Genomic DNA, 54,707 nt, shown 5'->3' on the forward strand with positions numbered 1-54,707 from the left:
AGGCTGCCAGCGTCATCGTTGACGACCATCGCGAGCGTGCTCGCTCCTACAGGGATTGGGGTTTGGAATTAGCGGGCGGCGACTGCCTGGGTGGTGGCGTCGGTGAAATCGAACACCTTGCCGCCCTGGGCCGTGGCGAATTGCTGGGCCTGGCCCTTCAGCAAGAAGGCGCTCAGGCGACCCTTCGCATCGCTGGCGAACCACGCCTGGTCGGCCAGCAGCTTGATCCCGCTGTCGCTCGCCTGGGCATACACCGCGCGGATGTTCTTGCCTTCCTGCTTCAGAGCGGCCAAGGCGCTGAACGCGGATTCCGCAGAGGCGTATTGACGGACCTTGTCCTCGCCGCGCACCCAGATCTCGGCCACATGGCTGAAGTCGGTGATCGCCTTGCCCGTCGAGGCATCCACCGCCTTGAGCGGGGTTTGCGCGTAGTTGGCCAGTTGCGCGGTGTAGTCCAGGTTCGAAGCTTTGAACGCGGCGCGGATGTACTGGTCGTCGATGAAGGTGTTCAGGTCGAGACCGCGATCGGCTTTCTTCAGCAGTTTCAGGGTGTCGATGGCGGTGCCGACGGCCTGGCGGTATTCCGGCTTCCAGCTCAGGTCGCGGGTCTGCACGCCCAGCGGGCCGTGGAACAGGTAGTTGACCTCGGCATCGACCCCGGTGACCTTGGCGATCAGCTCGCTGTATTTCTCCGGCTCGGCGGCAAGCAACTGGTTGGCCTCGATGCTGGCGCGCAGGTAGGCGACGACGATTTCCGGGTACTTTTTCGCATAGGCCTGATCCACCAGTGCGCCGTGGAAGGTTGGCGTGTTGGCTTGGGAGCCGTCGAAAATCTTGCGTGCGAAACCGCGACTGGTGAACAGCTCGGCGAAGGGTACGAAGTCGGCGTGGGCATCGATCTTCCCGGCTTGCAGTGCGGATCCGGCGACTTCCGGCGCCTGGGCGATGATATTCACATCCTTGAGCGGATCCCAGCCCTGATCAGCCACGGCCCGCAGCAACATGCCATGGGACGTCGAGGCGAACGGTACGGAAATGGTCTTGCCCTTGAGCTCCGACAATGACTGCACGCTCGACGCGCTCGGCACCACGATGCCGTTACCGCTGCCCTTGATGCTGCCCGACAGCACGCTGATGAACAGGCTGTGCTTGCCTGCGGTTTCGAACGCCACGCCGTTGAAGGAACCGGGGAAATCGGCCATGGCGCCGAAGTCGAGCTTGCCGGCGACCATCTCGTTGGTCAGCGGTGCGCCGCTGGTGAAGTTTTTCCACTGCACATCGTATTTGGCGTCCTTGTATTGGCCGTCGTGGGGCAGGTATTTGTCCAGCAGGCCCAGCTCGCGAATCAACAGGCCGCCGGCGGCGCAGTTGATGGTGGTGTCCTGGGTGCCGATGGCGATGCGGATGGTTTCGGCTTGCGCCGGCAAGATGAATGAAGCCAGTACCAGACCGGCAACAGTTGCACGTAAGAGCATGGTCAATCCCCTCGAATCATTTATAGGAAATTCGTCTCCGCCACGATCAGGGCGCGGTGGGAAACGAGGGGTGTCATAAAGCAAGCGTCCGGGGGTGGCCGGATGGCGGTTTCTGGTTGCCCACAAAACTGTGGGAGCGGGCTTGCCCGCGATGGCGTCCTGTCAGTCCATCATGATGCCAGCTGTGCCGGCCCCTTCGCGGGCAAGCCCGCTCCCACAGGGTTTGTGGGTGTACACAACATTTGCAGTTGGCCTCGATCCACTGTGGGAGCGGGCTTGCTCGCGAATGCGTACTGTCAGTCAATGGGATGCCAGCTGTGCCGGCCTCTTCGCGAGCAAGCCCGCTCCCACATTTGGATTGTGTTTCACCGCAACAGGTATGGGATATCCACTTTCACAGCCCCCGTCGGGCAGTCCTTTTCGCAGGGCATGCAGTACCAGCATTCGTCAAAGGCCATGTAGGCCTTTTGGGTGGCCGGGTTGATGGTCAGCAGGTCCATGGGGCAGACGTCGACGCACACGGTGCAGCCTTTGTGGGCGATGCAGAGGTCTTCGTCGACCGTAACCGGTGCGTTGGAACGGAAGAAAATTTCCTGGGGTTGATAGGCCATTTCGCGGTCTCCTCGTGGGTCAGGCTCAGGCCGCAAAGGCGCCGACGCGCAGCCTGTCGTAGGCCTGCATTTCTTCGGCATCCAGCGGGATGATGTAGGGCTCGACGGCTTTCTTGAAGCTGCTCATCACGCCGTTTTCGTCTTTCTTCAGATGGCAATGGCAGAACCAGTCGCCGTCGTTGCGTTGCGGGTGATCGACCCGGTAGTGGTACAGCCCCCAGCGACTCTCGGCACGAAACAACGAAGCCCGGGCGGCCATTTCCGCGCAGTCGCGGATCATGCTGACTTCCATGGCGCGCATCAGTTCGTGGGCGTTGTGCGCCTTGATCTGATCCAGATCGCGCTGGATATCACTGAAACGCTGCAGGCCGATCTGCATCTTCTTCGTCACTTTCGGCGGTTGCAGGTAATCGTTCACGAAGCGGCGCAGCTTGTACTCGACTTGCGCCGGCGGCAGGCCGTGCTCGCGATCCAGTGGCGCGTAGACCCGCTGTTTTTCCGCCTCGATCTGCTCGACGCTCAGCGCAGAAAATTCACGCCCGGCGACAAAATCCGCCGCGTTGTTCCCGGCAAACCAGCCGTAAGTGAACGCACCGAGCATGTAGTTGTGCGGTACCGCCGCCATGTCACCGGCCGAGTACAAACCCTTGACCGAGGTCTCGGCCTTCTCGTTGACCCACACACCGGACGCCGAATGCCCGCTGCAAAAACCGATTTCGGAGATGTGCATCTCGACCATCTGCGTGCGGTAGTCGGTGCCGCGATTGGCGTGGAACTGGCCGCGGCTCGGACGTTCGTTGCTGTGCAGGATCTCCTCGATGTTCTGGATGGTTTCCTCGGCCAGGTGATCGAGCTTGAGGAACACCGGGCCGTTGCCGCTTTCCAGTTCCTGGTGGAACTCCCACATCATCTGGCCGCTCCAGTAGTCGCACTCGATGAAGCGTTCGCCCTTATTGTTGGCGGTGTAGCCACCCAGGGGACCGGTGACGTAGGCGCAGGCCGGACCGTTGTAATCCTTGATCAGAGGGTTGATCTGGAAGCATTCCAGATTCGCCAGCTCCGCGCCTGCGTGATAGGCCATGGCGTAACCGTCGCCGGCGTTGGTCGGGTTCTCGTAGGTGCCCATCAGATAGCCCGAGGACGGCAGCCCCAGGCGTCCGGCGGCGCCGCACGCGAGAATCACCGCCTTGGCCTTGATCACATGGAAATCGGCGCTGCGGCAATCGAAGCCCATCACGCCGTTGACCGCGCCCTCCTCGTCCGTCAGCAAACGGGTGCAGACCAGGCGATTGGTGATGCTCACCCGCGCTCGCTTCAGCTGGCGGTACAGAACTTTCTTGATGTCGTGACCTTCGGGCATCGGCAGTACGTAGGCGCCCATGTGATGGACCTTTTTCACCGCGTAGTCGCCGGTCTCGTCCTTCTCGAACTTCACGCCCCAGCGGTCCAGTTGCTCGATGGTTTCGAAGCTGTGGGTGGCATAGGCGTACACCGCGGCCTGATTGACGATGCCGTCGTTGGCGATGGTGATTTCCTTGGTGTACTGCTCGGGTGTGGAGTGGCCCGGGATGATCGCGTTGTTCAGCCCGTCCATGCCCATGCTGATCGCGCCGCTGCGCTTGACGTTGGCCTTGTCGATCAACAACACCCGCAGGTCGCGGTTGCGTTCCTTGGCCTTGATCGCCGCCATGGGACCGGCGGTGCCGCCGCCGATCACGACGATGTCGTATTCCTGTTCCTGCGTGGTTCTGGTGATGGTGTGGGTCATGCCTGATCCCCTTTTTGCCGGTCGATCCGCAGGCGGTACTGGAAGGCATCGCCACGGTAGTAGAGGTGTTCGAAGTCCAGCGGCTGCCCAGCGGCGTCGTGGGTCAGACGCTCGATGCGCATGATCGGCGAGCCGGTTTCGACGCCCAGCGCCTGAGTCAGGTCGCTGTCGGCCAGCACCGCATCGATGGCCAGGTCGGCGTGCCCGAGGGCCAGGCCGCAGTCGTTTTCCAGGATCAGGAAAATGTCGCGGGTGACCAGATCGGCCTTCTCCAGACGCTCGCCAACGGCCTTGGGCAGGTAGGTGATTTCCAGCGAGATCGGCTGGCGATTGATCAGCCGCACGCGCTTGATCTGCGCCACGGTTTCGCCTTCGGCCACCTGCAAGCGCTCGGCGACCAGCTTGTCGGCGGCGATGAACTTGAAGCTGCGCAGGCGGTTGATCACCTCGTAGCCGCGACCGGTCATGGATTCAGCCAGGCCTTGCAGGGTGCTGACGTTCTGAAAGGTCTTGGGCTTGGCGACGAAGGTGCCCTTGCCGTGGATCTTGAAGATCAGCCCTTCCTTCTGCAGATCGCCCAGGGCCTGGCGCACGGTGATGCGGCTGACCTTGAACAGCGCACCCAATTCGCTTTCGGAGGGCATCTGGCTGTCCTGCGGGTATTCGCCGTCGAGAATGCGCGCGCGCAGGATGTCGCGCAGTTGGGTGTGCAGAGGGACGCTGCCGAGGGATAGAACGTTATCGGTCATCTGGAGATCACTTGTTATAACGAGTTATGACGTGATCTTAGAGTTCTAAGGAGAGGCTTGAGAAATACCGTTTGAGAATAACGATAGATTGGCCGAACGCGATCAGCGGCGATTGAGGATCTGGTCCATGACCCAATCGGTCTTCAGTGCTTCTTCGGCAAGCGCAGGATGCTGTGATTCACCCCGAATATGCGCATTCATGCCCATCACGTGATGCCACTGAATATGCTCATGATTGGCAATAGTCAGGCTGAGGTGGTCATCGGCATGCAACTCAACCGGATGCTCATCAAACACCGAAAACCTGATCCGCCCTTTGCTGCCAATCATCTCGACGCGATCCTCGCGACCATCGGCGATGAAGTTCCAGCAGCCCATCCCCAGCGCCCCGTTGGCAAACCGCCAACTGGCGCTGACCGCGTCTTCGGCGGCGTACAGGCCGGCCTGGCGTGCGGTGAATCCGGCCACTTCGACGATATCCCCCAGCAGATACTGGAACAGGTCGAAGCCGTGACTGGCCAGGTCCGCAAAATAACCGCCACCGGCAATCACCGGATCGGTTCGCCAGTTGTCGCTGCCGTCCAGATCCCTCGGCGACGGTGCCTTGGTCAGTGTCCAGCTCAGGTGCCGGACGTCGCCGATTCGCCCTTGCGCCAGCCACTGCCGCACATGCTGGAAGCGCGGCAACGAGCGTCGATAGTAGGAAACGAACAGGTGCAGCCCGGCATCGGTGAACGCCTTGTGCATCTCACGGCTTTGCGCGGCGCTGAGCGACATTGGTTTCTCGACGCAGCAATGCTTGCCGGCAGCGGCGACTTTCAGGGCGTAGTCGTGATGACTGTCGGGGGGTGTGGCGATGTATACGGCATCGACCTGCGGATCGTTGATCAGCGTGTCGACGTCGGTGCAGGTCCGGGCGATGCCATGGCGCGCGGCGTAATCGCTGACCGCCTCCGGCCGTCGCCCCATCACCGCCACCAACGCCGAGCCGGGTGCCTTGTAGAAGGCCGGCCCGCTCTTGCGCTCGGCGACGCTGCCACAACCGATCATCCCCCAACGCACGACATTCATGCGGCGGTCCCGATGCTCAGGGCGCGCAGGTCCAGTCGACCGTCTTTGAGCGGCGGGCACCAGTAGTAGCCGCCGGTGATCGGCCGGCTGATGCGGTACAGGCCGTCAGTGACGCCGTCTTCCAGACCGCTCATGCGGCGCAACTGGACTTCGAAGGCATCGAGGGAGAAACCGAAGGCGAGGAACATCAGGCCGGCGCGTTCGTCTTCGATCCAAGGCATGGAACGGCGCACGACGAAGGCTTCAGGGGCGAAACTTTCCTGGGCGGTGCGTTTGACGTGGGCGGAGATCGGCGCGTCGTCGAGCTCTTCGTTGTCGCTCAGGCGACGGCCCATGATGTCGTCGGTTTCGTGGGAAGGCATGGCGTGGAAGCGCTTGAGGTCGTGCTGCCACTGCTGGATCGCGGCGAAGGTGCCGCCAATCATGCCTTCGGCGCCGTTGCCGATCAGTGCCGCAGCGACAGCGGCTTCGTCCTGCGGGTTCTCGGTGCCGTCTTCGTAGCCGGTCAGGTCGTGGCCGTCGCGGTGGCGGAAGCCTTCGGTGACCTGGACCAGACGCAGGGCCGGCGCGAGCGCAGCAGTGAAGGCATTGCTGCGATTGAGCAACTCGCCGCGGTCAGTGCCGTGCAGCCAGCACCAGAGCGCCATTTGCGTCGAAGGGTTGTTCACGCCCACACCGGTCATCGCCGGAAAGGTGCGCAGCCCTTCGATACTCGTGCCCAGGGCCTTGACCAGCGGTTCACCGAAGCCCACTACCGCCGACGCGCCATCCACCAGTTGCATCAATTTGTCGAGCGCGGCCGGCAGATCGGTGACCGATTCGAGGGCAAAGAACATATGACGGGCTTGAAGCGGAACGGGGGTGGCGAGAATGCCCGGCTGGAAGTGACTCATGTGAACTCCTTCAGAAAGAGCGCGAAGTTTAACCTCGGCGTCGCCGCTTGTGTGCGGCGAGGTCAAAGATTGCGGTCTACGCTTGAGGCACAAGATCCAGACCCTCAACCCCTCTGTTCTGCCGGTTAGCCATCAAAAACCCGTACCCAAACTGTAGGAGCGAGCATGCTCGCGATGGAGGCCCGGACGACGCGGGGCATCAGGTTTCCCGCGTTATCGTTGACGACCATCGCGAGCATGCTCGCTCCTACAGGTTCGCGGCAGACATTTCTTATGAGGTAGCGACATGAGCACAGCAGACTTCCTCGGCAACCTCTTCCCCGAGGCCGGCAGCATCCCGGAAAAATACCTCTTCGACGCGCAGATCGAGCAGCGCGAATACCTGGTCGACGGCGTCCTGAAAACCTGGCCCGGCGCCCTGGCCACCGTACGCAGCCCGGTGTATTTGAGCGGCGCATCGGGCGACGAACAAGTCATCCTCGGCAGCACGCCGTTGCTGGACGCCGAGACCGCCCTCACCGCCCTCGACGCCGCCGTCCGCGCCTACGATCGCGGCCAGGGCCTGTGGCCGACCCTGCGCGTGGCCGAGCGCATCCAGCATGTCGAAACCTTCCTCAAGCACATGCGCGAACAGCGCGAGGCCGTGGTGAAACTGCTGATGTGGGAAATCGGCAAGAACCTCAAGGATTCGGAAAAGGAATTCGACCGCACCTGCGATTACATCGTCGACACCATCAACGCCCTGAAAGAACTCGACCGCCGCTCCAGCCGCTTCGAACTGGAACAGGACACCCTCGGCCAGATTCGACGCGTGCCGATGGGCGTGGCGCTGTGCATGGGTCCCTACAACTACCCGTTGAACGAAACCTTCACCACGTTGATTCCAGCGTTGATCATGGGCAACACCGTGGTGTTCAAGCCGGCCAAGCTTGGCGTGCTGCTGATTCGCCCGCTGCTGGAAGCCTTTCGCGACAGCTTCCCGGCCGGGGTGATCAACGTGATCTACGGCAGCGGCCGCGAGACCGTCAGCGCCCTGATGGCCAGCGGCAAGATCGACATCTTTGCCTTCATCGGCACCAACAAGGCCGCCAGCGACCTGAAGAAACTGCACCCGCGCCCTCACCGCCTGCGGGCGGCATTGGGGCTGGATGCGAAGAATCCAGGCATCGTCCTGCCGGAGGTGGACCTGGACAACGCGGTCAGCGAAGCGCTCACCGGGTCCCTGTCGTTCAACGGCCAGCGTTGCACTGCGTTGAAAATCCTCTTTGTCCACGAAGACGTGGTCGACACCTTCATCGAGAAATTCAACGCCAAACTGGCCGCGCTCAAACCCGGCATGCCCTGGGACAGTGGCGTGGCGCTGACGCCGCTGCCGGAAAAAGGCAAGGTCGATTACCTGCATGGTCTGGTGGCCGATGCCGTCGAGAAAGGCGCGAAAGTGGTCAACCCCAACGGTGGCGCGGCCCGGGCGTCGTTCTTCTACCCGGCGGTGTTGTACCCGGTGACGCCGCAGATGCGGGTCTATCAGGAAGAACAATTCGGCCCGGTGGTGCCCATCGTGCCGTACCGCCACCTGGACACCGTGATCGATTACGTCCTCGAATCGGACTTCGGCCAGCAACTGAGCATCTTCGGCACCAACCCGGTGGCGGTCGGCCGCCTGGTCGACACCTTCGCCAATCAGGTCGGACGCATCAACCTCAACGCCCAGTGCCAGCGCGGCCCGGACACCTACCCGTTCAACGGCCGCAAGAATTCGGCCGAGGGCACGTTGTCGGTACATGACGCGCTGAGGGTGTTTTCGATCCGGACCCTGGTCGCCACCAAATTCCAGGAGACCAACAAGGACCTGATCAGCGAGATCATCAGTGGCCGCAGCTCGAGCTTTTTGACCACCGACTACATTTTCTGAGGAGGCGAACCTGAGCAGGTCCCTGGAGCATCGACTGCCACCACTGCTGCGCCGGCTGCTGCGTCCGTTGCTGGACCCGTACCGGCGCTATCGCCATGCCAAGGTCATCCACGCGGTGCGCGTGTCGCTGGGGTTGCTGGCATCGATCCTGCTGACCACCGGCATTCATCTGCCCCACGGCGAATGGGCGTCGGTGACGATGCTGGTGGTGATCGGCGGTTTGCAGCACCACGGCAATATCGGCAAGAAGGCCGCGGAACGGGCCATCGGCACCCTGGTCGGAGCGGCGATCGGTCTGTTGCTAGTGCTGCAACAGGCCTGGCTCGGAATGCCCTGGCTGACCTATTTGGTGATGGCGGTGATCTGCGGATTTTTCTCCTATCACGCCATCGGCAAAGGCGGATACACCGCACTGCTGGCAGGTATCACCGTCTTCATCGTCGCCGGTCATGGCGACAACCCGATCTCCGACGGCTTGTGGCGCGGCGTCGATATTCTGATCGGCATTGCGCTGGCCTTGGCATTTTCCTTCGCCCTGCCGCTCTACGCTGTCTATTCCTGGCGCTACAACCTGGCCGACGCCCTGCGGGACTGCGCGAAGATCTACGGACGGATCATCGACGGCCAGCCCGTCACCGCCGACGAACACCTCAAACTCGTGGGTCGCCTGAACGCGGTGATGGTGCAACTGCGCTCGCTGATGCCATCGGTGTCCAAGGAAGTGAAGATTTCCATGACCGAGCTCGACGCCATCCAGCGGCACTTGCGCATGTGTGTCAGTACCCTGGAGATTCTGGGCAATACGCGGCCGGATGGCGGGGATGCTGAAGCGATGGGTCAGCTGCAATCCGAGTTCAAAACCGAACATCGGCTGATCCGGGTGCAACTGATTGGCATGGCCCGGGCGCTCAAGACCGGTGAATACCTGCGCCTCGAGCGGTCCGCGCCAGTGCCGTCGGACTCCCTTCAAAACACGCCGATCCATAGTTCTCAGGACGGTTACCGACTGTTGATCCGCCAGTTGGCGGCCAATATCGGCGAGATGCGCCAGCGTCTGGCCAGAACCGCGCCGCAGTGGAGCATTTAGGAGTTGGTTACCGCCTTGCGAAACTTCAGACTCCACCCCTGCTGCATCCCGGCAGCCGCCAGCAAGATGGCGACCACGCCGATCCATTGCAGCGGTTCCAGACGGTGACCGAAGGCAAACCAGTCGACGAAGATCGCTGCGATCGGGTAAATGAACGACAGCGCGCCGGTCAATGCGGTCGGCAGTTTTTGGATGGCGCCGTACAGCAGCACGTACATCACGCCGGTGTGCACGATGCCCAGGGTCACCAGGCTGGCCCAGGCACTCGGCGCCTGTGGCAGCGCTGAAAAGTTCGCAAAGGGTGCGAGCAGCAGCACGCCGGTGCTGACCTGAATCAACGCGATCAGATGCGGTGGTGTACCGGTCAGGCGCTTGATGATCAGCGCGGCAATCGCGTAAAGGAATGCGGCGCCCAGCGCCAGCACGATGCCAATCAGGTATTCATTGCCACTCTCGCCCTGCCCGCTGTGTGCGCTGACGATTGCCAGCATGCCGAGGAACGAAACGCCCAGCCATGAGAGTTTCTGCACGGTGATTTTCTCGTTGAGAAACACTGCGGCCAGCCCCACCAGCATGAACGGCTGAACGTTGTAGACCGCCGTGCCGATAGCAATGGAAGCCCGTGAGTAAGACGCGAACAACAGCACCCAGTTACCGACAATCGCAACGCCGCTGAGCACAGCCAGCAGGAAGGTGGTGCGGGTCAGGATCCCCGGACGGAGGAAGCCGAATGCCGCGCAAATCAGTAACAACGTGCCCGCGCCGAACAGGCAGCGCCAGAACACCACATCCAGAACCGGTTGCCCGGACACCAGCACAAACCAGCCGATGGTGCCGGAGATCAGCATGGCGGCGGTCATTTCCAACGAGCCATGGCGTATTGTCTTGTCCATCTTCAGACTCCTCTGTTGATGGGCAAAGTATGACAAGCCGCGCAGGGGCTACTCCAGCGCATAAATCAGGCTAAACTCGGCATCTGCCTTCTTTATCAAGGCAATTGTTGAAAACTGCCTAATTGAGGATTTCATCATGACCGACGATATCGACCAGGTGCTGATCAGCGCCTTGATGGAAGACTCGCGACGCTCGCTCAAGGCATTGGCGCAGATCAGTGGTTTGTCTTCGCCCAGCGTCGCCGAGCGCCTGCGCCGCCTGGAAGAACGCGGCGTACTCAAAGGCTACACCGTTGAAATCGATCCGAAATGCTTCGGCTATCAGCTTCAGGCCATCGTGCGGGTTCGTCCACTGCCGGGCCAGTTGCATGAAGTGGAGCGGCAAATCATGGCCATTCCCGAGTTCACCGAGTGCGACAAGGTCACCGGCGAAGACTGTTTCATCGCGCGCCTGCACGTACGCTCGATGGAACAACTGGACGCCCTGCTCGATCGCCTCAACACGCTTGCGGAAACCAACACGGCGATCATCAAGAAAACGTCGGTCAAACGCCGGTTGCCGCCGATGGCGTGAGCCTTCGCACAAATCGCAGTCAATAAAAAACCCGCCGAAGCGGGTTTTTCATTTCAGAGCTACTGATCAGTCGTCGCGGCTCATGATGCCGAAGATCTGCAACAAGCTGATGAACAGGTTGTAGATCGATACATACAGGCTGATGGTTGCCATGATGTAGTTACGCTCGCCGCCATGAATGATGGCGCTGGTCTGGAACAGAATGCACACCGAGGAGAACAGCACGAAACCTGCGCTGATCGCCAGTTGCAAACCGCTGACCTGGAAGAAGAAGCTGGCCAGCGTCGCACCCAGCAGGACGAAGAAACCTGCGGTGATGAAACCGCCCAGGAAGCTCATGTCCTTGCGGGTGATCAGCACGTAGGCCGACAGACCACCGAACACCAGTGCGGTCATCGCGAACGCCGAGCTAACGACTTCAGCGCCGCCCTGCATGCCCAGGTAACGGTTGAGGATCGGGCCGAGCAGGAAACCCATGAAACCGGTCAGGGCAAATGCCGACACCAGGCCCCAGGCCGAATCACGGAGTTTGTTGGTGAGGAAGAACAGACCGTAGAAGCCGATCAGCACCACGAAGATGTTCGGGTAGCCGACACGCATCTGCTGAGCGACGTAGGCCATCAGGCCACTGAATGCGAGGGTAAGGGCGAGCAAGCCGTAAGTGTTTCGCAGGACGCGGCTAACCTCTAGCTGCTCAGCCTGCAAGCTGTTATTAACTGCGTAATCCTGTTCGCGCATGGCGACACTCCTGTTGGTTTGTAACGTTCAGACGCAAAGATCATAACAGACGCTCTGTAACAAGCTATGCAGAGAGTTTGACAGTGTGTTTCATTCAGGTATTATGGCGCCCGCAACAGATACGGAGGTGTGGCCGAGTGGTTTAAGGCAACGGTCTTGAAAACCGTCGACTGTAACAGGTCCATGAGTTCGAATCCCATCGCCTCCGCCATCTTCATACGACAAAGCCCTGATTATTCAGGGCTTTGTCGTTTCTGTAATCCGTAATTTCGGCTCAGCCCATGCTCCAGCCCATACCTTAGAACAATCACTGTTTTTCGACGACTGTCCATTTCGGCTGGCAGAGGGCACCACATCAGCGGCAAGCGGCCCTGTCGACTTTTAATCCAAACCAGATTGATCGCCATGCGGACGTACGGGCTCGCCTAACGGACAAACGACTGTCGATGCCTATTTGGACAGAATTACGATCGGGGTGTCTTTCTTCACGATGTATGTCGCAAGCTCGGAGCCAGTGGTGCTGCCGATGTTCGTGGCGATATGAGCGGTGCCTTCCGGGATGTACAAGGAGTCGCCGGCTTTGAGCGTAACGGCCGGCTGCCCTTCAAGCTCATACTTGAAGGTACCACTGATGACATACGCCACCTCAACACCTGGGTGAGAATGCTTCGGGGCTGCGACACCTGGATCGAAGTCAACGCGTACCTGGATAACTTCTCGATCGGAGACACCCAGATCACGCTTGACGAGGTCTGTACGATGCAGGCCTGTCTGCCAGCTCTTCGCTGCCGGCGCTTCTTGTACAGCTGCGGATTTTTTCACGTCTTCAGCGTGGGCGATCGCCGTCATTCCAGAAAGGGAAACGGCGGCGGCAATGGCGGCACCAAACATGCCGATAGTTTTGCGGGCGTTGAAACGAGACATTGAGCTTCTCCGATGAGTGCACGGTTTAGGCCGTGTTTTATTCCGCTGATGCGGTGAGTCCATTTCGAGCCAACGGTGTATCTCATAGGTGTCGGGGAGACCGGGGTTTTGTATCGGAAACTCGCTAAAGACATCAGAGATACACTGCGCTACAAACCACACCCCCACTCGCTTCATCCGCAAGGGTTGCACTGTTAATTGGATGAAACACTTCGTCCCCCAAGTGGTTTTGGTCACTGGCTGATTTGGTAAAAGTAATACTGAAGTATTAGACGCACATATAAATTGGCTATTCGATCAAACCTATGTGCAACTGCCCGCTTTCCTCCAAAAAGATACCCTGAATCCAAGGCTTCAGAGGAAAGCGTCATGAAAAAGCTACTGATAAAAACAGTCGGCATCCTGTCCTCACTGGGTTCCATATATTTGAACTCGGCAGTTGTAAACAATGACTGCGAATCAAGTGTGGAGGATCAATTCCTCGAAAGCGGCTCGCGTTGTACCGGCGCGGCCCATTCAATAACCATTCAATCAAGCTCAGCGGCGATCCAGGTGATGACCAGTGAAGACCTGGTTGCCGGGTCGCATCTGGTCAGCCCGCGTAAATTCTACGTCCATCATGGCATTTACCTGGGGGACGGCAAGGTAGCGCACTATTCAGGGCTGAGTTCCTCGCTCCAGGCCGGTCCGATCGTTGTCACCGACCTGGAACATTTCGCAAGCGGAAACTCAGTTTTAGTTCATCCAGAACACTGCGGTTTCCCAAGCGACGAGATAATTGATCGCGCCCTTTCGAGAGTGGGAGAATCGCAATACAAAATCCTCTCGAATAACTGCGAGCATTTTTGTAATTGGTGTATCTACGGACATAGCTACAGTTCACAAGTTAGCAAGTACTTTCATCAACCACTTCGTTTGTTTCGGCTGATGTTTTCATCGAAAACCGGACTCATTGCTTGAGTTCGAGCCGCTGTCTTCCCGCACGAATTTTCAGTTCGCCTTTGAGTGCCACCACCAGCCTGGTTTCCTGACGATGCATCAACGGCAGGTTGTGAGCATGCAGGGGCAGCTCAAAGCGCATGGCTGTGCCCGCCCCACCGATGCCCCCCCGCGAGACATCAATCCAGACCGGAGAACCATTGGCCACCAGCGCCAGTGATTCCGAGTTTTCAACGTTCATGCTCCCCAAGACGTTTATCTATAGGCAGGACTTATGCAGCGCATTGCATATCGGTCTTGGACGCTATCGATCAATGGGCAGAAGATCACTCCACACCTCAGCAACACCAACCAAGCAAACCCGATAGGAGATTCACCATGCAACAGTCCCACGCTTACAACGACACCAGCCTCGAACTGACCGCCAAAATTCTGGACGCCAAGGCTCGTAAAAATCTGTCCTTCGAGGACGTCGCTGAAGGCACCGGCCTCGGCCTGGCTTATGTCACCGCTGCCCTGCTCGGCCAACATCCACTGCCCGAAGCCGCTGCAAAAGTGATCGGCGAAAAACTGGATCTGGATGCCGACTCGATCGCCCGTCTGCAAGTCATCCCACTGCGCGGCAGCCTGTCGGGTGTACCTACGGACCCAACCATTTACCGTTTCTACGAAATGATCCAGATCTACGGCACCACCCTCAAAGCCCTGGTTCACGAGCAGTTCGGCGACGGCATCATCAGCGCGATCAACTTCAAACTGGACATGAAGAAAGTAGAAGACCCGGAAGGCGGCCACCGTGCAGTGATCACCCTCGATGGCAAGTTCCTGCCACTGCGTCCTTTCTAAGTTGCACCGGCATCTGTAAATCGGCCCGCAGCCTCTGCGGGCCTGCTTCAAAAACTTACTGACCCTTATCGACCACCACATTTGAATGGAGGAACCGTCGTGAAAAAAATTCTGCTTCTCGCCCTGTCCCTGACGGCCTCGTTGTCAGCTTATGCACAACAAGCTGTCGTCGCACCAGAGGCTGCTCCATACGCATACGGGATGCAACTGGACATTGCCAAAGTGATCCACATCACGCCTACGGCTGATGTCTGTGGTCCAACTCCGGTGCAAATGACCTACCGCGATTCCCACGGTGAAACGCACGTCCTGGAATACAGCGTAACTGGTAGCGGCTGCACCAACTGATCATCACTAAACAACCATCAAAGGTAAACATCATGAAAGCGCTCATCGAAGGTTTTTCGAAGTTCCAAAAAGAAGCTTTTCCACAGCGTACTGAGCTGTTCAAGCACTTGGCCACAACGCAGACGCCAAAGACGCTGTTCATCAGTTGTTCCGACAGCCGTGTCGTTCCCGAACTGCTGACGCAGCAAGAGCCGGGCGAACTGTTCGTCATTCGTAACGCGGGCAATATCGTGCCGTCCTACAGCCCTAATCCCGGTGGCGTCTCAGCCACTATCGAATACGCCGTCGCTGTGCTGGGCGTAACGGATATCGTGATCTGCGGCCATTCGGATTGTGGTGCCATGACCGCTGTCGCCAAATGCAAATGCATGGATCACCTGCCAGCGGTTGCCGGTTGGTTGCAACATTCCGAGTCGGCAAAAGTCATCAACGAATCGCGCCCTCATGCCAGTGAAGCCGCCAAAGTAAGTTCGATGGTTCGGGAAAATGTCATCGCTCAACTGGCCAACCTTCAGACCCATCCGAGCGTGCGCCTGGCTCAGGAAAAAGGTCTGGTGAATCTTCATGGCTGGGTCTACGACATCGGGGCTGGTTCGATCGATGCCCTGGATTCCGACAACAAGACTTTCAAGTCTCTGGTCAAGAATCCAACCACCTGTGCCGTCCAGGCTCGTCCCGCGAAAGCTGTAGCCTGATGCCTGGCGGGATGAGCGACTGATGCCATTGCCTCAAAGATCCAGCACAAGGGGGGCGTCGCCCTCCTTCGCTTGTGCAGGCACCGCGCAGCAAATCAGCACCTCCCCTTCGGCCGGCATTTCAGCCGGCAAATTCAGATAGTGCACTTCACCACTGACCAGTTTGGTACGGCATGTACCACACGATCCTCCACGACAGCTGAATTCCGGATTCAGGCCACGGCTCTCGGCCAGTTCCAAAAGGCTCCCACCACCTGGTTCCCAACGTGCCTCCTTGGATGAGGTTAGAAACAACACTTTCACCGGACTCGTTGACGCTGGAATCTGCTCGACAGCCGGAGTCAGTTGATCCCTTTGACGGACCAATGTCGAAGGCTCGGCTTGCTCCCGAAGATGTACTGAGGACAGTTGCCGAACGAATGAACCACAGAAACGGAAAAACCGCCTGAGGGGCGGTGCGGATATTACCGTTCATTCGATTTCGCCTTCGGGTCTTGAGATCGATACCCAATAACCCGACAGCAGCACCTTGTTTCAGTGCCCATTTGACCGGATCCCCATCGGCTGGTAGCCGATCGATCTGAAGAGTCCGCAGATCCGGTGATTCGATGAAACCTGGAGGCCCTTCGATCAACGTGGTCCAAGGCATCCTCGATCATCGACCGCACCTACGATCAGATAGGGCAGCTGGTTGTAGAACAGGCGATGCTGGTCGGGCAGATAGTCTGCGGACGACTTTACGCCCAAATATCTCCATTTGACCCGCAACACCGACGCTCTGTTGCAGCAGCCGTTCACCCTCATGCCAGGGCGATGTTCCTGGCGCGTCCGATTGATTCATGATCACCTCTACGCATTGGTACCCCATCAAACTGTGAAAAGTCCGAGGATGCGATTAGGGGACTTGCGGTGTCTCGTACCAGGCTTGATCAGGTGTGGCGAAACGCATTTTTTTCCGGATGAATGCCGCATTGTCGGCACTGGTTATTTGCTCAAGCAGCAGGAATGCAACTTCAGTGGCGGTGCCTGGTCCGCTGGAAGTGATGATGTTGTCGTCAACCACTAGGGGCCTGTCGATGAAGCGAGCGCCGGACTCCAACAGCTGACCTTTTCGCTTACCGCCTTCCTGGTGATAGGTCGTGGCGTTGCGGTCACGAAGTACGCCCGCTATACCAAGACACACGGATGACACGCACACGCTGGCGACCGGTTTACCCGACTCGACAAAGTGGCGAATGGTGTCCAGAAAGGGCTCGCTCAGTGCTTCCTCATAGAAACCTGAAGGCTCAAATCCTCCCGGCAAGGCCAAGGCATCGAAACTGCTTAGGTCCACTTCGCTCAACAGAAAGCTGGGGTTAAGCGTAAGGCCGAATGTGGTCACTATCTTTTTACGAAGGCCTGCATTTACCAGCTCAATGGGGTATTCACCCAGCAAGTCGGCCCATCCGAGTACGTCCGTGAAAGCAGCCATTTCCAACGGTTCAACACCGTTTGCCAGCAACATAAGCACGCGTTTCATGTCGTAGAACCTCTGCCTTGGAGCGAGTAACCGTCTGTGTTGCCATGCTCCGCTCCAAGCGCAATTGAGGGAACGACTACACAATACAATCCACTATTTCACGGTCTGAAATGCCCGATTTTCGTTTGTATCAGTCTGTAGCTCAGGCTTTCGCAGATACATTTCCATGCGCACAACGGGTCGCCCAGACATATACGAGACAACACATCCGGTTCAAATGGGCCTGTCGCTTCTCCTCTCTCCTCACATACAGGAACACCGAATGAACAAGTTATTCGCAGGTCTGGCACTCACTGCGGCAATGTTCAGTGCTACCGCGGCACTGGCGGCTCCAGTTAAACCAACCGTTGTGTTGGTGCACGGTGCCTTCGCCGACTCCAGCAGCTGGAACGGCGTCGTCAAGATTCTGGAAAAAGATGGCTACCCGGTGATCGCTGCTTCGAACCCACTGCGATCCCTCAAGGGTGACGCGCAGTCCGTGGCGGATGTGTTGGCGAGCATCAAAACCCCTGTGGTCCTGGTTGGGCATTCCTACGGTGGCCCGGTGATCAGTGAGGCTGCCTACGGTAAAGCCAACGTCAAAGCGCTGGTGTACGTCGCAGCAGTTGCGCCAGAGGCCGGAGAGTCCACCGCAGAGCTGGCAGGCCGGTTCCCAGGTAACACCTTGGGTCCAACGCTGACTCCGCCCGTTGAACTGGCCGACGGCGGCAAGGATTTGTACATCCAGCAGGACAAATTCCACGATCAGTTCGCCGCGGATGTTTCGAATGCCGATGCAAGACTGATGGCCGCAACCCAACGCCCAGTGACCGTGGCAGCGCTCAATGAGGCATCGAGCGAGCCCGCCTGGAAAACCGTTCCGTCCTATTTTGTTTATGGCGACAAGGACAAGAACATTCCTGCACAAGCGCAAGCATTCATGGCAGAGCGGGCGCACTCGAAGAAGACCGTTGTGGTCAAAGGCGCATCACACGTGGTGATGGTGTCGAATCCGAAGGTCGTAGCGAGCCTGATTGAAATAGCTGCTACTGCTAAATAACCATTTGCAACGCCGCTCAGTACCCCCAGGCGTTGTAATCATTCAAGAGCATCCGGCTGCATGGCCGGATGCTCGCGCAGGCCATCGACAATAAAATCCACGAAACTGCGAACCCGCATTGAGGCCTTGCGTCCCTCGCGGTACACCACATGCACCGGCATCGCCGGCAATTCATAAGGCTGTAAAACCCGGCGCAACCGCCCACTTCTCAGATAGTCATACAGCGGATAGCTCAAACAACGAGTAATCCCTGCGCCATTGGCAGTGGCATCAATAGCCGCCTGAACCGTTGCGCAACTTATTCGGGTCCGTGCCTTCACGGGGTTCACAACACCGTCTTCTAGAAAATCCCACTGGATCTTTTCCCGATAAGCACGCGTGGCCACTAATCGATGATCTCGTAAATCGTCTGGTACTTTCGGTTCACCATGCGCCTCAAGATACGCAGGACTGCTGCATACCATCGAACGCACATGCCCCACTTTGCGTGCGACCAACGATGAGTTTGGAAGGTCACCGACCAGCACAGCCACATCGATCCCCTCCTCATTCATGTTCGGAATCCGATCATGGTATTGGGCGTAAAGATTCACTTCAGGGTATTGATCCATGTAGCTCGATAGCAACGGGGTCATGACATGCCGGCTGAACAGCAATGGCAACAGAACCTTGAGGTTGCCCTGTGCCTGAATGTGTAGCCCCTTGGCCGAAGCTTCGGCGTCCTCAATACCCTTGAGGATGCGAGAACAGTCTGCCATGAAGCCAGCGCCCGCTTCGGTCAGCGTTACCCCACGCGTGCTGCGTTGTAACAACGCAACACCCAGGCGCTCCTCCAGGCGGGCAATAGCGCGCACGACCGTCGGCCCGGATACGTCAAGACGTCGGGCTGCAGCGGCCAGACTTGGATGCTCCGATAGCGCCTCGAACATCAGCATTTCATGGTAACGATCCATCAGTGTGAACCCTTCACCACAGCTTTAAGCGCCGTATCTCGTCCCAATCGATCCACAAGAAAATCCACAAAGGTACGCACCTTCGCGGGGATTCGGCTGCCTTTGAGGTACACCACCTGAATCGGCAGTGCCGGTGGTGCGAACTCTTCGAGCACCAACTCCAACTCACCCGATGCAATCTGGCTGGCTACTTGATAAGACAGAACCCTGGTGATGCCCCAGCCGGTGCTCGCGATATTGATGGCGGCTTGATTGGCGGTGACGACCAGGCGGGGCTCAAATCGGAAACTAAGCTCGTTGCCTTCATTTTCGAATTGCCAGTCGCTCAGCAGATGGCTGGCCGAGGACATGACAATGTTGGCGGTGCTCAATTCGCCCGGATGGCGTGGTTTCCCATAGCGCTGAAAATACTCGGGAGTGCCACATATCACCTGACGGACTTCACCGACCTTGATGGCGTGCTGATTATTTTCGTGCAGATGGCCGATCCGGATTGCGACATCAATCCCCTCGTCAGCCATGTTGACCACACGATCAACCAGCAAGGCATTGACATGAACCGAGGGAAACTGGTCGACGTATTCAGCCAGAAGTGGCGCGATGTACAACTCGCCAAACAGCACCGACGCCGTCACGGTCAAATGTCCGCAGGGAATCGAATAGCTGCCGGCGGCGGCCTCTTCCGCTTCTTCAACCTCACTCAATATCCGTCGACAGTCTTCCAGATAGCGTTGTCCTGCTTCCGTCAGATGCAAACTGCGGGTCGTTCGAGACAAAAGCTGAGTGCCGATTCGCTCTTCCATCGCAGCGATGGCGCGAGTGACACTGGGGGGCGAGATGTTCAGCAGACGAGCCGCGGCAGCAAAACCCTCCTCCTCGGCGACCGCCATGAAGATTTGCATTTCCTGAAAACGATCCATAAGCGATCCTTTTTTGATGAAAGCAATGCGGTGCACTTGAACGCTACAGCGTACTGAACGGGTTGTAATTATCGTTTGCTCAAATGCTTTTCGCACAACCGTGATATCGGCTGCAATTACACAAACCGATCAAAAGAAAATTAGGGGAACTGGAAACGTCGAAGCTTGCCGGGGGTAATCCCGGCAAGCTTCCAAACGATTGGCTCAAGCCTCTTGCAAGCCCTTCGCGGTGCGTTGCATGCCCACGAAGTTTGGCAGAGCTTCGATGCTGCTCAGCCAGACACGGACATTGGGGTAATCAGTCAGGGCGACATTGCCTTCAGGCGCGTGGGAGATATAGGTATACGCGGCAACGTCAGCGACGGTTGGCGAACTTCCAGCCAGGAATTTGCTCTGCCCCAACTCCTGCTCCATGACTTTGAGCAAATTGTGAGACTTGCTGATGGCATCTTCAGCGTTGTAGCCGGCGCCGAAGACGGTAATCAGACGAGCAGTGGCAGGTCCCGAGTTGATCTGACCCGCGGCAACGGAAAGCCAGCGCTGGACTTTCGCTTGCTCCAATGGATCGCTCGGCAGCCATTGGCCCTTGCCATATTTGGCAGCCAGGTAAACCAGAATCGCATTTGAGTCCGCCAGAATCGAGCCGTTGTCATCAATCACCGGCACTTGACCGAGGCTGTTCATGGCCAGGAATTCAGGCGTTTTGTGTGCGCCTTTCATCAAGTCGACAAATACCAACTCGGTAGGAACACCGAGCAGAGACAACATCAACTCAACGCGATGCGCGTGACCGGACAGAGGATGGCGATACAGCTTGATTGGTTGCTGGGACATGACGTACTCCGATTGTTATGGACATTCGACTCGGTGATCGCGTCGATGGCGCTATCTTGCTCTGCCCCCGGAAACAGCGGAATGACCAGCAATTACAATCCAGCATTTCATCCTGCGTAATTATCGATGCCCGCAGTGGTACCCAGCATCAAGTCCATGAAGGCAACCGACGCAGCACTGTGATAGTTGTTTTTACGCCTCAGAAGCGCGGCTCCGCGATGGGGTCCCTTGTCCAGCAAAGCGATCTTGCGCAGGGCGCGATCCTGAGTAGCGATAGGTTCAGGAAGGATGGTGGCAACCGCTGTATGCCGAATGACCTCCAGCAAGGTATTCACGGAATTGACTTCAATCGCCACTTTGGGAGTGATCTGCGCTTTGGCAAAAAACTCGTCAATGCTGACCCGCGTGACGAAGTCTGGGGTCAGTAGCGCATATTCGAGCTGAGCGAGCTGCTCCGTGGTCAATGCGCTCTTGCACTCATACAGCGGATGGTCGCATCCCACCATCAAACCCAGGGTTTCGGTGAAAGCCGGAATGGACTCGATGTCTGGATTGCGGACCTGGTCAAAAGCAATGGCGATATCCAATGAATCATCCGCCAGGCCTGTTTCGATGTCCGCCATCGACAACTCGAATATTTCGAGATGAATGTTTGGATAGTGGCTCATGTAATCGCGCACCAAGGGCCCCACAAGGTACGCCATGAACGTCGGCGTCATGGCCAGACGCAAGGTACCGCGAGACAGGTCCTTCACATCGTGCAGTGCACGCTTGCCAGCGGCCAGTTCCACCAGCACGCGACGTGCGCACGCGATATAGGCCTCCCCGGCATCGGTTGCCCTGACCGTACGTGAGGTTCGATCGAAAAGTACTACGCCGAGGGTTTCTTCCAGCTGCCGGATCTGTTGAGACAGCGTCGGTTGGGACACATGCAGCACCTGCGCAGCACGAGTGAAACCGCCGTTATCCGCCACCGCCAGCAAATAGCGCAAGTGTCGTAGCAGCATATGAACGCCCTCCTATAGGAACCACTTATACATCGCATTGTATATTGGCCACGGATGCTATCGGTTTATCGCTATCCGGCACCGGTTTGACTTTCTGATGCCAGCCAGCAAATCAGAATCTTCCAGGACCTTTCTGAATGGATTGTTTCATCCAGCACAATTGAGTCATAACAACCCTGCTTATTCTCTAATCATTCCTGAATGGCGAGACTGATCAACACAAGCAATTGACTGAGTTCGGGTCATTGAAACGTTGGTCAACCGGGAGTCCACTCATGATTGATGTCACTCTTTCTTGCGAACAGGACCGCTGGCTGGACAATCCAGCCATGGCGCACACCGAATACGAGAGCAGTTATTTATTGCCGCAAATGATGGGTGCGTTGGCCAGCGAATCAGGATCGGTTCCAGTTGCGCACCACTGGAACAAACCTGGGCACAGGATTTCTTTCATGAGTCTGTTCGCTCCAATCCTGCGCGCCGTAAAGCTTCGTTTTTCTCTCCTGAATCACGTTGGCCAGCACACACGCTGTGCAAACTTCCCAGAGAATTGAGATGACCTACGATTTTGATTTATTCGTCATTGGGGCAGGTTCCGGTGGCGTGCGAGCAGCGCGATTTGCTGCGGGCTTCGGCGCAAAAGTGGCAGTAGCTGAAAGCCGCTACCTTGGAGGCACGTGCGTCAACGTTGGCTGTGTGCCTAAAAAGTTGCTGGTGTACGGCTCTCATTTTGGCGATGACTTCGAACAGGCGGAGGGCTTTGGCTGGACTGCCGGCAAGGCGCAATTCGACTGGGAGAAGTTGATCTCCAACAAGAATCGGGAGATAGAGCGTCTGAATGGCATCTATCGCAAACTGCTGGTTAACAGCGGTGTGATCGTCATCGCTGGCCATGCACGCTTGACTGATGCCCACCATGTCGAAATCAACGGAAAGCGCATCAGCGCCGAACGCATTTTGATTGCGACAGGCGGCTGGCCACAAATACCCGATATCCCGGGACGCGAGCATGCGATTACCTCGAACGAGGCGTTCTTTCTCAAGCAGTTGCCAAAACGAGTCCTGGTCGTCGGCGGCGGCTATATCGCGGTTGAGTTCGCCGGGATTTTCAACGGCCTGGGAGCTGACACTCGCCTTCTGTATCGCGGCGATCTGTTCCTTCGCGGATTTGATAAATCCGTTCGTACTCACCTGGTGCAGGAGCTGACCAAGCGAGGCCTGCAACTGGATTTCAACACCGATATCGTGCAGATCGACAAGCAGTCTGATGGCAGCTTGTTGGCGACACTCAATGACGGTCGCAAGCTGGAAGCCGACAGTATTTTCTACGCGACTGGCCGGCGCCCGATGCTCGACAATCTGGGGTTGAAAAACACCCGTGTCGAACTCAACGACAAGGGCTTCATCGACGTCAACGATAATTTCGAAACCCGCGAACCTTCGATCCTGGCATTGGGTGATGTGATTGGCCGGGTCCAGCTGACACCGGTAGCAACAGCGGAGGGCATGGCAGTCGCCCGCAGGCTCTTCAAACCCGAGCAATATCGTCCCGTCGATTACCGGCATATTCCCACGGCAGTTTTCAGCCAGCCGAGTATCGGGACCGTCGGGATGACCGAGGAACAGGCGCTGGAGAATGGCCACAAAGTGGTGGTTTTCGAAAGCCGGTTCAAACCCATGAAGCTCACACTCACGGATTCAGATGAGCAAACCTTGATGAAACTGGTGGTGGATGCGCGCACTGATCGGGTGTTGGGCGCGCATATGGTCGGCCCGGATGCCGGAGACATCATTCAAGGGCTGGCAATCGCGCTGAAGGCAGGTGCCACGAAGCGCTTGTTCGATGAAACCATCGGTGTGCACCCCACCTCGGCAGAAGAGTTCGTGACGTTGCGTACTCCGGTTGCGGGCAGATGACGGTGGACGGCTTATCAGATGCATTTTCCGGCCGTCCATATCGCCGGGCCAGCACCAAAGTAGCCGGCTTGACCGGCCGAAAACGGCCAGAAGCAGCCAAATGTAATCGGCAATTTCCGTGTTCGATTTGGCCCGATCACTTCTTTTTGGGCAATGAATTCTCGGGTCGCTTATTGATTTCCATCAACCCCATTTCCTTAATGGTGTTAGCTGCGAATTCGATGAACGCGGATACCGCACGAGGCAGCTGTCGGCGGCTGTGGTAGACAAAATGTACGCCTATTGCGCCTGAAGTGTAATCAGGGAGCACTTCCTTCAAGCGCCCTGCATCGACGTGAGCAGCGCTGAGTGCGGCAGGTAGCAGCGCGATGCCCAATCCGGCCAGCGCACCTTCAAGCTGCGCCGAAGCCGTATTGGCCTGAAACGGCCCGTCCACTTCGATGGTCGCTGCTTGATTGTCGATACCGCCCAACCGCCAGGTGGTGCGGGGGCCACCGTGAGACGGTGAGGTGATGCAGTGATGGGCAATCAGATCAGCGGGCTGTGCCGGAACGCCATGCGCCGCCAGATAGCCTGGACTCGCCACCAGAGTTTGATAACTCGTGCCAAGCTTGCGTGCGAGCAGCGATGGATCGTGATCACCTCCGCGCATGGCTATGTCTATACCTTCGCCCAGCAGATCGACTCGTGCGTCATTGAGCTCGAACTCAAGACGCACTCGCGGATGCTCAGAGATGAATTGCGCGACAGCCTGTGCAGGAAACCAGTTGAAAAAATCCACAGGAGCAGCCACGCGAACGCGACCAGCAATCTGAGCAGAATCATTAGTCACCTGACCCGCAACCCGTAGCAACGCATCGATCTGATCGGCGGATTCGGCGTAAAAGTTGGTCCCGGCATCGGTCAACACCAATCGCCGCGTGGTGCGCTGCATCAGCCGTGTACCCAACGCGACTTCCAATAGCTGCACACGCCTGCTGGCAGTACTGGGCGGCATCCCGAGACGCCGCCCGGCTTCGGCGAAACTCCCCGCCCGAACGACTTGAACAAACAGCGCGACATCATTCAGATCCACGTGATTACCCCCGTTGTGCATGAGTGAAATTGACCCGTCCATCCCTGGCCCGGCACGAATCGGCTGCCCGCTCTTGCATGCACAGCCCGGTGTCAGCAATTTAACTCTATTACGCTCATTTATGAACGAGTGCATCTCACCAGCCCATCTTTCTGAATTATCGGAGACTTCCTAAAGTGGGCTCCAAGGCGCGCAGGCGCCTCCCCCATTCCCCAGGAGACTCACCATGACTACCGTTTCCGTCATTGTTGGCAGCACTCGTGACAGCCGCTTTTCCAGCACTCCAGCCAACTGGATCAAACACCACCTTGAACAGCGCCAAGGGCTGAACATCCGCTTGCTCGACCTGCGGGATTTTGATCTGCCCTTCTTCGACAGCGCCATGCTTCCTGGCTTTCCTGGCCGTCCGGCGTATGAGAACGAAAACGTTCGTCGCTGGACCGAACAGATCGCGACCTCCGACGCGTTCGTGGTGGCCACTGCCGAATACAACTTTGGCCCGCCCGCTGTTTTGAAGAATGCACTGGATTGGGTTTACCAGGAGTGGAACCGCAAACCTATCGGCTTCGTAAGCTGGGGCAGCGTTGGCGGCGCTCGCGCTGTGCAGCAACTGCGCGAAATCGCGACCGAGCTTCAGATGGCAACGATTCGCACCGCGGTGCATATCCCTGTCAACGCGATTTACGCCCATTTCCAGGGTAATACCGACGAGATCGAGTCGGCATTGCAGGCTCAGGACGATCAGGCAGGACGCATGATCGATGACTTGCTGTGGTGGTCGCATGCCCTCGAAAACGCCCGTACCGCAACCGTTTGATCAAGGAGATCAGCATGTCTCTCGCCGCTGAAAAAACCACTGTGCAACTTCGTCAGATCACCCATCGCACCCATGGTCGTCGTAACGGTCCAGCCATACGCCTGATGAGCCCGTCCGACTTTGGTCAGATTCTCAAACCGTTCGTGTTCCTGGATTTCTTCGATATGCAGGGCCCTCCTTTCGTGGGTGAACTGCATCCCCATTCCGGGATTGCCACCTTGTCTTACCTGATCGACGGCCGCATGGATCTGATTGATCCGCACGGCACCACTGTCGTCCTGCCCAGCGGCGGCGTCGAGTGGATGCAAGCGGGCCGCGGCATGTGGCACGGCGGCAGCGTAGGTGATGAGAATCATGGCCGGGTGCGTGGCTTCCAGCTCTGGGTCGCCCTGCCGCCCGAGTCGGAACTGGGGCCGACCGTCTCAGCTTTCCAGACATCCGAAGACATCGTAAGCGCGGGACCGGCGCGGGTTTTGTTGGGCAGTTACGGGAACGCGCGCAGCGCCATCGACACCCCTTCACCCATGAACTTCCTGGCGGTGAAACTCAAGGCCGGCGAGCGCTGGACCTACATATCGCCGAGCGGACATACGGTGCTCTGGGTATCCCCCGTCGAAGGGAGGCTGCTGGCCAATGGCGAAGAACTTCAGCCTGAAGAGCTGGTGGCATTCGAACGATGCAGCCAGTCAGTCCACTTCGAAGCATTGACGGACACCCAGTTCATCCTCGGTTCTGCTGTGCCTCACAATCACGATCTCGCACTGGGCTACTACTCCGTCCACACCTCACCGCAGGCGCTGAAAGTCGGAGAAACTCACATCCAGACCATCGGCAAACAATTGGTCGAAGAAGGTCGTCTTGACCGTCGGCATGTCCGATAACACCCTTGAGGAGAACGCCATGTCAGCTCGGTCTGCCATCACACAAGACGCCCTGGCGCAACTGTTCACTGACGCACGATCCCATCACCACTGGACGGACAAAACGGTATCGGACGAGTCGCTCAAAGCACTTTATGAGCTAGCCAAATGGGGCCCGACCAGCGGGAATTTGCAGCCTGCCCGCATCGTTTTTGTGCGGTCCGAGGAAGGCAAGCGCAAGCTTTATCCTGCGCTAGAGGGCATGGGTAGCAACCCCGAGCAGGTTCGAGCGGCGCCGGTTACGGCCATCGTCGCTCAAGACTCCAGATTCTTTGATGAGGCACCTCGACTATTCCCGAGAATGAACTTCAAGCCGATGTTTGAGGCTGACGCCGCCTTTGCCGAGTCGATTGCCTACCGCAGCAGCTCATTGACCGGGGCGTACCTGATGATCGCTGCTCGTGGGCTGGGGCTGGATGTCTGCCCTATGTCCGGTTTTCACAACGCGATCATCGACAAAGCGTTCTTCAGCGGGACGTCATGGAAGGCCAACTTCATTTTCACCATCGGCCATGGTGATGACGCCCGCCTTTATCCACGTGATCCGCGGCTCTCCTTCGAAAAAGCCTGCCGCTTCGAATAGATCCCTTTGCGCAATAAAAGGAGCAGACATGAAAACCATCGGCATCATCGGCGCCGGACAAATTGGCAACGCCATCGCTCAGCAACTCGCGCGTTTGAACATTGAAGCCACGCTGGCCAACAGCCGAGGACCTGAAACCCTCCACGACCAGATCAGGCAGCTTGGCCCTTCGATCAAGGCAGGCACACGCGAGGACGCGGCTACCAAGGACATCGTGTTTGTAGCAGTGCCCTGGAACCAATTGAGGAAAGCACTGACGGGCCTGCCGGACTTCGAAGGGCGCATCGTGGTGGACACAACCAACCCACTGCAAAAGCAGCCTTTTGCAGCCATCGATATCGGTGATCACGCTTCTTCAGCGCTGGTCGCGCAGATGGTCCCAGGTGCCCGTTTGGTGAAGGCGTTCAATCACCACGCCTATTGGAATCTGGCAGCCGAGCCCGTTAAAGAAGGCGGTCAACGCATTCTGTTCTACGCAGGCGAAGATGCGGCAGCCAAGGCTGAGATCGCGTCTCTGATCGAGCGTCTGGGGTTCTTCGGCACCGACATGGGAGATATCGAAACGGGCAGTCGATTCTTCCAGCCGCCGACAGGTCCGCTGGCAGGTCCCAATCTCGTGAAAATGGAGTTGCAGGCATGAATCAACTGTTCACACCCACGACGCTTGGCAGCACATCCCTTCAGAACCGCATTGTCATGGCGCCGATGACACGAGCCCGCGCCAATAGCGATGGATCCCCAGGACCACTGGCTGCTGAATATTACGCACAGCGCGGTAGCGTGGGGCTCATCATCACCGAAGGCACTCAGCCCTCTGATGACGGCCAAGGGTATCCTGCTACGCCTGGCATTTATACGGATGCGCACGTAGCAGGCTGGCAAGAGGTTACCCATGCTGTGCACGCTCAGGGCGCTCGCATGTTCGTCCAACTGATGCACGCCGGAAGAATGTCGCATCCGCTCAACACCCCCCATCATCGGCAAGGTGTGGCCCCCTCCGCCATCGCCCCCGGCGAACAGATCTTTACCTTGTCAGGTATGAAGGATATCCCGGTGCCGCGTGCACTCGACCTCGCTGAAATCCCGCAGGTGATCAACGAGTACCGATACTCTGCCCGTCGTGCGCTGGACGCCGGAGCCGACGGCGTGGAGATTCATGGCATCGCCTACCTCGTTCATCAGTTCCTGGCGATCAGCAGCAACCAGCGTACGGATCGGTATGGCGGCACGCTGGAGAACCGCGCTCGTTTTGCCATTGAAGTTGCACAGGCTGTCGTGGCGGAGATTGGGGCAGATCGCACTGGCATTCGCCTGTCGCCCGGCTTCGGCGGGATGGGACTGAGCCATGGTGATGAGGGCCCTGATCTGTATCGTTATCTGGTGGGTGAACTCGACAAGCTTGGCCTCGCGTATCTGCATATCGTTCACTATGGCGGCGATGCGCTTCTGCATGATCTGCGCAAGCTCTGGCACCAGGCACTCATTCTCAACCGGCCTGACCGGCCACGTGAAGACATCGGGAAAGATGTCGGCAGTGGTCTGGCAGACCTCGAATCGTACGGGCAAATGACGCTGGCCAATCCAGACCTTATTCACCGATTGAAAAGCGATGCACCGCTCAATGCCGCCGACCCCAATACCTATTTTGGCAGCAGCCCGACAGGCTACGCGGATGGGTACACTGACTATTCGTCATTGGTCTGATCGCTGATCCCTTACGAAGGACAGGCACCCATCCACAAGCCGCGTATAGCTGCCTTGGTGAACGGCTAGTATTGGCCCATATTAGCCAGGTTCACCGCTGGAAAAGAGAACTCACGCTTCACCTTCACGAATCAACTGGCGAGCAGAGTCTGCAATCACCGGTAATGAACCTGCCAGCATCAGAACGTCTTTCAGCACCAGGCGACCTGCACCGGACAAATACGGAAATCCATGCTGGCCATCTCCCAGAGCACCTACCCATGCTTCCGGTGTTGTGATGAGAAAGGTCAATGTCACCAACGGCGTGCCGAAGGCCAACGCACCACCAAGCAATCCCGTGCGACGTGAAATCGGATTGGAAAGCACCAGCAAACCGATCAGGATTTCGACTACACCCAGCCCAGTCGAGAAACCGTAAGTGTTGTTGGCTGTCTGCCAGGCTCGCTTGTCAGCGTTCAACTCGCCCTCATGAGTCAGGTGCGCCTTGTACTCCTGCGGATGTTCATAAAAGAACGACATGAACGGGCTGTTGGCCACAAAGGGAGTGATACTGTCGGCCTCATACGGGACGAACTTGAGCGCGCCGATCCAAAGGAAAACCACAGCTATCGCGAGCCGCATGAGTGAGGTGCTGAACGTATCGGCCTTGCTGATGATGCGTAGCCAGGCGGTGAATGAGGTGATCATTAGACTTCTCCGAATGTTTGGAATGTGGAGCCAGTCTGAGGTAATGCCTGGGTCTACTTTTGTTCGCGGGAATCAAGTTTTTGCTCAATCGTCTCAAGGTGCAAAATGAATTCGATCGATAAGCTCATCAGCATGGCCAACGTCCGCGGCAGTCTGGATTTGCGCTGCCAGTTCGAAGGTGATTGGGCCCGTGAACATGAGCAGGAGGCTTTGGGTAGGGCGCCATACCACATCGTGTTGGCTGGAGAATGCCGTGTGGACTTCCCGGATGGCCATCGCATCCCGATGCGGGCCGGCGACATTCTGTTGCTACCTGGAGGTGCGCCGCATGTTATGCGTAGCCCAGAGAAGTCCGTAGCTCCCACCGTGCCCAAAATCACCCACAAGGGCGCATTGCCGGTCCATCGTATCGGCGGAGCGAGCCTTGACTTCGACATGCTCTGCGGCGGATTTCACTTCAACCGGACCTCACTCCTCTTCGCTGCTTTGCCTGAACATCTCGTCATTTCAACGGCCAGTGGCCCGCTGTCGGCTCTTGTAGAGATTCTGCGCGGTGAAGCTGACGGTGATCAGGTGTGCTCCCGATTCATGCTCGACGCGCTGTCTCAGGCGCTATTCACCCTGATCCTGCGGGCTCATCTGACGAGTGACGGCCAAACATCGGGCTCATTGGCTTTGCTCAGCGACAAGCGCCTCAGCCGAGCGTGGCATGCGATGCTTAGCGACCCTGCAAATGAATGGACTATCGACGGATTGGCAGATATGGCGACGATGTCCAGAGCAACCTTTATGCGGGCGTTCGTTCGTGTGGCAGGTGCATCACCTTGGGTGCTGTTGACCCAAGTTCGGATGGAAATGGCCTTTAACCTCTTGAGCCATTCCCATCTTGGGCTGAGCGATATTGCCGCGCAGGTTGGATATCAATCGCAGTCGGCGTTCAGCAAGAAATTCAAGGAGTTCTATGGCGAGGCACCTGGAAAAATACGGCGTGAAATATAGTCGGTTGCAGTTGCTACATTTCCAAGCGGTTGGAGTGTCGCGACTCTGTGAGTCATCTCAAAGCGCATGGTGCACGCTGATAAGCGCAGAGCATTACAACAGTGCATGCCCCGATTATGCGATCGCTTGGCAATTCCCTGATCGAAGATCTTGTCGTGCCTGAAGATGCAAAAAAACCGGGATCGCCAGCCTGCTTCCAGCGAACCCCTCCCGTCCGGGCTGGTCTTCTGCTGTATCAGCTCTCGGGAACTCGACGTCATGTCCACTCAACAGAGCCTCATCGTACTCGCACGCGGCGGATATGCCGCCCGTGGCGTTCTCTATCTGATCATCGGGATTTTCGCGCTGTTGGCGGCTGTCGATTCGACCAAACCCAAAGACAGTGAGAAGAGCCTTGAAGCGTTACTGAGCCAACCCTTTGGCTACGTGCTGGTCGGGCTGGTGGTGATGGGTCTGTTCGCCTACGCGGGATGGCGGGTATTTCAGGCAATCCGCGACGTTGATCATCACGGTAAGCGATTCAAGGGATTGGTCATTCGTGCTGGTCTGTTGGCCGGTGGTCTTTTCAATGGAGGGCTGGCGTTCTTTGCCCTGGGATTGCTGATCAGTGGAATCAGAAGTTCAGGTGATTCCAAAGGTGGGCAAACCCGGGATTTACTGGCGCATGTGCTGTCCTGGGAAGCATCGAACCTGCTGGTGTATCTGATCGCACTTGTGCCGCTTGGCGTAGGCATTGCTCACATCATCAAGGGCTGGAAAGCGTCGTTCGAGAAGTATTTTGAAGCGGATGAAGACGTCATGCAGTACGTCCGTCCGGTGTCTCGGCTTGGCCTCATGGCCCGTGGCGTTGTTTTTATCGAAATCAGCCTGCTGCTGATACTCAGTGGCTCGAATTACCAGGCGCTGCATCCGCCGGGCATGAAGGACGCCCTCGACGCCCTGCAGAATCTGCCGGCTGGCGGGTTGGTCCTGATGTTGATGGCCCTGGGGCTGATCGCCTTCTCGGTTTACAGCTTTGCCGAGGCCGCTTGGCGAAAGATAAACGTCACATAGATCTGCCTGATCATCGCCTGGCTGACTCAGGCTTCTGGGACAGAGGTAATCGCAACGCCTTTGCGACCCAATTGTTTGACCCCGTACATGGCCTGATCTGCCGCCTTGAGCAGCGTATCCAGATTCTGGCCATGAACCGGACACAACGAAACGCCGATGCTGCACGATACCGATAGCTCTCCTGCGCTGGTCATGACCGGTTGCGAGAGACTGCCGAGAACCCTTGCGGCCTTCGCCTGCGCGTTTTCGAGGTCTTCCAAGTCGGCAATCAGCATTACGAATTCATCGCCGCCGTACCGCGCCGCGGTGTCTCCGGCGCGGGTGCTGTGCAGCATTCGATTGGCAACCGCTCGCAGAACCTGGTCGCCCACTTCATGGCCGTGACGGTCGTTGATGTCCTTGAAGTGATCCAGGTCGATCACCAGCAGGGCGAACGGGAGGCCTTTCACTTGCCAGTCGGAAAACGCCTGGTTGAACCGTTCGGCAAACAGGTAGCGATTCGGCAATTGCGTGAGGACATCGTGAGTCGCCAGATAGACCGAACGCTCATGCTCGACATCCGCCCTTTCTATCGCCCTGAAATGCCGAATCAAGACCATCGGCATCAACACCAGTGCCCCGGCGAGCACCAGGAGAATCATCAACATCTCTTCGGTCAACACATCCCCGAGACGCAACTGACGTTCGAACATCAAGGTCATGGGCTGCGATGCACTGCGGATCTCGACCCTGTCGGTCATTTGCGGCAGGAGCAGACGATCCAGAAATCCCGCTTGTTGAACCTGCGTTGAAAAGATGTCGCTTTCGGATCCCGCAGCGTTCTTCAGTACGGCAGAGATATGAACCAATGGATCGATGTTGGCTTCGTTCGCGGCCTCCAGCAGCGAATCCGTCCGGATCAACAGCAATGAAACCATCGCGCTCCCGAAAAAGTTGGGCGCAGCGGTTTCTCGAACATGGGCGGGACGGGTTACGGACTGCATCAAGATGTAGGCGCTATCACCCTCGAACATGGAGAACACCGGTGATGCGACCGGCTTCTGGCTGCTGCGGGTGCGAGCCAGCGCATAGGAAAGATGGCCCACGGTCTCCAGCCTGACGCCGTAGATCGAACTGGCCCCCGGGAGGGATGGGTACATGAACAGCACGGGCCAGGTCTCGCCGAGATAGGCCTGTGGCTGAGCGGACTGCTGAGTAAGGCTCGGGAAATCCTTGAGTTCGAAATCCGGACGCCAGGTGCGCCGCAGCAACTGTTCAAATGCCGTCTGCTCGGCGATAGGCACCGCACGCGCGGCCTCGAGCATGTAGATATGAGGGTAAGCCGGTAAAACAGCGGCCGCATACCGTGCCGTCGCCTCGGTATCGCTTTGATCAACGGCTTGCAGAAACGCGGAGAACCCCGAAAGCACCGCTTCGTTGGTATCGAGCTGATTGCGCACGATCCCGGAAATGTTTTGCACGTACTCGGAGAAATACGTCTGTCGCCGCTGGGTCTCGGACTTCAACAGAAGCAAAGCCGAAAACAGTACCAGTCCGATAGCCAGCGCAATAAAGCCCATCAGCGAGCTGCGCCGTTTAGTCCATTTCATTTTGCATCGTCCATTGCGCAGATCAGACATACTGCCCCGCTCATCCACAAAAATCATCTGCGATTTAGCCGTGGATAATCGTTTTTACCGGCGAAAAGCCAATGTCAGAGGATGCTATCGGTGAAAGTAACCATTGAAGATTGGGATGGAGACGGCGCCATTCGTATCCCGGATGAAGCCCTGCAAGAGCTGGAACTGGATGTAGGCGACTCGCTGTACCTGATTGAAGAGTTTGTGGGCAATACCCGGTGTTTTGTTCTTTCAAAAACGCCTCGGGTTGCGGATCGTATCGATGAGCTAAGGGCTGCTTGGAAGAGCGATATGGAGTCGGACGGGGCTCGGCAGCTTCTGGCTGGCGACTGATCGCGTGGTCCACTTTGCTACGTTTGTGAAAAGCCCCGGCGGGTGCCAGGGCTCAATCTATTGGAATGAAGCGCTTCCAGTTCATTCCATTTTTTAAAAGTGTGCTCCATCCCAAGCGGGCAGAACCGTCTTAATCGTCTTCTTCGTCCAGATAGGAATTCAGGTCCTCGTCCTCATATTCCTCGTCTTCGTCATATTGAGACGCGAACTCATGGTCAAGAAGATGTTCATGCTCCGGTTCGGGAGCCTCGTTCTCGTTACTCATGACATGACCTTCCAATACAAATTAATGACGCGGGCTATATATCGATCGAGAACCGATGAGTCAAAACTTATCTATGAGTGCCCCTCTCTATGAAAGCAGCTCTCTATGAATGCACCTCTCTATGAATGCACCTATGGAAGTGCTCCTGCGTCACCCTCGTCCGACTTGTGCGCCGCCTCTCGCCCCGCCCGACAGCTTCTGCACAACACCGGCGCGGGCGTCCAGTTGCAGTGGTACCGGAATGGCAAGTGGCAAGCCTCACACGTCGCCTCCGGCCATTCCTTATCCCTGCGATCCTTTGCCAGCGATGCTTTCAACTTGCGCATCGAATCGTGACTGTTCGGGCTCATCGGGCGCTCCATTGTCTTCCCTTTCCCAATGCGTTTGATACTCCAGTGTGGCAGAGGTTCATGCCCAATTGCGCGACGATTATGCGGTCTTCAGTTGTGGTTATCTTTTTGGCCGAAAATCCCGGCGCGTATCGCAGTCAACTGGCGCAATTCGGCGCCGCCAAGCGGGCGGATATGTTTGCTCTTGAGCGTTATTGGCAACTCGATTCCGAGTAGTGTTGCAGCGGTGAGCTAAGCTGACCCGAAACCCGAGGATTCGCGATGCCAAATTCCGACCTGCTCCCTTCCCTGCTGTACAAGATCAACGAGAACCAGCTCGCTCTCGAAGCGGCCATCATGGAGCTCACCAATTGGGCCGAGCAGCACGGCGCCAAGGACATTGCCGACAACGTGCATGCCGCCCTGGACGTCATCGACAAAAATGAAGAGTTCATCAAGTTGACGCTGGCGGTGTTCATGGCGCCGGACTGAAACAGCGTTTCCTGCCTCTTCCGTGCGCTGGCGGCTACGCCAGTTGCATCAACGCCTCTTCCACCGCAGCCACCATGCGGTTGCCCTTGGCGCCCGGCAGTTTCCACGCCGCGATGACCATCCCCAGTGGCACCGACTGATCGACTGGCGCCACCAGTTCACCGCTGTCCAGATAACGCTGTATGAGACTGCGTCGGCCGATCAGCACACCGGACGCCAACAAGGCTTGTTGCACAGCGATGGAATACAGGGAAAACCCCGGCCCGCGCGCCACGAACTTCTGGCCGGGCATGACCGAGCGGGTCCAGACGTCCCAGTCACTCCATCCCACATCGGCAATGCAGCGCACATCGGCAAGATCCTCTGGTTGACTGATCCGGGCCGCCAGCGCGGGCACGCAGACCGGCAGAACCTCCTCGACCGCGAGCATGCGTTGCCCGCGCTCAAGTTGCTCGGTGTAGAACAGGCAGAGGTCGAACGGGCTGCGTTTGAGGTTGGGCGCTTCATCGACGGCGGTGACGGAAATTTCGATGGGCGCGAGCATTTCGGTCAGGCGTGGCAGGCGCGGGCCGATCCACAATTCGGCCAGCGCAGGGGACGTGACGATATGCACCCGCTGTGGGGCGGAGAGTCGGCGCAGGGTTCGGGCGGCTTCCTCCACGGCGTCGAATGCTTCGATGAACTGGTCCTTCATGCTTTCGCCAAGGGCCGTCAGCCGCACGCCCTTGGCATGGCGCTCGAACAGGGCTGCGCCGTACTCGTTCTCCAGCGCCTTGACCTGAGCGGCGATGGCGCCCGGTGTCACCTTCAGCTCATGGGCCGCCCGGGCGAAACCGCCGAGACGCGCCGAGGCCTCGAAGGCGCGCAGGGCATTGAGTTGCAGGGTGTGGCGGATGGGAGAGTCGAGAAACATGTCGTGAGCCTCATTTTTTCTAGGCCTAATATTTCAGAAATCTACCGTTGTTCCCAGTTGGCGCGCGCATTATTTTGATCATGAAACATCTGTTTACGCTCAACCGCCCGCTCAAGCGCAAGGAACTCAAATGAATTATCGAAGTGGGACACAGGCGTTCGTGCACGGTGCTCACAGCGCTTCCCCTTTGACCACCGGGGTCATTCCTTTCGGCTTGATCGCTGGCGTCACCGCTGCCGGGATGGGCATGTCGGCCACCAAGGCGATGGGCATGACGCTGCTGTTCTATTCGGGATCGGCGCAGATCGCCGTCTTGCAGATGCTGCAGAACGGCGCCTTGCCGGTGACCATCGTGCTCACCGCGCTGGTGATCAATCTTCGCTTTCTGATGTACAGCGCATCGCTCGCGCCGCACCTGCACGATCTGCCCCGGCGCAAAACCTGGCCGCTGTCCTATCTGCTCGCCGATCAGGTGTTCGCGCTGTTCAGTCTGAGAACGGCTGCGGGCGGACTCGGCCGTTTTGCGTTCCCCTACTACATGGGCGCGGCGGTCACCATGTGGCTGGGCTGGAACCTGGCGGTGCTGGCGGGCGTGTTTCTGGGCGCGCGAATACCCGAATCCTGGTCCCTGGGCTTCGCGATTCCGCTGTCATTCCTGGCGCTGCTGATCCCCAGCATCCGCAATACCGCGACCTTGAGCGCCGCAATTGCGGGAGGTTCGCTGGCGATACTGGGCGTCGACCTGCCCTACAACCTGGGCATGCTGACGGCTTCGCTTGGCGGTGTTATCGCCGGACTTGCCGTCGAGCATCTGCGAAAGGATTTGAACACCGCACCAGGCACCGACGCCGAACAGGAGGCCTCATGAGCGAGTTGTCCCAATGGGGCCTGTTCCTGCTGATCGGCGCCGGCACCTTTGCCATCCGCCTGTCCTTCATCCAGTTCTACGGCAGCTTGCGCATCCCGCCGCTGCTCAGCCGCGCCCTGCTCTACGTCCCGGCGAGCGTGCTGGCCGCGTTGGTGTTGCCGGCGGTGGTCTACCCGGATCGCCACGGGACGTTTGACTGGAGCAACCCGCAGATTCCCGCGGCGATACTCGCAGCCCTCGTCGCCTGGCGAACCCGCAGTACCTTGCTCACGCTGATGGTCGGGATGGGCACGTTGTGGGCGCTGAAATACTGGGGGCTTTAGAGGTTGTGCAGCACCAGCTGCACACCGGTGACGAGCAGCCCGAACCAGGCAATGCGATAGAACCATTTCTGATTCACCCGACCCTGCAGCCAGATCCCCAGCCAGACGCCGGGAATCACGATCGGAGCCAGCGCCAGGCTGGCGCCGAGGTTGGTCGTCGAAAACTGCCCCAGCAGCGCATAGGGCACGAGCTTGATCGCGTTGGTCAGCAGGAAGAACACGTTGGTGGTGGCGATGTAGCGCACCTTGTCCATCTGTTGCGGTAGCAGGTACATCATCAGTGGCGGCCCGCCTGCGTGCGCGACGAAACTGGTGAAACCCGCCAGGGCGGAATAGAACGTGCCCTTGCCGGCGTGGGGTTGTGCTGGTGCCAGGGCGTGCCGGGCGGTCCAGACGTTCAGGCAGAAAAACGCAATCGCGATGCCCCCCATCAACAGCGCAATGAGCCGCTCACTCAAGGCGCCGAACGACAGCGCACCAATCAGCACGCCGACCAAGGCCCCGGGAATCATGATCTTCAGATTGCCCTTGTCCCATTTGCCACGAAAGCGCCGCAGCCCGGTGATATCGGCCAGGCACAGAATCGGCAGCATGATCGCCGCCGCCTGGGTGGGCGGCATGTTCAGCGCCAGCAACGGCACGGCAATGCCGCCCAGCGCACCGCCGAAGCCGCCCTTCGAAATCCCCGTCAGCAAGACCGCCGGTATCCCCAACAAAAACAACTCGACCAGCGACATGCCCTGCTCCGTCTCGACCGTTGAAAACTTCGGCCACCTTACGGCCAGGCGTCGGGTTTAGGAAGATCCTAGCTCTCCCATGGCGCAGCACAGTCGATATCGATGACGTACTTCGCAATTGCCTCGCTGCAAACGCTCGCCTCCAGCGTGCCTTCGTGAACCAGCGCCGTCAGCGCACTCAACACGATCTGATAACGGTCCACTTCGAAGAACCTGCGCAACCTGTCGCGGGTATCGCTGCGGCCGAAGCCGTCGGTGCCGAGCACGGTGTAGCGGCCATCAAGGTAACTGCCGATCAGCTGGGGCAAGGCGCGCACGTAATCGGAGCAGGCAATGATCGGTGCAGATCCCTCAAGCGAAGCTTTGAGGTGGCTGCGGCGAGCCGGATGTTGCGGATGCAGGCGGTTCCAACGCTCGACCTCCCGAGCATCCCGGGCCAGTTCGCTGAAGCTGGTGACACTCCACACCTGGCTGTCGACGTTCCAGTCGCTGGCCAGCAACTGCGATGCGGCAATCACTTCGCGCAGGATCGCCCCCGAACCCAACAGCTGAACACTGCCGCGCGCATCGGCGCCCTCATGCCGGGCGAAGCGGTACATGCCTTTGATGATCGCCTGCTCCGCACCTTCGGGCAGGTTGGGCTGCGGGTAGTTTTCGTTCATCAATGTGACGTAGTAGAACTCGTCCACCTGACGCTCCAGCATCTGGCGCATGCCGTGGTCGAGGATCACCGCGAATTCGCAGGCGAAGGCCGGGTCGTAAGCGCGACAGTTGGGGACCATCGCGGCCATCAGGTGGCTGCTGCCGTCCTGGTGTTGCAGGCCTTCACCGCCCAAGGTGGTGCGCCCGGCGGTGGCGCCCAGGAGAAAGCCGCGGGCCCGTTGATCCGCCGCCGCCCAAATCAGGTCGCCGATGCGCTGAAAACCGAACATCGAGTAGTAGATGTAGAACGGCAGCATGGGCAGGCCGTGCACCGAATAACTGGTCGCAGCCGCTACCCAGGAACTGATCGCCCCGGCCTCGCTGATGCCCTCTTCCAGAATCTGCCCGTTGAGGGCCTCGCGATAGCTTAGGATCGAACCGATGTCTTCCGGCTCGTAGCGCTGGCCGACGCTGGAGTAGATGCCGATCTGCTTGAACAGGCTGGCCATGCCGAACGTGCGTGCCTCGTCGGCCACGATCGGCACGATGCGCGGCCCCAGTTGCCGGTCCCGCAGCAACCCGCCGAGCATGCGCACGAAGGCCATGGTGGTGGACATTTCCTTGCCGTCGGCGGCGATCGCAAAGCCGGCATAGCTGTCGACCTCGGGAACGGCCAATGGCGGGCAGGCCGAGGGTCGCGTCGGCAGGTAACCGCCCAGGGCCCGGCGGCGTTCGTGCAGGTAGCGCATTTCACGGCTGTTTTCGTCGGGCTTGAAGAAGCTCAACTCGGCGGCCTGCTCATCAGTCAATGGCAGGTTGAAGCGATTGCGGAACGCGATCAGCGCCTCCCGGTCGAGCTTCTTCTGCTGGTGCACGGTCATCCGCCCCTGCCCCGCCTCGCCCATACCGAAGCCTTTCTTGGTCTGCGCCAGAATCACCGTCGGCTTGCGCCCTTCGCGCTGGGCAGCGTGATAGGCGGCGAAGATTTTCACCAGGTCGTGACCACCGCGTTTGAGGCGGTCGATCTGCTCATCGCTCAGACCCTGGGCCAGTTTTGCCAAGGCCTCGTTCTGGCCGAAGAAGTACTCGCGGTTGAACTGGCCGTCCTTCGCCGCGAACGTCTGGAACTGGCCATCGACGGTGGCGGACAACGCCTTGACCAGCGCCCCATCGGTGTCCCGCGCAAACAGGCCGTCCCAATCGGAACCCCAGACCAGTTTGATCACGTTCCAGCCGGCGCCGCCGAACAGTGCTTCCAGCTCGTCGATGATTCGACCATTGCCGCGCACCGGCCCGTCCAGCCGTTGCAGGTTGCAGTTGACCATCCACACCAGATTGTCCAGCCCTTCGCGCGCCGCCAGGGTCAGCGCCGACATGCTTTCCGGCTCGTCCATTTCCCCGTCACCGAACACGCCCCAGACGGTGCGGCCCGTAGTGTCCAGCAAACCGCGGTGCTGCAGATAACGCATGAAGCGCGCTTGGTAGATCGAGCTGATCGGGCCGATGCCCATGGAGCCGGTGGGAAATTGCCAGAAGTCGGGCATCAGCCACGGATGCGGATAACTCGACAGGCCCCGCGCGCCGTTGGCCCGGGCACCGATTTCCTGCCGATAGTGATGCAGGTCCCGCTCCTCGAGCCGTCCTTCGAGAAAGGCCCGGGCGTAGACACCCGGCGCCGAGTGCGGCTGATAGAACACCAGGTCACCGCCGTTGCTCTCGGTTCGGGCCTTGAAGAAATGGTTGAAACCCACCTCGAACAGATCGGCGGCGCTGGCATAACTGGCGATGTGGCCGCCCAGTTCGCCGTAGGCCTGATTGGCCCGGGCCACCATCGCCAAAGCGTTCCAGCGCATGATCGACGCCAGGCGCTCTTCGATGGCCAGGTCCCCGGGAAACACCGGCTGGCGGTCGACGCTGATGGTGTTGATGTACGCAGTGCCCAGGCTGGGGCGCCAGCCGATGTCCGCTTCGCTGGCCACCGCCAGCAAGGTATCGAGGATCCTTTTCGCCTGCTCCGTGCCGCCATAGGCGATGACCGAGAGCAAGGCGTCGCGCCACTCGGCGATTTCCTGGATATCTTCGGCTGGCTGGCCCGGCGACTGGGCGTGTTGCTCGGACGGGTTCATGGGCGACTCCTGCAAAATCGGCATTACATCAATGTGGTCGCTCTGCGCGACTTTCGCTAGAGACCACAGCGTTCTTGCAGCACGCTTTTGGCCAGCGTCCGGGTGAGCGCGAGAATCTCCTCCACCTGCTGATCCATCGCGGCATGGGACGATGCTTCCTTGCCGAGCCTGACCAGCCGCAACGGATGACCGCGCACCGAACCGAGCCAAGTGAGGCTGGGGACCGGGCCGACCTCGACATCCAGCAAAAAGCAGCCCTTGGCGACGCAGCTCAGCAGCTGGCTGGCCTGACAGGTGGCGGCGAGCGTCGGTTCGTCCGGGTTGGAGCCGGCCTGCAGCCAGTCCTGCATGAAGGCACCGGATTGCTGGACTACCAGATGGGCCACCTGGTCCCAGTCATCGATGGCCCTGTGCAGTTGGTGGTTCATGTATGGCGGCAGTGTGGCGCTGGACACGATCACCACGGCGGCATCGGCCGAGGGTGGTTTGAGCCAGGTGGCAGATGGCGGTGTTCCTTGCATGGTGGTAACTCCTGTCACACAAAGCCGATAGGACTCGAATTACTGTGGGAGCGGGCTTGCCCGCGATGACGGTGGCAGGTTCAACATGGATGTGACTGACCCACCGCAATCGCGGGCAATCCCGCTCCCACAGGGAACTCAACCGTTACGAAACAGAAAGCTATACGCATTCAACGCCGGCACCCCACCCAGGTGCGCATACAGCACTCTCGACCCCTCCGGAAACTCCCCGCGACGCACCATCTCGATCATCCCGTCCATCGATTTGCCCTCGTACACCGGATCGGTCAGCACCCCTTCCAGCCGCCCGCACAGGCGGATCGCCTCCAACGTACCTTCGTTGGGCAGCCCGTATTCCGGGTGCGCAAAGCGCGTATCGAGCACCACATCCTCTTCAGTGATCTCACGGCCCAGATCCACCAGTTCGGCGGTGTGTCGGGCGATACGCAGGATCTGTGCGCGGGTCTTGTCCGGCTTGGCCGAAGCGTCGATCCCGATCACCTTTTTCGAACGACCGTCGGCTGCAAACCCCACGATCATCCCGGCCTGGGTGCTGCCGGTCACCGAGCAGACCACGATGTAATCGAACTTGAAGCCCAGTTCCTGCTCCTGCTGCCGCACTTCCTCGGCAAAACCGACAAACCCGAGGCCACCGTAAGGATGCTCGGAACAACCGGCCGGAATCGGAAACGGCTTGCCGCCCCGCTCCCGCACATCGCTCATGGCCTTCTCCCAGCTGGGACGAATGCCGATGTCGAAGCCTGCTGCATCAAGGCGTACGTCCGCGCCCATGATCCGCGACATCTCGATGTTGCCGACCCGGTCATACACCGCGTCGGAATAATTCACCCAGTTTTCCTGCACCAGCACGCACTGCATGCCCAGGTGCGCCGCAACCGCCGCCACCTGACGGGTCTGGTTGGACTGGATGCCGCCGATGGACACCAGGGTGTCGCAGCCCTGCTCGATGGACTCGGGAATCAGGTACTCAAGCTTGCGTGTCTTGTTCCCACCGAAGGCCAGGCCACTGTTGCAATCTTCACGTTTGGCATACAACTCGACCTTGCCGCCCAGGTGCTCGCTGAGACGCTTCAAGGGAGTGATGGGCGATGGGCCGAAGGTCAACGGATAACGTTTAAAACGATTCAGGTTCATGGCGCTAATCCTTAATGGGGTGGGATATCCAAGCACTCTGGTGGGCTTCGATATTTCAATATTAAGAAAAAACCTGAAAATCCGTGTTGCAAACTTCTTCGATTTATAGTTGCTTTATTCCTTATCTAAACATCTCAAAGAAACTTTATTGCGTATAGGTCGACATGAACGCAACAAATAATCACAAACGATCCGCCACCCAGGCTGCAGAGCCGATGGCGCTTGATCGCACCGACCGCGCCATCCTCAAGGCGCTGCAACGTGACGCCTCCATCTCCAATGTGGCCCTGGCCGAGAAAGTGAAACTGAGTCCGCCAGCGTGTTTGCGGCGTGTCGAACGGCTCAAGCAGGCCGGGTTGATCAAGGGCATCGTCGCCCTGCTCAACCCCGATGCGCTGGACGCCGGCATGGTGGTGTTGATCGGTGTGGTGCTGGACCGCTCCACCCCGGAATCCTTCGCCGCCTTCGAAGCCGCGGCGCAAAAAGTCTCAGGATGTATGGAGTGCCATGTGGTCACAGGGGAATTCGACTACTTCATGCTGCTGCGCACCAAGGACAGCCAGAGCTTCAACCGGCTGCATGCCGAACAACTGCTGTACCTGCCGGGTGTGCGGCAGATTCGTTCGTTCATGGGGTTGCGACAGGTGTTGTCGACGCCGCAGATTCCGCTGTAAACCTGATGCAGCTCGGACTGCCTGCAAGCACCTTGATTGACATGATCTCAAAGGTAGGTAGCATGATTAGCTATAAATGAAAGCTAAGGTAATTCGAAGATGAGCAAAGATCACCCGGCCAAGATGCACCTCAAGGAGAAAACCATCACGCTCCCCGAGCTTCTCGACAAGGACAAAGGTGACAGTAAATTCCGTGAACTGCTCCACAACATCTTCGCGTTCTCAAGCAAAATCGAAGCAATTCGCGGTGAGTTCGGCAAGATAATCGGCCTTACCGGCATTGAGTACACCGCGTTGATCGCCACCGCTTACATGCGCAGTATCGATACCGTGTACGTGAACAGCCTGGCGGATCACCTGCACTTGAGTGGCGCCTTCATCACTCTGCAAACCAATAAGCTGGCAAAGAAAGGCTACCTGACCAAAACGAAAGATCCGGAGGATGCACGCCGCGTTCAACTGGACCTGACCGATCTTGGCTACGAAGCACTGGCAAGCCTGGCGCACTCCCAGCAAAAGGTGAACGATGTGCTGTTCGCAGGCATAGATCAGGAGCAGTTCAAGACATTGGTCAAGACCTTTGGCCTTTTGGCCAACAACGGAGACCGCGCGTTCAACATGGCCAGCTTTCTGAGCAATGACAAATAGTCTGCACTTACAGTAAGCCGCTACGGTAAAGGGTTGCCCTGCTCGCAAGTAACGACAGTCTCTGGCGACTTTCGAGCAAGGCAACTTGACGCTTGAACTCAAACCCACCCGATCAAACACCCGCCGCTGCAAGTGTCGTCACTTTGGAGCGCTTGAGCAGTGCAAACAGCACCATGGCCAGTGCAGCGATCAACCCGGGTAACGCGAAGGCTATGAAATTGAGCTGCAGAGGCAGGTTGATCCCGACCAAAGCGCCACCCAGCAATGGGCCGACTATTCCGCCACTGCGACCGACACCAGACGCCCAGCCCATACCTGTCGAACGGATCGACAGGCCATAGAACTGTGCCGCGCAGGCGTATAGCAAAATCTGTGTACCGATGGTCGTCGCACCAGCCACAGTGATCAGCAGATAAAGCACAGGTACCGGACTCTTCAGCCCCAGAAGGCTGACAGACAGGGCGGCCAGAATCAGAAACGCAACCAGCACCTTAGGCAGATTGATCCTGTCCCCCAGCCATCCTCCAAAAACCGCACCCAGCACCGCGCCAACATTCAACGCAACCAGGAACGACAGACTGGAACCCAGGCTGTATCCCGCGCTGGCCATCAACTTCGGCAACCAGGAACTGAGCGCGTAAATCATCAGCATGCAGCAGAAGAAGGCCAGCCATAACACCAGGGTAGGCAGCGCTCGCCCTTCCCGGAACAGTTCCAGCAGCGACGCCGGCCGGGCATTGGATTCGCCCATGATCAACGAATCGTCCTTTTGCAGGTTACAGGCCGGGTCCACGCGAAGAAGAACCGCGCGTGCCTTTTCGAGTCGACTCTGGCGCAACAGAAAGCCTACCGACTCGGGCAGTTGCCAGTAGATCAACGGCAGCAGAATCAACGGTACTGCCGCGGCGAAGAACATGGCCTCCCAACCAAAGCGTGGCAGGACGAAAATCCCCACGCTGGCCGACAGCACACCGCCCAACGGATACCCGCAGAACATGATGGAAACGATGGCAGTGCGAAACTTCTTCGGCGCGTACTCGTTCATCAGCGCCACAACATTCGGCATCAACCCGCCGCAGCCCAGACCGGCAAAGAAACGGCAGATGCCAAACTCCGTTGGATTGCTCACGAAGCCGTTGGCAAGCGTGGCGCAACTGAAAAGCAGGCAGCACACGGCGATCCCTTTTTTACGGCCGATCTGGTCTGCCAGGGTGCCAAACCCTACAGCCCCCAACATCATGCCGAAAAGCGCATAACTGCCCAGGGCACCGGCTTCAAGAGGGCTCAGCCCCCACTGCTGCATCAGCACGGGCAGCACCGCGCCGTAGATGAACAAGTCGTAGCCATCGAAAATCAGCAGCAGAAAACACCAGCCCATGACCATCCAGTGAAAGCCGGAAATACGCGCATGGTCGATGATTGTGTGTACGTTCACTTTTCGCATGACACCTGCCTCTTGTTATTGTTGGAAATGAGCGTCAGCAGATGGCATCGACCATTCGCAGCTCATTTCCTTGGCGACCGAGCGGCTTTTTTGCCCGGCGAGAACAGTATCAAATCAATTTAGCTTATTTTGCAAGCTATTTTAGAAAGCGTTCAGGCTTCGTTTTATTCCATTCACCCGATCCCGCGTTCCAGACTGGTCAGCGAGACCATGAGCGTCGAGGCCGATGCTTTTCTCTGATAAACGGACGTGCGCGATACGCGAATTACCCCCTTGCATCGAGTTGAACCAGCTTCCCTGCTGCCCTGCTCAGATCCCCGGAAGACCACCCGCTCGGCCACAGTTCATCAGCCGCGCTGGCAGAATCAGCCCGAGTTATGTTTTTTATTTTGCTTTCTTTGTTAGCTTTTTATATAAGCTTACCGCTGCCGGATTCGCGAGCGGTGCACGGAAGTACGGCCGCAAGCAACGTCATCCACCCTCCTCGCACTTTGCCGGATGCGCGCGGTGAGGGTGTTCTTCGTCACTATAAAAACAAGAGAACGACATGAATCAGTATCCGAATCCCCTGTCGCGGGCGATCGCCAGCGTTGTAACCATGACCCTTCCACTCAGCTCCCTGGCTGACGGAAGTGGTTTCTTCGAAAACTCCACGGCCACCCTGACCACGCGCAATTACTACTTCAGCCGCGACTTCTCCGACACCGTTGGCCCAAGCCCACAGTCCAGGGCCGAGGAATGGGCGCAAGGCTTCATCCTCAACTATGCATCGGGCTATACCCCGGGGCCGATTGGTTTTGGAATAGACGCCATCGGCCTGTTGGGCATCAAGCTGGACAGCAGCCCGGAGCGCGCAGGCACGGGCCTGCTCCCAGGCGCCTATGGCCAAAGAGCGCCCGATGACTACAGCCGCCTGGGTATCACGGCGAAGCTCAAAGTGTCCAAAACAGAACTCAAGGTTGGAGAACTGCAGCCCAATCTTCCGGTTCTCGCCCTGACCGACAACCGCCTGCTGCCCAACACCTACCAAGGCGCCTCGATCCTCTCAAGCGAGATCTCCGGGCTTAATCTGCAAGCAGGGCAACTGCACTCGACGAGCCTGCGCAGCGAGGCAGGCGATGAGCCAATGGGAGCGATCATAGGGTTTACGCCCCGGCGCGACGCCCAAAAGAACCTGATCACTTCAGATCGCTTCAACTACGCCGGTGGTGACTACTCATTCAATCAAAACCGCTCAACCGTCAGCCTCTGGTACGGTCAACTGGAGAACCTGTACCACCAGCGCTTCGCCGGCTTCAAGCACAGTGAACCAGCGGGGCTGTGGACGCTGAGCGCCAACCTTGGCTATTTCAAGTCAAACGAAGACGGCAAGCGTCTGATCGGCACCCTCGACAATCAGGCGTTCTACTCGCTGCTGTCGGCCAAACGTGGTGGAAACACTTTTTACGTGGGCTACCAAGGCATGTACGGCAACGATGGTTTCCCGCGCGTTTTCGTTACTGTCTCCCCCTTGGGCAACGAAGTGCCTACATACGAATTTGCCTCCGCCAGGGAACGCTCCTGGCAGGCTCGCTACGACTACGACTTTGCCGCTCTCGGCGTCCCCGGCCTGTTGGCGGGAGTGCGTTACATCAAGGGCGACAATGTCGATGCCGGCAGCTTCGAGGGCAAGGACAGAGAACGCGACATTGATCTGAGCTACACCATTCAGAGCGGCATTCTGAAAAACGTCGGTATACGAGTACGAAACGCAGTGGCGCGCTCCAACTACCGCACGGATATCGATGAGAACCGCCTGATCCTCAGCTACACCCTGAAACTCTTCTAAGTTCTTACCTGCCCCCTCCTTGCCGGCATGGAATGAGGCCGTTTTTTTCGCGTCTGAACGCCGCGATCCAGAGCCTTCTGGATCGCGGCGGCTAACCTGCACGCACCAACCACACATTTCGTCCTTCACCCATTCGGGAGTGCAAAGTTTTGACTTCACCTATCAGAATTGCCATTTCAGGGGCGCGAGGTCACATGGGTAAAGAGGTGATGAATATCGTCTCGGCTGACCCTTCATTGATTTTGGCCGGTAGCATCGGGCGACTTTCAGAAGGAAATCGCTCGCAGGCGCGACAAGTGCTTGGAAACTGCGATGTCGTCATCGACTTCACCACAGGCAGTGCATCAGCGGCACTTGCAGAAATCTGCGCCAGCCAGGCAGGTCCTGCACTGGTGATCGGGTCGACAGGCTTTGAAGCCGACGATCTGGCTCGCATCAACGCAGCATCGAACAAGATTGCGATCGTACGCTCCGGAAACTTCTCGCTGGGCATCAACCTGCTGATGGGACTGGTGGAAAGGACCGCCCGTGCGCTCCCTCAACGGATGTGGGACATAGAGGTCCTCGAGGCACACCACCGCCGCAAAGTCGATGCGCCGTCCGGTACGGCACTGATGCTGGGAGAAGCGGCAGCCGAAGGTCGGCAGACTTCACTTTCATCTGTCGCCCGGTGCGCGCGTGAAGGCATGACGGGTGAGCGCCCGCGAGGAGAAATCGGCTTCAGCGTCATCCGTGGCGGTGGCATCCTGGGAGAGCACAGCGTGATCTTCGCCGCGGATGAGGAGCTTTTGACTCTGTCCCACAGCGCACTCAGTCGCAGCATGTTTGCCCGTGGAGCGCTGACGGCTGCGCTTTGGATCAAGGATCGCCAGCCCGGCGAGTACGACATGCAGGACGTGCTGGGCTTTTCGAGAGACGACTGAGCGCACGAAAAAAGCCGCAGATAAACTGCGGCAAAGGGTTTTCACAACGATGAAGGCTGCTGATGAATCAGCAGCCTTGCTCACTCAAATTTCTTCGTTGAGGTCGTACTGCGCGGCAAACCTGTCCAGCAGGCCGGCGCTACGCTTCCAGTCGAACGTGCGGAAAGACGCGCCCTTGGTGACGAAAGTCGCACCCGAGTAGAACATCTCGTATTGAGTGTGACGAGAGGCATACTCGGAACCGATTGCATCCCACGCCAGGTTGAAGAACTTCACCCGCTCCACAGCGTTCGCGATAGGCGACTGCTGGGTTTTCTCAATCAGTTCACGCATGTGCGGATTGGCAAAATCCTGGGTGGAGGATGGCAACATGATGACCCCGCCACCCGCCAGATCGCGCAGGCGGGAGATGAACTTGGGATACAGTTGCTGCGCAATCACCTGAGAGGCATAAAGCAGGTGGCGATCCGGAACGAAGTACTCGCCAACGTATGAGCCCTTGCTTTCCATGCCGTTGACGAAAGACTCGGAAATAGCTGCTTCCGCCGCAATTTGCCCCAGTTTTTCTCGTACCTGAGGCAAGGCCATGATGCCGTTCATTTCGGCAGTGCGATAAGCGATACCGGCCAGGAAACGCATTTTGACCATGAGGCGAACTTGCGCCTGATAGTTCTGGTAAACATGCGCAGGTGTTTCATGAAACTGGGCCATGCACATGTCCGTGTCACGATGCACGAACACCCGATCCCATGAAACCTTGACGTTATCGAAGTACAGCAGTGCGTCGTTTTCGTCGAAACGGCTGGACAGCGGGTTCTGGAACACACTCTGGTTGTGCTCTTCATAAGATTTGCGCGACAGGATCTTCAAGCCCGGGGCGTTCATCGGGATGGCAAAGGAAACCGCATACTTTTCCTCCTCGCCCTTCTTCAACGGTTGCAGGCAGGTCACCAGCACTTCGTTCGCCATGATCCCGCCGGTAGCCAGCATCTTGGCGCCGCGAATGGTAATGCCCTCTTCATCTTCTGCCGCAATCCCCGCCGTGAGGAATTCGTCCGCCTGCTCGCCTGTGGACTTTGAACGGTCAGCCTGAGGGTTGATGATGACATAGGTCAGGTACAGATCATTGTCACGGGCGTAACGGTAGTAGTTGCGCAGGTTCTGCGCCCGCGTCTCATCGTAGCGCTCGAACCGTTCAATCCCCATCACCATGCCGGAAATGCAGCTGGCGACGTGATCCGGAGCTCGCCCCAAAAAGCCACAGCTCAGGCCAGTCCACGCTTCCAGAGCCATGCGGCGCTGTTTGAGCTCTTCCGGGCTTTTTGGCAGCTGCCAGATGCGGTTGTAACGCTCTCCGGTTTCCGTGTCGACGGTGGTCATCAACTCCAGGTTGTCGTGCTGGAAGTCGTACAGATTGCTCAGCCATTCGATGGAACTGGCAAAGGCAGGATGAGTGGTGACGTCATCGACGCGCTCACCGTTGATATAGACACTACGTCCATCACGCAGCGATTCGATGTGTTGAAGTGAAGTCTTGATCATTTCTTGTTCTCCAATACGACGGCAGTTCAGGCGATTTCGGCGTAGCGGCCGCGGCAGAAAACCAGGGGTTCGCTGTGGTTGCTGCTGGTGAAGTTCACGACCTCACCCACAAAAATGACGTGATCGCCTCCGTCGTAATCGGCGTAAGGCTTGCATTCGAAATGAGCCAGGGCGCCTGTCAGCAAGGGTGTCCCGGTGTCGCGAGTTTCAAACTCCACGTTCTCCCACTTGTTCTCCATGGCGCGGGCAAACTTGTTGGAAAGCTCGACCTGGTCCTTACTCAACACATTGACGGCGTAATGACTCGCCCGCTGCATGGACTCGAGGCTGAGCGCGCGTCGATCCAGGCTGAACAACACCAGTGGCGGGTTGATCGAGACCGAGTTGAAGGAACTCATGGTGATACCGAGCGGACGGTTTTCACTGTCCTGGGCGGTAATGACGGCGACGCCAGTGGGGAACTGGCCCAATGCGGTACGGAATTGAGATGCATCGAATGACATGGGACTCACCTTTTATTATTAGCTTTGCGACAAAGCTAATATGATCCCGACAAAACACCTCGTCAAGCTTTTTGTTAGCTTTCTTTGTTAGCTATATCAGCCTGTTCATAAGGCTTTCACGCCATCCTGACTCCGTAAACGACAACGGCCTGAACGCGCGATTGCGTTCAGGCCGTTGTCATGATGTTGCAACCTGTACTGGCTGCTGATGCGCTTTAGACCTGTGTCCGAAGCAATTGCTCGATGGCGTGCGCGATGCCCAGCACTCGCAGGTCCCCTCCTCGCTCGCCCATCAGCATCAAGCCGACCGGTGCATCGCCCTGCTCGTGACAAGGCAGGCTGATGGAACAGCGATCGAGAAAATTTGCCACCGAAGGGTTGCGCAGCATCAGCAAATTGCTTTTCTGGAAACTTTGCGGATTGGTCATTTCCTGCAGGGTCGGCGCGACGATCGGCACCGTGGGCATGACCAAGGCGTCGTAGTGCGCGGTGATTGGTGCGATGCGAAGTTGCAGATCGGCTCGTGCCTTTAGCAGATCGATGTAATCCGCCGCGCTCTGATGCTGCCCTTTCTCTATGCGCGAGACTACGTTCGGATCGTAGCCTTCACGACTGGAGGCAATCAGTTCACGGTGCCACGCCCAAGCCTCAGCTGCGGCAAAGCCACCCTTTTCGTTGATCTTCGGCAACTCGCCCAGCTCACTCAAGGCGATACGCTCGACTTGCACCCCCGCTCGCTCCAGCCGATTCAACGTGCGCTCAAAAGACGCCGCTACCAGACTGTCCATACCATCGAGCACCAGGGTTTGCGGCACCGCCAGGCGCAGTCCTCGCAAATGGACAGATGGCAACGGATTGACCGGATCGCCGGCCAGCACATCGTTGAGAATCGCCACGCAAGCTACCGAAGCACCCAACGGCCCGACCGAATCCAGGCTGCTCGACAATGGCGAGACACCGGTCTGGGGAATCCTCGATGCCGTCGGCTTGAAACCGACGATCCCGCACAATGCCGCGGGAATACGGCACGAACCACCGGTATCGGTGCCAAGGCTGGCCACCGCCATCTGGTCGGTAATGGCAATCGCCGCGCCGGATGACGAGCCTCCGGGAATTCTTCCGGTCGCCCGATCCCATGGGTTTTCCGGCGTTCCGTAATGCGGGTTCAGGCCAAGACCGGAGTACGCGAACTCGGTCATGTTGCTTCGTCCGATCGGAATGAATCCGGCATTGCGCAGACGGCTGACCACCAGCGCATCGGTTGTGGCGGGTTTGCATTCGGCCAGCACCCGTGAGCCGCAGGTCGTCACCTCGCCGGCCATGTCGAACAGATCCTTGATGCTGATCGGTATACCGGCATATTCAGGCACCGGCACATTTTGCTCACGCAAGCGATCGTAGGCGACGGCCTGCGCCAGGGCCTGCTCGCGCAGCGGTCGGGTAAAGACCTTGGCCGCAAGTTCTGGCTGGCGGTCCATGTTATCGATGCAACGCTGCACGAGCTGCTCGCTGCTCAACGAGGAGTTCAGCGCCTGGCCGATGGTAAGAAGTGTCATGGCATGACTCCCGGGAACGACAATTCACGCTGTTGGGCAGGGGCGTGGAATCTGCAACGGGATCAGCCCCTGCGAGTGTTTATTCGTAGTAATGAATTTCCAGCAGCACGCAACCGCCTTCAGACTTGAATGGACCGTGAAAGGCTCCCGGTGGACGGCAAGCATAGGTATGCGGCTGGAAGGCTTCACCACCCTGACCTTGCTCGTCGTTGCCCACGGTCAGATCACCGGAGACCAGATACACCTCCTCCCAATAGTCATGGACGAAGGGTTTGGTGGTGTAGATGCCCGAATGGAAGCGCAACAACCGGGTTCGCGTTCCGGTTTTCCCCGGTTCATCCAGCGAACCCGAAAGGATGAGTTGCTCGATACCGTCGGGATAGCCCGGCGGGGTTTCCCAGCCGTCCTGCATGTCCACCGAATAAAACTCTTTGTGTGCTTTGTTGATCATTGCAGCTTGCTCCTGATTGTTTTTCCTGCGGGCGCAGGTCGAGGTTGCACGTGCCGCCGGCTCAGTGTGCGGCCCATTCGATTTTGCTGATGTCGATTCCGTCCTGGTACATGTCCCACAGCGGCGACATTTCCCTGAGTTTGGTAACTGCGGCCTTGATCATCGTCACGGCGCTATCGATTTCGGCTTCGGTGGTGAAGCGGCCCAGCGTGATTCGCAGGGAACTGTGGGCGAGCTCGTCGCTTCGACCCAGGGCGCGCAACACATACGAAGGTTCAAGGCTGGCCGAGGTGCAGGCAGAGCCGGACGACACGGCCAGCCCTCTGAGGGACATCATCAGCGACTCACCTTCGACGAAGTTGAAACTGATGTTGAGATTGCCCGGCACCCGATGTTCGAGGGAGCCGTTGACGTACACCTCTTCCATGCCCTCGAATCCAGCCAGCAGCCGATCGCGCAGAGCCAGAACGCGCGCGTTTTCGCTCTGCATTTCCTCCCTGGCAATGCGGAAAGCCTCGCCCATGCCGACGATCTGGTGGGTGGGCAAAGTGCCGGAACGCATCCCCCGCTCATGCCCGCCCCCATGGATCAGCGCTTCCAGACGAATACGCGGCTTGCGACAGACATAGAGAGCACCGATGCCCTTGGGTCCGTAGAGCTTGTGTGCGGTGAATGACATCAAATGCACGTGCAGTGCTTTCAGATCGATTTCCACCTTGCCGGCGCTTTGTACGGCGTCGACGTGGAAGAACACGTCACGTGCCTTGCAGACCTCACCGATGCCGGCAATGTCGTTCACCGTCCCGAGTTCATTGTTGGCGTGCATGATCGAGACCAGGATGGTCTTGTCAGTGATCGCCTGAGCCACTGCCTGCGGGTGAATCAGACCGTTCTGGTCCGGGTCGAGATAGGTCACTTCAAAGCCTTCGCGCTCCAGATGGCGGCAGGAGTCGAGTACCGCTTTGTGTTCAATGCTCGAGGTGACGATGTGATTGCCCAGGTTGCGATAGAAGCGCGCCACGCCCTTGACCGCCAGGTTGTCGGACTCGGTGGCACCGGAGGTCCACACGATTTCTCTTGGATCAGCGCTCACCAACTGCGCAACCTGTTGGCGCGCCCTGTCCACCGCGGCCTCGGCCTCCCAGCCGAATGAGTGGGAGCGCGAGGCCGGATTGCCAAAATGCCCGTCGGCCGTCAGGTACTGGCACATCAGCTCGGCAACCCTCGGATCGACCGGCGTGGTAGCGGAGTAATCCAGGTAAATATTCTCGCCCATCGTCTGACCTATACCCTTTCGCTAAAGCTTGTTCGATGATCGAGTATCTAACCATGTTAGCTTGCTTTGCAAGCTATTTTTATTACCGATATTCCCTCTCCCGCCCCCCTCTGCGAGGACTGCGTCGCCGTCTAAATACCCAATGAGCAAAATTTATATTTTCATGGTTGCTATTTTTGTTAGCTATTTATATAAGCTTAATCCTTGCCCGGCGCATCCTGCCAGATGACGTCCCAGCATCATTTCCCGCAACCGATTACAAGAAAGAGAGAACGCCAAAATGACCACTCTGACCTTCAACTGCGTATCCATCATGGGCGAAGAACTTCGTGAGTTTCAGATAAGCGACGTAATCATTGCCGGCTGGACCGGTCGTGATCGTCACGCGGTCGAAGCACACATTGTGGAGCTCGAGGAACTGGGCGTTAAACGCCCGGCAACGGTTCCCTGTTACTACTTCGTCACCGACGACCGCCTGACCCAGGACGAGAACATTCAGGTACTGGGCGAAGAGTCTTCGGGCGAGATCGAGTTCTTCCTGCTCAATGACGGAGAACGCCTGTGGGTCGGAATCGGCTCCGATCACACCGACCGTAAAGTCGAAGCCTATGACATCACGGTATCCAAACAGATCTGCAGCAAACCTGTCGGTCGCACACTCTGGCCATTGGATGAGGTACGTGAACACTGGGATCAACTGGAGATGCGTTCATGGCGTGAAGACGCTGGAAGCGCGGTGCTGTATCAGCAAGGAAAGGTCACCACGATGCTGGAGCCCGAAGCACTGTTGGAGCGCTATGCCACGACCTGTGCAGCGACCTTCGAGCCGGGAACGGTGATGTTCTGCGGAACCCTGGCTGCCATTGGTGGCATCCAGTACACCTCGCGTCTCACTCTGGAACTCAACGACCCGCAGCTCAAGCGCAGCATTCGGTTCAGTTACCAGATGCAGAGTATCTGATTGCAAATTTAATGAACCCGGCCGACATGAGCCCGCCTAACCCAAGGACTATCAGGAGGTAACTCATGCAATTTGAACCGACGTGGATCGTGCTGGCGGCAGTGCTCTTGGTTGCGGAATTGTGGGCGATCAACCGGGTGCGCAAGAGCGAGGGGAAATCGAGCACCAAGGGGGTGTGGATGGTGGTGATCGTGTTCGTGCCCTTGTTTGGGCTGTTGCTCTGGCTGCTGGCGGGGCCCAAGCATATTTCGCATAACCCGAGCTCACCGCAAACCCGGCAATAATCACCTATCCCCCTGTGGGAGCGAGCCTGCTCGCGATGGAGGCCCGGCCATCGCGGGGCATCAGACAGCCAGCGTTATCGTTGACGTCATCGCGAGCAAGCTCGCTCCTACACGTCCTTTCTGCGCAATTCCGACATGATGCCATCGGGCCATGATGCGCGAGAAGTTGCACACAAAAAATGTGGATAACCCTGTGTGCACATTGCTGCAGAGCTTGTCGTCCGGCGTGTAGAGGCGAGTGCGCAAGAAGTTGCCAGGCACTGCGCAACTTCTTGCGCACTTTTCGGGGTTTTTTCGCCTTTTCGGCGACCATAATCTCCAAGTAATCGTCTCATCCTCCCGGATTCATTGACCTTCATTATCTCTGGCACGTTCCTTGACTAGGTGTTCATCCCCTGCATGGCGGTTTTTGCCCTGCTGAACACCGAAAACCACAAGGAAATGTGATGAGCTACGCAACAGAAGCCCAGTTAAGACAGGCCAGGCGTAACCAGCGATTTCAGAACATCCCAGTGGGCTCCGGCCAGTGCGGATTGATGCAAAAGGAAGTCGCGGTTTTCCCCGTTCGGTATGCCGTGGATGAGTCGCCGCAAAAAGGCAGTGCCCAGGGCCCGAATCCGCTTCCGAAAAACTGGTCAAATCCCGCCCTACCACCGTTGAAGACCCGCAGCTACACCCTGCGCCAACTGCGGGACGGCTGGCTGTACGTGTGGAGCAGCGTCGACGAAACCTTCCATGAGTATC

At 58.1% G+C, this 54,707-nt stretch carries 58 protein-coding genes, 1 tRNA gene and 2 pseudogenes; 29 read left to right on the forward strand and 32 right to left on the reverse strand.

What is annotated here, in order from left to right; all coding sequences use genetic code 11:
• Positions 1-68 precede the first annotated feature (68 nt).
• The 6 genes from ACW9JE_RS05770 to ACW9JE_RS05795 form a co-directional block, all read right to left on the reverse strand.
• Positions 69-1,475 (reverse strand): ABC transporter substrate-binding protein, encoded by a 1,407-nt coding sequence (locus tag ACW9JE_RS05770; protein WP_457432197.1) that lies wholly within the window; start codon positions 1,473-1,475, stop codon positions 69-71.
• Positions 1,476-1,840: 365 nt separating this feature from the next.
• Positions 1,841-2,086 (reverse strand): 4Fe-4S dicluster domain-containing protein, encoded by a 246-nt coding sequence (locus tag ACW9JE_RS05775; protein WP_457432198.1) that lies wholly within the window; start codon positions 2,084-2,086, stop codon positions 1,841-1,843.
• A 25-nt stretch (positions 2,087-2,111) separates the two neighbouring features.
• A complete protein-coding gene (locus ACW9JE_RS05780; protein ID WP_457432199.1) occupies positions 2,112-3,854 on the reverse strand; it encodes a fumarate reductase/succinate dehydrogenase flavoprotein subunit in 1,743 nt (580 codons plus the stop codon).
• Positions 3,851-4,603, reverse strand: a complete 753-nt coding sequence (locus ACW9JE_RS05785; protein WP_457432200.1) for a GntR family transcriptional regulator — start codon at positions 4,601-4,603, stop codon at positions 3,851-3,853. Before ACW9JE_RS05785 ends, ACW9JE_RS05780 begins: the two co-directional genes overlap by 4 nt.
• Positions 4,604-4,705: 102 nt before the next feature.
• Complete coding sequence (locus tag ACW9JE_RS05790) at positions 4,706-5,674, reverse strand: Gfo/Idh/MocA family protein (RefSeq protein WP_457432201.1); 969 nt, start codon at positions 5,672-5,674, stop codon at positions 4,706-4,708.
• The gene (locus ACW9JE_RS05795; RefSeq protein WP_457432202.1) at positions 5,671-6,567 is read right to left on the reverse strand and encodes a Dyp-type peroxidase; all 897 of its coding nucleotides are present in this window, start codon (positions 6,565-6,567) and stop codon (positions 5,671-5,673) included. Before ACW9JE_RS05795 ends, ACW9JE_RS05790 begins: the two co-directional genes overlap by 4 nt.
• 286 nt (positions 6,568-6,853) lie before the next feature.
• Between ACW9JE_RS05795 and ACW9JE_RS05800 the strand changes: the two genes are divergently transcribed.
• Together ACW9JE_RS05800 and ACW9JE_RS05805 are read left to right on the forward strand one after the other, a co-directional pair.
• Positions 6,854-8,479: an NADP-dependent glyceraldehyde-3-phosphate dehydrogenase gene (locus ACW9JE_RS05800; protein WP_457432203.1), complete on the forward strand. Its 1,626-nt coding sequence runs from the start codon at positions 6,854-6,856 to the stop codon at positions 8,477-8,479.
• 43 nt (positions 8,480-8,522) lie between these two features.
• On the forward strand, positions 8,523-9,566 hold the full coding sequence (locus ACW9JE_RS05805; protein WP_224537550.1) for an FUSC family protein: 1,044 nt from the start codon (positions 8,523-8,525) through the stop codon (positions 9,564-9,566).
• Here ACW9JE_RS05805 and ACW9JE_RS05810 read toward each other — a convergent pair.
• Positions 9,563-10,459, reverse strand: coding sequence for a DMT family transporter (locus tag ACW9JE_RS05810; protein ID WP_224537495.1), 897 nt, complete (start codon positions 10,457-10,459; stop codon positions 9,563-9,565). The two genes, ACW9JE_RS05805 and ACW9JE_RS05810, sit on opposite strands and share 4 nt — an antisense overlap.
• A 136-nt stretch (positions 10,460-10,595) precedes the next feature.
• Between ACW9JE_RS05810 and ACW9JE_RS05815 the strand changes: the two genes are divergently transcribed.
• The gene (locus tag ACW9JE_RS05815; RefSeq protein ID WP_224537497.1) at positions 10,596-11,033 is read left to right on the forward strand and encodes an Lrp/AsnC family transcriptional regulator; all 438 of its coding nucleotides are present in this window, start codon (positions 10,596-10,598) and stop codon (positions 11,031-11,033) included.
• A 66-nt stretch (positions 11,034-11,099) separates the two neighbouring features.
• Here the strand turns inward: ACW9JE_RS05815 and ACW9JE_RS05820 are convergent, their stop codons facing one another.
• On the reverse strand, positions 11,100-11,771 hold the full coding sequence (locus tag ACW9JE_RS05820) for a Bax inhibitor-1/YccA family protein (protein WP_224537499.1): 672 nt from the start codon (positions 11,769-11,771) through the stop codon (positions 11,100-11,102).
• 123 nt (positions 11,772-11,894) lie between these two features.
• Between ACW9JE_RS05820 and ACW9JE_RS05825 the strand changes: the two genes are divergently transcribed.
• Positions 11,895-11,982: transfer RNA gene (locus ACW9JE_RS05825), tRNA-Ser, on the forward strand.
• Positions 11,983-12,221: 239 nt separating this feature from the next.
• On the opposite strand, the gene ACW9JE_RS05830 is transcribed toward ACW9JE_RS05825, so the two are convergent.
• Entirely contained in the window at positions 12,222-12,695 is a 474-nt protein-coding gene (locus tag ACW9JE_RS05830; RefSeq protein ID WP_457432204.1) for a cupin domain-containing protein, read from the reverse strand.
• A gap of 369 nt (positions 12,696-13,064) precedes the next feature.
• Here ACW9JE_RS05830 and ACW9JE_RS05835 point away from each other — a divergent pair, with 369 nt between their 5' ends.
• Positions 13,065-13,655, forward strand: a complete 591-nt coding sequence (locus ACW9JE_RS05835; protein WP_457432205.1) for a lecithin retinol acyltransferase family protein — start codon at positions 13,065-13,067, stop codon at positions 13,653-13,655.
• Here ACW9JE_RS05835 and ACW9JE_RS05840 read toward each other — a convergent pair.
• Positions 13,645-13,875, reverse strand: coding sequence for a hypothetical protein (locus ACW9JE_RS05840; RefSeq protein ID WP_457432206.1), 231 nt, complete (start codon positions 13,873-13,875; stop codon positions 13,645-13,647). The genes ACW9JE_RS05835 and ACW9JE_RS05840 overlap by 11 nt on opposite strands.
• A 137-nt stretch (positions 13,876-14,012) precedes the next feature.
• On the opposite strand from ACW9JE_RS05840, the gene cynS reads away from it, so the two are divergent.
• The 3 genes from cynS to ACW9JE_RS05855 all read left to right on the forward strand — a co-directional run bounded on the left by cynS (position 14,013) and on the right by ACW9JE_RS05855 (position 15,523).
• Positions 14,013-14,480 (forward strand): cyanase, encoded by a 468-nt coding sequence (gene cynS / locus ACW9JE_RS05845; RefSeq protein WP_224537504.1) that lies wholly within the window; start codon positions 14,013-14,015, stop codon positions 14,478-14,480.
• Between the two features lie 99 nt (positions 14,481-14,579).
• Positions 14,580-14,828: a DUF2790 domain-containing protein gene (locus tag ACW9JE_RS05850; RefSeq protein WP_457432207.1), complete on the forward strand. Its 249-nt coding sequence runs from the start codon at positions 14,580-14,582 to the stop codon at positions 14,826-14,828.
• Positions 14,829-14,860: 32 nt separating this feature from the next.
• Positions 14,861-15,523: a carbonic anhydrase gene (locus ACW9JE_RS05855; protein ID WP_224537507.1), complete on the forward strand. Its 663-nt coding sequence runs from the start codon at positions 14,861-14,863 to the stop codon at positions 15,521-15,523.
• Positions 15,524-15,556: 33 nt separating this feature from the next.
• Here ACW9JE_RS05855 and ACW9JE_RS05860 read toward each other — a convergent pair.
• The 3 genes and pseudogenes from ACW9JE_RS05860 to ACW9JE_RS05870 all read right to left on the reverse strand — a co-directional run.
• Positions 15,557-15,898 (reverse strand): annotated as a pseudogene (locus ACW9JE_RS05860) (2Fe-2S iron-sulfur cluster-binding protein); the annotation flags it as partial.
• 17 nt (positions 15,899-15,915) lie between these two features.
• Positions 15,916-16,364 (reverse strand): annotated as a pseudogene (locus tag ACW9JE_RS05865) (pyridoxamine 5'-phosphate oxidase family protein); the annotation flags it as partial.
• A 54-nt stretch (positions 16,365-16,418) separates the two neighbouring features.
• Positions 16,419-17,042, reverse strand: a complete 624-nt coding sequence (locus ACW9JE_RS05870) for a DJ-1/PfpI family protein (protein WP_457432208.1) — start codon at positions 17,040-17,042, stop codon at positions 16,419-16,421.
• Positions 17,043-17,304: 262 nt separating this feature from the next.
• Here ACW9JE_RS05870 and ACW9JE_RS05875 point away from each other — a divergent pair, with 262 nt between their 5' ends.
• Entirely contained in the window at positions 17,305-18,081 is a 777-nt protein-coding gene (locus ACW9JE_RS05875) for an alpha/beta fold hydrolase (protein ID WP_457432209.1), read from the forward strand.
• 38 nt (positions 18,082-18,119) lie between these two features.
• On the opposite strand, the gene ACW9JE_RS05880 is transcribed toward ACW9JE_RS05875, so the two are convergent.
• From ACW9JE_RS05880 to cynR, 4 genes are all read right to left on the reverse strand, one after another.
• Complete coding sequence (locus ACW9JE_RS05880; RefSeq protein ID WP_457432210.1) at positions 18,120-19,034, reverse strand: LysR family transcriptional regulator; 915 nt, start codon at positions 19,032-19,034, stop codon at positions 18,120-18,122.
• On the reverse strand, positions 19,034-19,954 hold the full coding sequence (locus ACW9JE_RS05885) for a LysR family transcriptional regulator (protein ID WP_457432211.1): 921 nt from the start codon (positions 19,952-19,954) through the stop codon (positions 19,034-19,036). The genes ACW9JE_RS05880 and ACW9JE_RS05885 overlap by 1 nt, the downstream gene beginning before the upstream one ends.
• 204 nt (positions 19,955-20,158) lie before the next feature.
• Positions 20,159-20,788, reverse strand: coding sequence for a glutathione S-transferase family protein (locus ACW9JE_RS05890; protein ID WP_457432212.1), 630 nt, complete (start codon positions 20,786-20,788; stop codon positions 20,159-20,161).
• 107 nt (positions 20,789-20,895) lie between these two features.
• Complete coding sequence (gene cynR / locus ACW9JE_RS05895) at positions 20,896-21,795, reverse strand: transcriptional regulator CynR (RefSeq protein ID WP_457432213.1); 900 nt, start codon at positions 21,793-21,795, stop codon at positions 20,896-20,898.
• A gap of 275 nt (positions 21,796-22,070) precedes the next feature.
• Here cynR and ACW9JE_RS05900 point away from each other — a divergent pair, with 275 nt between their 5' ends.
• Both ACW9JE_RS05900 and gorA read left to right on the forward strand, forming a co-directional pair.
• Positions 22,071-22,349, forward strand: coding sequence for a hypothetical protein (locus ACW9JE_RS05900; RefSeq protein WP_457432214.1), 279 nt, complete (start codon positions 22,071-22,073; stop codon positions 22,347-22,349).
• Between the two features lies 1 nt (position 22,350).
• On the forward strand, positions 22,351-23,712 hold the full coding sequence (gorA, locus tag ACW9JE_RS05905) for a glutathione-disulfide reductase (protein WP_457432215.1): 1,362 nt from the start codon (positions 22,351-22,353) through the stop codon (positions 23,710-23,712).
• A gap of 136 nt (positions 23,713-23,848) precedes the next feature.
• On the opposite strand, the gene ACW9JE_RS05910 is transcribed toward gorA, so the two are convergent.
• Positions 23,849-24,787 carry a LysR family transcriptional regulator gene (locus ACW9JE_RS05910; protein ID WP_457432216.1) on the reverse strand — a complete coding sequence of 313 codons (939 nt, stop codon included), beginning with the start codon at positions 24,785-24,787 and terminating at the stop codon, positions 23,849-23,851.
• A gap of 226 nt (positions 24,788-25,013) precedes the next feature.
• On the opposite strand from ACW9JE_RS05910, the gene ACW9JE_RS05915 reads away from it, so the two are divergent.
• The 5 genes from ACW9JE_RS05915 to ACW9JE_RS05935 are packed head-to-tail and all read left to right on the forward strand — an operon-like array spanning position 25,014 to position 28,811.
• Complete coding sequence (locus tag ACW9JE_RS05915; protein ID WP_224537531.1) at positions 25,014-25,604, forward strand: NADPH-dependent FMN reductase; 591 nt, start codon at positions 25,014-25,016, stop codon at positions 25,602-25,604.
• A 14-nt stretch (positions 25,605-25,618) separates the two neighbouring features.
• Complete coding sequence (locus ACW9JE_RS05920; RefSeq protein ID WP_224537533.1) at positions 25,619-26,485, forward strand: pirin family protein; 867 nt, start codon at positions 25,619-25,621, stop codon at positions 26,483-26,485.
• Positions 26,475-27,107, forward strand: coding sequence for a malonic semialdehyde reductase (locus tag ACW9JE_RS05925; protein WP_457432217.1), 633 nt, complete (start codon positions 26,475-26,477; stop codon positions 27,105-27,107). Before ACW9JE_RS05920 ends, ACW9JE_RS05925 begins: the two co-directional genes overlap by 11 nt.
• Before the next feature lie 13 nt (positions 27,108-27,120).
• Positions 27,121-27,747: an NADPH-dependent F420 reductase gene (locus tag ACW9JE_RS05930; protein ID WP_411961576.1), complete on the forward strand. Its 627-nt coding sequence runs from the start codon at positions 27,121-27,123 to the stop codon at positions 27,745-27,747.
• Entirely contained in the window at positions 27,744-28,811 is a 1,068-nt protein-coding gene (locus ACW9JE_RS05935) for an alkene reductase (protein ID WP_457432218.1), read from the forward strand. Before ACW9JE_RS05930 ends, ACW9JE_RS05935 begins: the two co-directional genes overlap by 4 nt.
• Positions 28,812-28,922: 111 nt before the next feature.
• Here the strand turns inward: ACW9JE_RS05935 and rclC are convergent, their stop codons facing one another.
• A complete protein-coding gene (gene rclC, locus ACW9JE_RS05940; protein WP_457432219.1) occupies positions 28,923-29,498 on the reverse strand; it encodes a reactive chlorine resistance membrane protein RclC in 576 nt (191 codons plus the stop codon).
• 105 nt (positions 29,499-29,603) lie between these two features.
• Between rclC and ACW9JE_RS05945 the strand changes: the two genes are divergently transcribed.
• Together ACW9JE_RS05945 and ACW9JE_RS05950 are read left to right on the forward strand one after the other, a co-directional pair.
• On the forward strand, positions 29,604-30,497 hold the full coding sequence (locus ACW9JE_RS05945) for an AraC family transcriptional regulator (RefSeq protein WP_457432220.1): 894 nt from the start codon (positions 29,604-29,606) through the stop codon (positions 30,495-30,497).
• 258 nt (positions 30,498-30,755) lie between these two features.
• On the forward strand, positions 30,756-31,550 hold the full coding sequence (locus ACW9JE_RS05950) for a DUF1206 domain-containing protein (protein WP_457432221.1): 795 nt from the start codon (positions 30,756-30,758) through the stop codon (positions 31,548-31,550).
• Between the two features lie 26 nt (positions 31,551-31,576).
• Here the strand turns inward: ACW9JE_RS05950 and ACW9JE_RS05955 are convergent, their stop codons facing one another.
• Entirely contained in the window at positions 31,577-33,169 is a 1,593-nt protein-coding gene (locus ACW9JE_RS05955) for a diguanylate cyclase domain-containing protein (protein ID WP_457432222.1), read from the reverse strand.
• A 90-nt stretch (positions 33,170-33,259) separates the two neighbouring features.
• On the opposite strand from ACW9JE_RS05955, the gene ACW9JE_RS05960 reads away from it, so the two are divergent.
• Positions 33,260-33,502 carry an AbrB/MazE/SpoVT family DNA-binding domain-containing protein gene (locus ACW9JE_RS05960; RefSeq protein WP_224533178.1) on the forward strand — a complete coding sequence of 81 codons (243 nt, stop codon included), beginning with the start codon at positions 33,260-33,262 and terminating at the stop codon, positions 33,500-33,502.
• Between the two features lie 130 nt (positions 33,503-33,632).
• On the opposite strand, the gene ACW9JE_RS05965 is transcribed toward ACW9JE_RS05960, so the two are convergent.
• Positions 33,633-33,767, reverse strand: coding sequence for a hypothetical protein (locus tag ACW9JE_RS05965; RefSeq protein WP_256672783.1), 135 nt, complete (start codon positions 33,765-33,767; stop codon positions 33,633-33,635).
• Between the two features lie 611 nt (positions 33,768-34,378).
• On the opposite strand from ACW9JE_RS05965, the gene ACW9JE_RS05970 reads away from it, so the two are divergent.
• Positions 34,379-34,588 carry a hypothetical protein gene (locus ACW9JE_RS05970; protein WP_175379991.1) on the forward strand — a complete coding sequence of 70 codons (210 nt, stop codon included), beginning with the start codon at positions 34,379-34,381 and terminating at the stop codon, positions 34,586-34,588.
• A gap of 34 nt (positions 34,589-34,622) precedes the next feature.
• Here ACW9JE_RS05970 and ACW9JE_RS05975 read toward each other — a convergent pair whose 3' ends face one another.
• A complete protein-coding gene (locus tag ACW9JE_RS05975; protein WP_175379992.1) occupies positions 34,623-35,501 on the reverse strand; it encodes a LysR family transcriptional regulator in 879 nt (292 codons plus the stop codon).
• Positions 35,502-35,631: 130 nt separating this feature from the next.
• Between ACW9JE_RS05975 and ACW9JE_RS05980 the strand changes: the two genes are divergently transcribed.
• Both ACW9JE_RS05980 and ACW9JE_RS05985 read left to right on the forward strand, forming a co-directional pair.
• Positions 35,632-36,369, forward strand: coding sequence for an AzlC family ABC transporter permease (locus tag ACW9JE_RS05980; protein WP_457432223.1), 738 nt, complete (start codon positions 35,632-35,634; stop codon positions 36,367-36,369).
• On the forward strand, positions 36,366-36,692 hold the full coding sequence (locus ACW9JE_RS05985; RefSeq protein ID WP_457432224.1) for an AzlD domain-containing protein: 327 nt from the start codon (positions 36,366-36,368) through the stop codon (positions 36,690-36,692). Before ACW9JE_RS05980 ends, ACW9JE_RS05985 begins: the two co-directional genes overlap by 4 nt.
• Here the strand turns inward: ACW9JE_RS05985 and ACW9JE_RS05990 are convergent.
• The 4 genes from ACW9JE_RS05990 to ACW9JE_RS06005 all read right to left on the reverse strand — a co-directional run bounded on the left by ACW9JE_RS05990 (position 36,689) and on the right by ACW9JE_RS06005 (position 41,873).
• Complete coding sequence (locus tag ACW9JE_RS05990) at positions 36,689-37,429, reverse strand: sulfite exporter TauE/SafE family protein (protein ID WP_224533182.1); 741 nt, start codon at positions 37,427-37,429, stop codon at positions 36,689-36,691. The genes ACW9JE_RS05985 and ACW9JE_RS05990 overlap by 4 nt on opposite strands.
• A 68-nt stretch (positions 37,430-37,497) precedes the next feature.
• Positions 37,498-40,197: an alpha-ketoglutarate dehydrogenase gene (mdeB, locus tag ACW9JE_RS05995; protein WP_457432225.1), complete on the reverse strand. Its 2,700-nt coding sequence runs from the start codon at positions 40,195-40,197 to the stop codon at positions 37,498-37,500.
• Positions 40,198-40,253: 56 nt separating this feature from the next.
• Positions 40,254-40,718, reverse strand: a complete 465-nt coding sequence (locus ACW9JE_RS06000) for a transketolase (RefSeq protein WP_175379997.1) — start codon at positions 40,716-40,718, stop codon at positions 40,254-40,256.
• A gap of 138 nt (positions 40,719-40,856) precedes the next feature.
• Positions 40,857-41,873: a 1-aminocyclopropane-1-carboxylate deaminase gene (locus ACW9JE_RS06005; RefSeq protein WP_457432226.1), complete on the reverse strand. Its 1,017-nt coding sequence runs from the start codon at positions 41,871-41,873 to the stop codon at positions 40,857-40,859.
• A gap of 164 nt (positions 41,874-42,037) precedes the next feature.
• Between ACW9JE_RS06005 and ACW9JE_RS06010 the strand changes: the two genes are divergently transcribed.
• Complete coding sequence (locus ACW9JE_RS06010) at positions 42,038-42,547, forward strand: Lrp/AsnC family transcriptional regulator (protein ID WP_457432227.1); 510 nt, start codon at positions 42,038-42,040, stop codon at positions 42,545-42,547.
• A 99-nt stretch (positions 42,548-42,646) separates the two neighbouring features.
• Positions 42,647-43,195 (forward strand): MarR family winged helix-turn-helix transcriptional regulator, encoded by a 549-nt coding sequence (locus tag ACW9JE_RS06015; RefSeq protein ID WP_457432228.1) that lies wholly within the window; start codon positions 42,647-42,649, stop codon positions 43,193-43,195.
• Positions 43,196-43,307: 112 nt separating this feature from the next.
• Here the strand turns inward: ACW9JE_RS06015 and ACW9JE_RS06020 are convergent, their stop codons facing one another.
• Complete coding sequence (locus tag ACW9JE_RS06020; protein ID WP_457432229.1) at positions 43,308-44,639, reverse strand: MFS transporter; 1,332 nt, start codon at positions 44,637-44,639, stop codon at positions 43,308-43,310.
• Between the two features lie 598 nt (positions 44,640-45,237).
• Here ACW9JE_RS06020 and ACW9JE_RS06025 point away from each other — a divergent pair.
• Together ACW9JE_RS06025 and dapB are read left to right on the forward strand one after the other, a co-directional pair.
• On the forward strand, positions 45,238-46,467 hold the full coding sequence (locus ACW9JE_RS06025) for an OprD family porin (protein ID WP_457432235.1): 1,230 nt from the start codon (positions 45,238-45,240) through the stop codon (positions 46,465-46,467).
• A gap of 149 nt (positions 46,468-46,616) precedes the next feature.
• Complete coding sequence (gene dapB, locus ACW9JE_RS06030) at positions 46,617-47,390, forward strand: 4-hydroxy-tetrahydrodipicolinate reductase (RefSeq protein ID WP_224540705.1); 774 nt, start codon at positions 46,617-46,619, stop codon at positions 47,388-47,390.
• Positions 47,391-47,474: 84 nt separating this feature from the next.
• On the opposite strand, the gene ACW9JE_RS06035 is transcribed toward dapB, so the two are convergent.
• From ACW9JE_RS06035 to ACW9JE_RS06055, 5 genes are all read right to left on the reverse strand, one after another.
• The gene (locus ACW9JE_RS06035) at positions 47,475-48,932 is read right to left on the reverse strand and encodes a 4-hydroxyphenylacetate 3-hydroxylase family protein (RefSeq protein WP_457432230.1); all 1,458 of its coding nucleotides are present in this window, start codon (positions 48,930-48,932) and stop codon (positions 47,475-47,477) included.
• 26 nt (positions 48,933-48,958) lie between these two features.
• Complete coding sequence (locus ACW9JE_RS06040) at positions 48,959-49,435, reverse strand: flavin reductase family protein (protein WP_224540709.1); 477 nt, start codon at positions 49,433-49,435, stop codon at positions 48,959-48,961.
• A 215-nt stretch (positions 49,436-49,650) separates the two neighbouring features.
• Positions 49,651-50,991: an amidase gene (locus tag ACW9JE_RS06045; RefSeq protein ID WP_457432231.1), complete on the reverse strand. Its 1,341-nt coding sequence runs from the start codon at positions 50,989-50,991 to the stop codon at positions 49,651-49,653.
• Positions 50,992-51,070: 79 nt separating this feature from the next.
• Positions 51,071-51,442: a hypothetical protein gene (locus ACW9JE_RS06050; RefSeq protein WP_457432232.1), complete on the reverse strand. Its 372-nt coding sequence runs from the start codon at positions 51,440-51,442 to the stop codon at positions 51,071-51,073.
• A 61-nt stretch (positions 51,443-51,503) separates the two neighbouring features.
• Positions 51,504-52,718, reverse strand: coding sequence for an IscS subfamily cysteine desulfurase (locus ACW9JE_RS06055; RefSeq protein ID WP_457432233.1), 1,215 nt, complete (start codon positions 52,716-52,718; stop codon positions 51,504-51,506).
• Between the two features lie 280 nt (positions 52,719-52,998).
• Here ACW9JE_RS06055 and ACW9JE_RS06060 point away from each other — a divergent pair, with 280 nt between their 5' ends.
• The 3 genes from ACW9JE_RS06060 to ACW9JE_RS06070 form a co-directional block, all read left to right on the forward strand.
• On the forward strand, positions 52,999-53,679 hold the full coding sequence (locus ACW9JE_RS06060; RefSeq protein ID WP_224540718.1) for a DUF2848 domain-containing protein: 681 nt from the start codon (positions 52,999-53,001) through the stop codon (positions 53,677-53,679).
• A 65-nt stretch (positions 53,680-53,744) separates the two neighbouring features.
• Complete coding sequence (locus ACW9JE_RS06065) at positions 53,745-53,963, forward strand: PLDc N-terminal domain-containing protein (RefSeq protein WP_224540720.1); 219 nt, start codon at positions 53,745-53,747, stop codon at positions 53,961-53,963.
• A gap of 446 nt (positions 53,964-54,409) precedes the next feature.
• Positions 54,410-54,707 (forward strand): toxin VasX (locus tag ACW9JE_RS06070; RefSeq protein ID WP_457432234.1); only part of this gene is annotated, 298 nt, incomplete at its 3' end.

Source organism: Pseudomonas sp. SDO55104_S430 (assembly GCF_054070595.1).

Excerpts from the sequence above, each read along its gene's own strand:
- gorA (WP_457432215.1), top strand. The coding sequence starts at position 22,351 with ATGACCTACGATTTTGATTTATTCGTCATTGGGGCAGGTTCCGGTGGC.
- ACW9JE_RS06010 (WP_457432227.1), top strand. The coding sequence starts at position 42,038 with ATGAACGCAACAAATAATCACAAACGATCCGCCACCCAGGCTGCAGAG.
- rclC (WP_457432219.1), bottom strand. The coding sequence starts at position 29,498 with ATGATCACCTCATTCACCGCCTGGCTACGCATCATCAGCAAGGCCGAT.
- ACW9JE_RS05925 (WP_457432217.1), top strand. The coding sequence starts at position 26,475 with ATGTCCGATAACACCCTTGAGGAGAACGCCATGTCAGCTCGGTCTGCC.
- ACW9JE_RS05915 (WP_224537531.1), top strand. The coding sequence starts at position 25,014 with ATGACTACCGTTTCCGTCATTGTTGGCAGCACTCGTGACAGCCGCTTT.
- ACW9JE_RS05990 (WP_224533182.1), bottom strand. The coding sequence starts at position 37,429 with ATGTCGCTGGTCGAGTTGTTTTTGTTGGGGATACCGGCGGTCTTGCTG.
- ACW9JE_RS05875 (WP_457432209.1), top strand. The coding sequence starts at position 17,305 with ATGAACAAGTTATTCGCAGGTCTGGCACTCACTGCGGCAATGTTCAGT.
- ACW9JE_RS05775 (WP_457432198.1), bottom strand. The coding sequence starts at position 2,086 with ATGGCCTATCAACCCCAGGAAATTTTCTTCCGTTCCAACGCACCGGTT.
- ACW9JE_RS05965 (WP_256672783.1), bottom strand. The coding sequence starts at position 33,767 with ATGAGTAACGAGAACGAGGCTCCCGAACCGGAGCATGAACATCTTCTT.
- ACW9JE_RS05830 (WP_457432204.1), bottom strand. The coding sequence starts at position 12,695 with ATGTCTCGTTTCAACGCCCGCAAAACTATCGGCATGTTTGGTGCCGCC.
- ACW9JE_RS05785 (WP_457432200.1), bottom strand. The coding sequence starts at position 4,603 with ATGACCGATAACGTTCTATCCCTCGGCAGCGTCCCTCTGCACACCCAA.
- ACW9JE_RS05770 (WP_457432197.1), bottom strand. The coding sequence starts at position 1,475 with ATGCTCTTACGTGCAACTGTTGCCGGTCTGGTACTGGCTTCATTCATC.
- ACW9JE_RS05880 (WP_457432210.1), bottom strand. The coding sequence starts at position 19,034 with ATGGATCGTTACCATGAAATGCTGATGTTCGAGGCGCTATCGGAGCAT.
- ACW9JE_RS05835 (WP_457432205.1), top strand. The coding sequence starts at position 13,065 with ATGAAAAAGCTACTGATAAAAACAGTCGGCATCCTGTCCTCACTGGGT.
- ACW9JE_RS05790 (WP_457432201.1), bottom strand. The coding sequence starts at position 5,674 with ATGAATGTCGTGCGTTGGGGGATGATCGGTTGTGGCAGCGTCGCCGAG.
- ACW9JE_RS06020 (WP_457432229.1), bottom strand. The coding sequence starts at position 44,639 with ATGCGAAAAGTGAACGTACACACAATCATCGACCATGCGCGTATTTCC.
- ACW9JE_RS05900 (WP_457432214.1), top strand. The coding sequence starts at position 22,071 with ATGATTGATGTCACTCTTTCTTGCGAACAGGACCGCTGGCTGGACAAT.
- mdeB (WP_457432225.1), bottom strand. The coding sequence starts at position 40,197 with ATGAACCCGTCCGAGCAACACGCCCAGTCGCCGGGCCAGCCAGCCGAA.
- ACW9JE_RS06045 (WP_457432231.1), bottom strand. The coding sequence starts at position 50,991 with ATGACACTTCTTACCATCGGCCAGGCGCTGAACTCCTCGTTGAGCAGC.
- ACW9JE_RS05985 (WP_457432224.1), top strand. The coding sequence starts at position 36,366 with ATGAGCGAGTTGTCCCAATGGGGCCTGTTCCTGCTGATCGGCGCCGGC.
- ACW9JE_RS06040 (WP_224540709.1), bottom strand. The coding sequence starts at position 49,435 with ATGTCATTCGATGCATCTCAATTCCGTACCGCATTGGGCCAGTTCCCC.
- ACW9JE_RS06050 (WP_457432232.1), bottom strand. The coding sequence starts at position 51,442 with ATGATCAACAAAGCACACAAAGAGTTTTATTCGGTGGACATGCAGGAC.
- ACW9JE_RS06025 (WP_457432235.1), top strand. The coding sequence starts at position 45,238 with ATGACCCTTCCACTCAGCTCCCTGGCTGACGGAAGTGGTTTCTTCGAA.
- ACW9JE_RS05855 (WP_224537507.1), top strand. The coding sequence starts at position 14,861 with ATGAAAGCGCTCATCGAAGGTTTTTCGAAGTTCCAAAAAGAAGCTTTT.
- ACW9JE_RS05795 (WP_457432202.1), bottom strand. The coding sequence starts at position 6,567 with ATGAGTCACTTCCAGCCGGGCATTCTCGCCACCCCCGTTCCGCTTCAA.
- ACW9JE_RS05840 (WP_457432206.1), bottom strand. The coding sequence starts at position 13,875 with ATGAACGTTGAAAACTCGGAATCACTGGCGCTGGTGGCCAATGGTTCT.
- ACW9JE_RS05870 (WP_457432208.1), bottom strand. The coding sequence starts at position 17,042 with ATGAAACGCGTGCTTATGTTGCTGGCAAACGGTGTTGAACCGTTGGAA.
- ACW9JE_RS05980 (WP_457432223.1), top strand. The coding sequence starts at position 35,632 with ATGAATTATCGAAGTGGGACACAGGCGTTCGTGCACGGTGCTCACAGC.
- ACW9JE_RS05890 (WP_457432212.1), bottom strand. The coding sequence starts at position 20,788 with ATGTCCCAGCAACCAATCAAGCTGTATCGCCATCCTCTGTCCGGTCAC.
- ACW9JE_RS05945 (WP_457432220.1), top strand. The coding sequence starts at position 29,604 with ATGAATTCGATCGATAAGCTCATCAGCATGGCCAACGTCCGCGGCAGT.
- ACW9JE_RS05810 (WP_224537495.1), bottom strand. The coding sequence starts at position 10,459 with ATGGACAAGACAATACGCCATGGCTCGTTGGAAATGACCGCCGCCATG.
- ACW9JE_RS06055 (WP_457432233.1), bottom strand. The coding sequence starts at position 52,718 with ATGGGCGAGAATATTTACCTGGATTACTCCGCTACCACGCCGGTCGAT.
- ACW9JE_RS05955 (WP_457432222.1), bottom strand. The coding sequence starts at position 33,169 with ATGTCTGATCTGCGCAATGGACGATGCAAAATGAAATGGACTAAACGG.
- ACW9JE_RS05975 (WP_175379992.1), bottom strand. The coding sequence starts at position 35,501 with ATGTTTCTCGACTCTCCCATCCGCCACACCCTGCAACTCAATGCCCTG.
- ACW9JE_RS05920 (WP_224537533.1), top strand. The coding sequence starts at position 25,619 with ATGTCTCTCGCCGCTGAAAAAACCACTGTGCAACTTCGTCAGATCACC.
- ACW9JE_RS05950 (WP_457432221.1), top strand. The coding sequence starts at position 30,756 with ATGTCCACTCAACAGAGCCTCATCGTACTCGCACGCGGCGGATATGCC.
- ACW9JE_RS05815 (WP_224537497.1), top strand. The coding sequence starts at position 10,596 with ATGACCGACGATATCGACCAGGTGCTGATCAGCGCCTTGATGGAAGAC.
- ACW9JE_RS05800 (WP_457432203.1), top strand. The coding sequence starts at position 6,854 with ATGAGCACAGCAGACTTCCTCGGCAACCTCTTCCCCGAGGCCGGCAGC.
- cynS (WP_224537504.1), top strand. The coding sequence starts at position 14,013 with ATGCAACAGTCCCACGCTTACAACGACACCAGCCTCGAACTGACCGCC.
- ACW9JE_RS05970 (WP_175379991.1), top strand. The coding sequence starts at position 34,379 with ATGCCAAATTCCGACCTGCTCCCTTCCCTGCTGTACAAGATCAACGAG.
- ACW9JE_RS06065 (WP_224540720.1), top strand. The coding sequence starts at position 53,745 with ATGCAATTTGAACCGACGTGGATCGTGCTGGCGGCAGTGCTCTTGGTT.
- ACW9JE_RS05935 (WP_457432218.1), top strand. The coding sequence starts at position 27,744 with ATGAATCAACTGTTCACACCCACGACGCTTGGCAGCACATCCCTTCAG.
- ACW9JE_RS06035 (WP_457432230.1), bottom strand. The coding sequence starts at position 48,932 with ATGATCAAGACTTCACTTCAACACATCGAATCGCTGCGTGATGGACGT.
- ACW9JE_RS06060 (WP_224540718.1), top strand. The coding sequence starts at position 52,999 with ATGACCACTCTGACCTTCAACTGCGTATCCATCATGGGCGAAGAACTT.
- ACW9JE_RS06005 (WP_457432226.1), bottom strand. The coding sequence starts at position 41,873 with ATGAACCTGAATCGTTTTAAACGTTATCCGTTGACCTTCGGCCCATCG.
- ACW9JE_RS06015 (WP_457432228.1), top strand. The coding sequence starts at position 42,647 with ATGAGCAAAGATCACCCGGCCAAGATGCACCTCAAGGAGAAAACCATC.
- ACW9JE_RS05780 (WP_457432199.1), bottom strand. The coding sequence starts at position 3,854 with ATGACCCACACCATCACCAGAACCACGCAGGAACAGGAATACGACATC.
- ACW9JE_RS06000 (WP_175379997.1), bottom strand. The coding sequence starts at position 40,718 with ATGCAAGGAACACCGCCATCTGCCACCTGGCTCAAACCACCCTCGGCC.
- cynR (WP_457432213.1), bottom strand. The coding sequence starts at position 21,795 with ATGCTGCTACGACACTTGCGCTATTTGCTGGCGGTGGCGGATAACGGC.
- ACW9JE_RS05885 (WP_457432211.1), bottom strand. The coding sequence starts at position 19,954 with ATGGATCGTTTTCAGGAAATGCAAATCTTCATGGCGGTCGCCGAGGAG.
- ACW9JE_RS05820 (WP_224537499.1), bottom strand. The coding sequence starts at position 11,771 with ATGCGCGAACAGGATTACGCAGTTAATAACAGCTTGCAGGCTGAGCAG.